Source organism: Terriglobales bacterium (assembly GCA_035487355.1).
In the GTDB taxonomy this organism is placed as follows: Bacteria; Acidobacteriota; Terriglobia; order Terriglobales; family Acidobacteriaceae; genus QIAW01.
The window spans coordinates 57,672-115,342 of sequence record DATHMF010000043.1 but is presented as its reverse complement, the minus strand read 5'-3'; the positions used below and the strand labels follow the sequence as shown (position 1 = coordinate 115,342).

General features: G+C 55.2%; 51 protein-coding genes (2 of these 51 cut by a window edge). 24 read left to right on the top strand and 27 right to left on the bottom strand.

Features of this window, described 5'->3' with window-relative positions:
• From VK738_09990 to VK738_09970, 5 genes are all read right to left on the bottom strand, one after another.
• On the bottom strand, positions 1 to 2,059 hold the 5' portion of the coding sequence (locus VK738_09990; protein ID HTD22973.1) for a penicillin-binding protein. The gene continues 161 nt to the left of window position 1, outside the view; 2,059 of the gene's 2,220 nt are visible here — the first part of the coding sequence; the start codon lies at positions 2,057 to 2,059; the stop codon falls past the left edge of the window.
• Positions 2,060 to 2,450: 391 nt separating this feature from the next.
• The gene (locus tag VK738_09985) at positions 2,451 to 2,939 is read right to left on the bottom strand and encodes a hypothetical protein (protein ID HTD22972.1); all 489 of its coding nucleotides are present in this window, start codon (positions 2,937 to 2,939) and stop codon (positions 2,451 to 2,453) included.
• 14 nt (positions 2,940 to 2,953) lie between these two features.
• Positions 2,954 to 3,121 carry a hypothetical protein gene (locus tag VK738_09980; GenBank protein ID HTD22971.1) on the bottom strand — a complete coding sequence of 56 codons (168 nt, stop codon included), beginning with the start codon at positions 3,119 to 3,121 and terminating at the stop codon, positions 2,954 to 2,956.
• A gap of 185 nt (positions 3,122 to 3,306) precedes the next feature.
• Positions 3,307 to 4,257, bottom strand: a complete 951-nt coding sequence (gene rsmH, locus VK738_09975) for a 16S rRNA (cytosine(1402)-N(4))-methyltransferase RsmH (GenBank protein HTD22970.1) — start codon at positions 4,255 to 4,257, stop codon at positions 3,307 to 3,309.
• Positions 4,257 to 4,694 carry a hypothetical protein gene (locus tag VK738_09970; protein ID HTD22969.1) on the bottom strand — a complete coding sequence of 146 codons (438 nt, stop codon included), beginning with the start codon at positions 4,692 to 4,694 and terminating at the stop codon, positions 4,257 to 4,259. The genes rsmH and VK738_09970 overlap by 1 nt, the downstream gene beginning before the upstream one ends.
• A 470-nt stretch (positions 4,695 to 5,164) precedes the next feature.
• Here VK738_09970 and VK738_09965 point away from each other — a divergent pair, with 470 nt between their 5' ends.
• The 4 genes from VK738_09965 to VK738_09950 all read left to right on the top strand — a co-directional run bounded on the left by VK738_09965 (position 5,165) and on the right by VK738_09950 (position 8,693).
• Positions 5,165 to 6,145, top strand: coding sequence for a winged helix-turn-helix domain-containing protein (locus VK738_09965; GenBank protein HTD22968.1), 981 nt, complete (start codon positions 5,165 to 5,167; stop codon positions 6,143 to 6,145).
• Positions 6,146 to 6,382: 237 nt separating this feature from the next.
• The gene (locus tag VK738_09960) at positions 6,383 to 6,949 is read left to right on the top strand and encodes a sigma-70 family RNA polymerase sigma factor (protein HTD22967.1); all 567 of its coding nucleotides are present in this window, start codon (positions 6,383 to 6,385) and stop codon (positions 6,947 to 6,949) included.
• A complete protein-coding gene (locus VK738_09955; protein HTD22966.1) occupies positions 6,946 to 7,563 on the top strand; it encodes a hypothetical protein in 618 nt (205 codons plus the stop codon). The genes VK738_09960 and VK738_09955 overlap by 4 nt, the downstream gene beginning before the upstream one ends.
• A gap of 11 nt (positions 7,564 to 7,574) precedes the next feature.
• The gene (locus VK738_09950) at positions 7,575 to 8,693 is read left to right on the top strand and encodes a hypothetical protein (GenBank protein HTD22965.1); all 1,119 of its coding nucleotides are present in this window, start codon (positions 7,575 to 7,577) and stop codon (positions 8,691 to 8,693) included.
• Positions 8,694 to 8,755: 62 nt separating this feature from the next.
• On the opposite strand, the gene VK738_09945 is transcribed toward VK738_09950, so the two are convergent.
• Complete coding sequence (locus VK738_09945; GenBank protein HTD22964.1) at positions 8,756 to 9,415, bottom strand: TetR/AcrR family transcriptional regulator; 660 nt, start codon at positions 9,413 to 9,415, stop codon at positions 8,756 to 8,758.
• 83 nt (positions 9,416 to 9,498) lie between these two features.
• On the opposite strand from VK738_09945, the gene VK738_09940 reads away from it, so the two are divergent.
• Together VK738_09940 and VK738_09935 are read left to right on the top strand one after the other, a co-directional pair.
• A complete protein-coding gene (locus tag VK738_09940; GenBank protein ID HTD22963.1) occupies positions 9,499 to 10,356 on the top strand; it encodes a nuclear transport factor 2 family protein in 858 nt (285 codons plus the stop codon).
• A gap of 447 nt (positions 10,357 to 10,803) precedes the next feature.
• Entirely contained in the window at positions 10,804 to 11,742 is a 939-nt protein-coding gene (locus VK738_09935) for an MBL fold metallo-hydrolase (protein ID HTD22962.1), read from the top strand.
• A gap of 56 nt (positions 11,743 to 11,798) precedes the next feature.
• Here the strand turns inward: VK738_09935 and VK738_09930 are convergent, their stop codons facing one another.
• From VK738_09930 to VK738_09905, 6 genes are all read right to left on the bottom strand, one after another.
• Positions 11,799 to 12,095, bottom strand: coding sequence for an STAS domain-containing protein (locus VK738_09930; GenBank protein HTD22961.1), 297 nt, complete (start codon positions 12,093 to 12,095; stop codon positions 11,799 to 11,801).
• Between the two features lie 53 nt (positions 12,096 to 12,148).
• Entirely contained in the window at positions 12,149 to 12,925 is a 777-nt protein-coding gene (gene eutC, locus VK738_09925; GenBank protein ID HTD22960.1) for an ethanolamine ammonia-lyase subunit EutC, read from the bottom strand.
• The gene (locus VK738_09920; GenBank protein ID HTD22959.1) at positions 12,922 to 14,289 is read right to left on the bottom strand and encodes an ethanolamine ammonia-lyase subunit EutB; all 1,368 of its coding nucleotides are present in this window, start codon (positions 14,287 to 14,289) and stop codon (positions 12,922 to 12,924) included. The genes eutC and VK738_09920 overlap by 4 nt, the downstream gene beginning before the upstream one ends.
• Before the next feature lie 9 nt (positions 14,290 to 14,298).
• Positions 14,299 to 16,173: a VWA domain-containing protein gene (locus tag VK738_09915; GenBank protein HTD22958.1), complete on the bottom strand. Its 1,875-nt coding sequence runs from the start codon at positions 16,171 to 16,173 to the stop codon at positions 14,299 to 14,301.
• A gap of 86 nt (positions 16,174 to 16,259) precedes the next feature.
• Positions 16,260 to 16,679: a TfoX/Sxy family protein gene (locus VK738_09910; GenBank protein ID HTD22957.1), complete on the bottom strand. Its 420-nt coding sequence runs from the start codon at positions 16,677 to 16,679 to the stop codon at positions 16,260 to 16,262.
• A 169-nt stretch (positions 16,680 to 16,848) separates the two neighbouring features.
• Entirely contained in the window at positions 16,849 to 18,720 is a 1,872-nt protein-coding gene (locus VK738_09905; GenBank protein HTD22956.1) for a VWA domain-containing protein, read from the bottom strand.
• Between the two features lie 297 nt (positions 18,721 to 19,017).
• Here VK738_09905 and VK738_09900 point away from each other — a divergent pair, with 297 nt between their 5' ends.
• Positions 19,018 to 20,235: an NlpC/P60 family protein gene (locus tag VK738_09900; GenBank protein ID HTD22955.1), complete on the top strand. Its 1,218-nt coding sequence runs from the start codon at positions 19,018 to 19,020 to the stop codon at positions 20,233 to 20,235.
• Positions 20,236 to 20,322: 87 nt separating this feature from the next.
• Here the strand turns inward: VK738_09900 and VK738_09895 are convergent, their stop codons facing one another.
• Together VK738_09895 and VK738_09890 are read right to left on the bottom strand one after the other, a co-directional pair.
• Positions 20,323 to 20,496, bottom strand: coding sequence for a hypothetical protein (locus VK738_09895; protein HTD22954.1), 174 nt, complete (start codon positions 20,494 to 20,496; stop codon positions 20,323 to 20,325).
• Positions 20,496 to 20,750: a hypothetical protein gene (locus tag VK738_09890; protein ID HTD22953.1), complete on the bottom strand. Its 255-nt coding sequence runs from the start codon at positions 20,748 to 20,750 to the stop codon at positions 20,496 to 20,498. The genes VK738_09895 and VK738_09890 overlap by 1 nt, the downstream gene beginning before the upstream one ends.
• Before the next feature lie 338 nt (positions 20,751 to 21,088).
• On the opposite strand from VK738_09890, the gene VK738_09885 reads away from it, so the two are divergent.
• Positions 21,089 to 21,433 (top strand): hypothetical protein, encoded by a 345-nt coding sequence (locus VK738_09885; GenBank protein HTD22952.1) that lies wholly within the window; start codon positions 21,089 to 21,091, stop codon positions 21,431 to 21,433.
• 55 nt (positions 21,434 to 21,488) lie between these two features.
• Here VK738_09885 and cysC read toward each other — a convergent pair whose 3' ends face one another.
• The gene (cysC, locus tag VK738_09880) at positions 21,489 to 22,133 is read right to left on the bottom strand and encodes an adenylyl-sulfate kinase (protein HTD22951.1); all 645 of its coding nucleotides are present in this window, start codon (positions 22,131 to 22,133) and stop codon (positions 21,489 to 21,491) included.
• Positions 22,134 to 22,269: 136 nt separating this feature from the next.
• Here cysC and VK738_09875 point away from each other — a divergent pair, with 136 nt between their 5' ends.
• Positions 22,270 to 23,301: a sulfotransferase gene (locus tag VK738_09875; GenBank protein HTD22950.1), complete on the top strand. Its 1,032-nt coding sequence runs from the start codon at positions 22,270 to 22,272 to the stop codon at positions 23,299 to 23,301.
• A gap of 30 nt (positions 23,302 to 23,331) precedes the next feature.
• Here the strand turns inward: VK738_09875 and VK738_09870 are convergent, their stop codons facing one another.
• Both VK738_09870 and VK738_09865 read right to left on the bottom strand, forming a co-directional pair.
• Entirely contained in the window at positions 23,332 to 25,383 is a 2,052-nt protein-coding gene (locus VK738_09870; protein HTD22949.1) for a radical SAM protein, read from the bottom strand.
• Between the two features lie 82 nt (positions 25,384 to 25,465).
• Complete coding sequence (locus VK738_09865; GenBank protein ID HTD22948.1) at positions 25,466 to 25,783, bottom strand: hypothetical protein; 318 nt, start codon at positions 25,781 to 25,783, stop codon at positions 25,466 to 25,468.
• Positions 25,784 to 26,648: 865 nt separating this feature from the next.
• Between VK738_09865 and VK738_09860 the strand changes: the two genes are divergently transcribed.
• The 7 genes from VK738_09860 (at position 26,649) to VK738_09830 (ending at position 36,911) form a co-directional block, all read left to right on the top strand.
• The gene (locus VK738_09860) at positions 26,649 to 27,248 is read left to right on the top strand and encodes a DinB family protein (protein HTD22947.1); all 600 of its coding nucleotides are present in this window, start codon (positions 26,649 to 26,651) and stop codon (positions 27,246 to 27,248) included.
• Positions 27,245 to 27,583: a hypothetical protein gene (locus tag VK738_09855; GenBank protein ID HTD22946.1), complete on the top strand. Its 339-nt coding sequence runs from the start codon at positions 27,245 to 27,247 to the stop codon at positions 27,581 to 27,583. Before VK738_09860 ends, VK738_09855 begins: the two co-directional genes overlap by 4 nt.
• A gap of 73 nt (positions 27,584 to 27,656) precedes the next feature.
• Positions 27,657 to 28,292, top strand: a complete 636-nt coding sequence (locus VK738_09850; GenBank protein HTD22945.1) for a DUF2867 domain-containing protein — start codon at positions 27,657 to 27,659, stop codon at positions 28,290 to 28,292.
• A gap of 361 nt (positions 28,293 to 28,653) precedes the next feature.
• Positions 28,654 to 30,609 carry a tetratricopeptide repeat protein gene (locus VK738_09845; protein HTD22944.1) on the top strand — a complete coding sequence of 652 codons (1,956 nt, stop codon included), beginning with the start codon at positions 28,654 to 28,656 and terminating at the stop codon, positions 30,607 to 30,609.
• A 215-nt stretch (positions 30,610 to 30,824) separates the two neighbouring features.
• Entirely contained in the window at positions 30,825 to 32,078 is a 1,254-nt protein-coding gene (locus VK738_09840) for an MFS transporter (GenBank protein HTD22943.1), read from the top strand.
• Positions 32,079 to 32,233: 155 nt separating this feature from the next.
• Positions 32,234 to 35,617 carry a TonB-dependent receptor gene (locus VK738_09835; GenBank protein HTD22942.1) on the top strand — a complete coding sequence of 1,128 codons (3,384 nt, stop codon included), beginning with the start codon at positions 32,234 to 32,236 and terminating at the stop codon, positions 35,615 to 35,617.
• Between the two features lie 205 nt (positions 35,618 to 35,822).
• Positions 35,823 to 36,911, top strand: coding sequence for an alpha/beta fold hydrolase (locus VK738_09830; protein ID HTD22941.1), 1,089 nt, complete (start codon positions 35,823 to 35,825; stop codon positions 36,909 to 36,911).
• Between the two features lie 197 nt (positions 36,912 to 37,108).
• On the opposite strand, the gene VK738_09825 is transcribed toward VK738_09830, so the two are convergent.
• From VK738_09825 to VK738_09780, 10 genes are all read right to left on the bottom strand, one after another.
• Positions 37,109 to 38,890 carry a hypothetical protein gene (locus tag VK738_09825; protein ID HTD22940.1) on the bottom strand — a complete coding sequence of 594 codons (1,782 nt, stop codon included), beginning with the start codon at positions 38,888 to 38,890 and terminating at the stop codon, positions 37,109 to 37,111.
• Between the two features lie 71 nt (positions 38,891 to 38,961).
• A complete protein-coding gene (locus tag VK738_09820; GenBank protein ID HTD22939.1) occupies positions 38,962 to 40,830 on the bottom strand; it encodes a mechanosensitive ion channel domain-containing protein in 1,869 nt (622 codons plus the stop codon).
• Between the two features lie 218 nt (positions 40,831 to 41,048).
• The gene (locus VK738_09815; GenBank protein HTD22938.1) at positions 41,049 to 41,333 is read right to left on the bottom strand and encodes a hypothetical protein; all 285 of its coding nucleotides are present in this window, start codon (positions 41,331 to 41,333) and stop codon (positions 41,049 to 41,051) included.
• Between the two features lie 131 nt (positions 41,334 to 41,464).
• Positions 41,465 to 42,445 carry a YSC84-related protein gene (locus tag VK738_09810; protein HTD22937.1) on the bottom strand — a complete coding sequence of 327 codons (981 nt, stop codon included), beginning with the start codon at positions 42,443 to 42,445 and terminating at the stop codon, positions 41,465 to 41,467.
• 88 nt (positions 42,446 to 42,533) lie between these two features.
• A complete protein-coding gene (locus VK738_09805; protein HTD22936.1) occupies positions 42,534 to 44,057 on the bottom strand; it encodes an OmpA family protein in 1,524 nt (507 codons plus the stop codon).
• Between the two features lie 71 nt (positions 44,058 to 44,128).
• A complete protein-coding gene (locus VK738_09800; GenBank protein ID HTD22935.1) occupies positions 44,129 to 44,281 on the bottom strand; it encodes a lmo0937 family membrane protein in 153 nt (50 codons plus the stop codon).
• 210 nt (positions 44,282 to 44,491) lie between these two features.
• Positions 44,492 to 45,763 carry a zinc dependent phospholipase C family protein gene (locus VK738_09795; protein ID HTD22934.1) on the bottom strand — a complete coding sequence of 424 codons (1,272 nt, stop codon included), beginning with the start codon at positions 45,761 to 45,763 and terminating at the stop codon, positions 44,492 to 44,494.
• Positions 45,764 to 46,025: 262 nt separating this feature from the next.
• On the bottom strand, positions 46,026 to 47,168 hold the full coding sequence (locus VK738_09790) for a histidinol-phosphate transaminase (GenBank protein HTD22933.1): 1,143 nt from the start codon (positions 47,166 to 47,168) through the stop codon (positions 46,026 to 46,028).
• Between the two features lie 32 nt (positions 47,169 to 47,200).
• Positions 47,201 to 49,162, bottom strand: a complete 1,962-nt coding sequence (locus VK738_09785) for a galactose oxidase-like domain-containing protein (protein ID HTD22932.1) — start codon at positions 49,160 to 49,162, stop codon at positions 47,201 to 47,203.
• 334 nt (positions 49,163 to 49,496) lie between these two features.
• Positions 49,497 to 50,153, bottom strand: coding sequence for a 4'-phosphopantetheinyl transferase superfamily protein (locus VK738_09780; protein ID HTD22931.1), 657 nt, complete (start codon positions 50,151 to 50,153; stop codon positions 49,497 to 49,499).
• A gap of 763 nt (positions 50,154 to 50,916) precedes the next feature.
• On the opposite strand from VK738_09780, the gene VK738_09775 reads away from it, so the two are divergent.
• The 8 genes from VK738_09775 to VK738_09740 all read left to right on the top strand — a co-directional run.
• Positions 50,917 to 51,831, top strand: a complete 915-nt coding sequence (locus tag VK738_09775) for an STAS domain-containing protein (protein HTD22930.1) — start codon at positions 50,917 to 50,919, stop codon at positions 51,829 to 51,831.
• A 21-nt stretch (positions 51,832 to 51,852) separates the two neighbouring features.
• On the top strand, positions 51,853 to 52,215 hold the full coding sequence (locus VK738_09770) for an STAS domain-containing protein (GenBank protein HTD22929.1): 363 nt from the start codon (positions 51,853 to 51,855) through the stop codon (positions 52,213 to 52,215).
• 8 nt (positions 52,216 to 52,223) lie between these two features.
• Positions 52,224 to 52,625, top strand: coding sequence for an anti-sigma regulatory factor (locus VK738_09765; protein ID HTD22928.1), 402 nt, complete (start codon positions 52,224 to 52,226; stop codon positions 52,623 to 52,625).
• Positions 52,625 to 53,230, top strand: coding sequence for a SpoIIE family protein phosphatase (locus VK738_09760; GenBank protein HTD22927.1), 606 nt, complete (start codon positions 52,625 to 52,627; stop codon positions 53,228 to 53,230). Before VK738_09765 ends, VK738_09760 begins: the two co-directional genes overlap by 1 nt.
• Positions 53,227 to 54,177 carry an ATP-binding protein gene (locus VK738_09755; GenBank protein ID HTD22926.1) on the top strand — a complete coding sequence of 317 codons (951 nt, stop codon included), beginning with the start codon at positions 53,227 to 53,229 and terminating at the stop codon, positions 54,175 to 54,177. Before VK738_09760 ends, VK738_09755 begins: the two co-directional genes overlap by 4 nt.
• Position 54,178: 1 nt before the next feature.
• Positions 54,179 to 54,811 carry a response regulator transcription factor gene (locus tag VK738_09750; GenBank protein HTD22925.1) on the top strand — a complete coding sequence of 211 codons (633 nt, stop codon included), beginning with the start codon at positions 54,179 to 54,181 and terminating at the stop codon, positions 54,809 to 54,811.
• Between the two features lie 411 nt (positions 54,812 to 55,222).
• Positions 55,223 to 56,083, top strand: coding sequence for a GGDEF domain-containing protein (locus VK738_09745; protein HTD22924.1), 861 nt, complete (start codon positions 55,223 to 55,225; stop codon positions 56,081 to 56,083).
• A 403-nt stretch (positions 56,084 to 56,486) separates the two neighbouring features.
• Positions 56,487 to 57,671 carry the 5' portion of a hypothetical protein gene (locus VK738_09740; GenBank protein ID HTD22923.1) on the top strand. It continues 189 nt past the right edge of the window, so only the first 1,185 of its 1,374 coding nucleotides appear in the window; its start codon is at positions 56,487 to 56,489; its stop codon lies beyond the right edge, outside the window.

Here is a 57,671-nt window from a genome sequence, read left to right as displayed (position 1 = left end):
GAGCAACCGTGCTTCCGCCAACATCCACTACTATGGTGCCGCGTTGAATAGGCGGCAGCGGGTTCTTGCCAGCCGGGTCGGCCGGTCTGGTATTTTGCGCGACACTCGGCGCCTGTGGAGTCTGGCAGCAGTTGTTGCCTTTCGCCTTCAGGCTCGCAGGCACGATGTGAGCAGCAGAGGGCTTGGTTGTATTGGCTGCCGAAAGCGAATTGTCGGCCACGGCAGGAGCTTCATCTGTTGTGGCGGGTTGGCTGTCGGCAACGGCCGAGGTGTCTCCCAGACGGTCGGGAGAGCTGTCATTGGTGTCATCGGGCTTGATGGAAGCACGAAGCAGTTGCCGGCGGTGGTCGTTAATTTCGGTATCGTGGGGTACGTTCAGATATTCCAGGGTTTGCTGCGCAATGCGCGCGAAAACCGGAGCGGCAACATCACCGCCTTCGTGGTCGCCCTGGGGAGAATCCAGGATAACTTCAACGGAAATTGCGGGATTGTTCACCGGAGCAAAACCGGCAAACGACGCAATGTAGTTGGTATGCGAATAGGTGCCGCTGCGCGGATCTATTTTTTGTGCTGTCCCGGTCTTGCCAGCCGAAGTGTAGCCGTTCAGAATGGCGCGTTTGCCGGTGCCGAAGAGCACTACACCTTCCAGCATCTTCTTCATCTCGGCGGCGGTCAGGGTAGAGATGACACGACGCTGTTCGACGGGATGAAACACCACCTTCTGCACTCCGCCTCCGTGGCTTCCGCCGGGATCGAGAGCGCCAGCCACCAGCCGGGGCGCAGTATAAACACCATCATTGGCAATAGTGGAGATCATGGAGACTAATTGCAGGGCAGAGACGCCGATCTCCTGTCCCATTGAGATCGCCCCAATCGAAACCTTGGACCAGCGATTCACGGGCTTAGTCAGGCCACGGGTCTCACCAGGCAGTTCAATACCGGTTTGATGTCCGAAGCCGAAGGCGCGGATGTAATTATCAAAACGCTCGTCGCCCAGGCGTAAGGCAACTTTGATGGCGCCCACATCGCTGGATTGCGCAAGGATCTGCGATACGGTAAGCGACCCGAAGGGCCTGTGGTCGTGAATGCGAAGATTGTTGATCATGATGGAGCCGTTCTCGCAGTCGAAGACCTCTTCGGGGGTGGTGAGATTTTCTTCCAGCGCAGCGGCCAGGGTCACAACCTTGAACGTGGAGCCGGGTTCGTACACGTCGCTGGCGGCGCGGTTCTTGAGCGCCTGGGCATCACTCTTATTGAAGGCATTCGCATTAAACGTGGGATAGTTGGCCAGCGCCAGAACCTCACCGGTGCGCGGATTCTGCACAATCACCGTGCCTGCAACCGCGTGGGTCTGCTTCATTGCGGCTTCGAGCTGACGCTCAGCCAGATACTGGATTTTTTCGTCAATGGTCAGCACCAGGTTCTCGCCGCTCTCGGGCTGGCGCTCGACCCGGCCAAACCATTTACGGCGCGCGTCCATGGAGATGAGCATCTTGCCCGGCTTGCCCCGCAGGCGCGAATCGAAGCTGCGCTCGAGGCCGCCCAGGCCTTCATCATCCAGGCCAACGTAGCCCAGAGTCTGCGCCGCCAACTCGCGCTTGGGATAGTAACGCTTGGATTCTTTCTGGAAATTAATGCCCTTCAGGTTCAAGGCGCGAATGCGGTCGCTGGTGGAGGCGTCCACTTTGCGCGCGATCCAGGCAAAGCTGTGCGAAGACTTCATGCGCGCCAGCAGTTCATGCGGGTCTTCCTGCAGGATGCGGCCCAGAAGGGAAGCCGTCGTCGCCTGATCGGGAATGTCGCTGGGCACGGCGTAGATGGAATCCACCTCGACCGACATGGCCAGCTCGTGACCGTTGCGGTCGTAGATAATGCCGCGGCTGGGCGCTACGTCAATGGTGCGCTGCTGCTGGTGGGCGGCGCGCTGGACGAAATCTCCGTAGGAAAAAATTTGCAGGTAGACCAGGCGGCCGCAGATGACAAACAGCCATAAAACAAGAGTCCCCGCGAAGATCAGAAGGCGTTGCCGCGGGTTGAGAGGATTACTTTTTACTGCCATTCAAGTTTTCAATCGCTGAATCTCGTGTGGCACAGCCGTCCCCGGCTCTGCCTGCATAATTTCAGAGGTTGCTGTCTCCTCCCTGCCGCCGGCTCCTTGGTAGCGCAGACAGTGGAGACGTAGCAAGCTACGTCTCTACGCAAATTTTTCGCGAGGGCGCAGCGGCTTATTTTGCCGCGAGAGCCCTTAGAGCCGGGTGAGCGAAAAGCGAGCGCCGTATTGCGCGAGTTTTTCGCGAGGGCGCAGCGGCTTGTTTTGCCGCGAGAGCCCTTCTTCCAAAGACACGAACTGGCGAACACGCAGTTTGCGCGTTCGCCAACTCTATTACGACCAGCCGCTTGCTTTGGTTGAAGCCCCTGGCTGGAAGACCTTAAGGACCGTAGTCCTAAAATTATTGACTCAACGTCACCACGGCAATCTGAGAAGCCTGGGCCATCGTGGAGGCGCCACCATCGCTCGCCGCCGGATCGAGCCGCATGACCTGGCCGGCCTGGGGAGAGCCCAATCCCATGCGCCGCGCCAGCACATCAATGCGCTCGGGATCGCGCAGGGAGGCTTGCTCCAGCCGCAGCGCCCGGTTCAATTCATTCGTGTTGTCGCGCTGGGTTTTCAGCGCTTCAATCTTGTAGCCGTATTCGACGGAGCTGAAGTGCTGCCAGGCATAAGTCATCACCAGGAGGAAAAAGATGCTCATGGCCGCCACCAGCATGACCATTTCGCGATTGCGTTTGCGGTCGGCAACTTTCACCAGGCGTGAGTTATCAATCTCCTTGGCAAAGTAGAACTCAGGCGTGCCGCTCCAATATGAGCTGCGCCGCGTGACTCCTGGCGCCGGAATCCACATGCCGGTCAGGGCCTGCCGCCGCATTGGGAATGTCATTGCTCGCGCCGCCATTACGCCACCGCCGTTTGTTCGGATTTTGCCGATTCGTAGATATACGTGGCATAGCCCGCGGAGTTGAGCACCGCCTTCTTTAAGGCAATCTGGCACTCAAGCTCTACATGTTGCTCGGCACGCTGCACGCACTGAACGAGTTCATCAATCATTTTGCCTGTGTACATAAAAGCACTCCATCTACTGTTCACTGCTGAGACGTAGCAAGCTACGTCTCTACCCAACACCTTCGTACGTTCACCTCAGAAATCTCTTCGGGACGGCATCGAAGAGGTTGGAATCTTTCTGAGGAACTACATTTTTTTCGCCCTGAATTTCAGATAGGCGATGCCGTCCCGAAAAATCGTTTTACCTAAATCCTTTCCGCGGCCCGCAGCTTAGCGCTGCGACTGCGCGGGTTGCGTTCGATCTCCTCCGGCTGCGCTGTAACCGGCTTCTTAGTTAGAACGCGGTAAAGGCCCTGACTTGCGCCTTCTCGGACCGCATCTTTCACGATCCTGTCTTCCAGGGAGTGGAAGCTGATGATGACCAGCCGGCCTCCCTTGCGGAGGAGCGCAGGCGTTGATTGCATCAGCGCCTGCAGGTCCTCGAGTTCGCGGTTTACGAAGATTCGGATTGCCTGGAAGGTCCGTGTCGCGGGATGAATGCGCTCGCTTTTCATTGGCCGGAGCGCAGCCGATAGAACTTTTACAAGATGAGCGGTAGTTGTTATCGGCCGCGCCCGGACAATGGCTCTGGCGATTCTCCGCGACCTCCTTTCCTCACCGAATTCGTAAATCACATTCGCGAGGTCTTCTTCGCGCATGTGGTTTACCACTTGATCGGCGGTGCGCTCACCATGCGGGTCCATACGCATGTCGAGCGGCCCTTCCGCCTGAAAACTGAATCCGCGCGCGCTATCGGCGAGCTGCAGGGAACTCAACCCAAGATCAGCCAGCAGGCCATCCACCGAGTCCGGGGGAAGATGCCTGCCCACCTCAGCAAAGCTGGAATGCAGCAGAGTGATGCGGGGCCAATCTTGCTTGAGCTCAGCCGGCGGGCTGGTAAGCCGCTGGCGTGCTATGTGCAGCGCGCGCGTATCTTTATCGAGGCCAATCAAATGACCCTCGGGGCCGAGGCGCCTTGCGATTTCGTAGCCATGGCCGCCCGCTCCCAGGGTGGCGTCCACATAGGTGCCGCCGCGCCGGATTGCAAGAAAATCGATCGCTTCTTTTAAAAGAACTGAAACATGGCCAAACTCGCTGCGGCCGTGTTCTATCCCCTGAGGGACTGTTTCCGAACCCGATTCTTCTTCGTCTGTCACTAGATGCCCAGCTCGTCGAGTGTCTTTTCATCCTCTGCCGTGAACTGTTCCTCTGCCAGTTGCTTCGAGACTTCCATGCTGCGAACTTCCAGGTACGTCAAATTTCCGTACACGGCCACGTCGCCCTTAACTGCGGCGGATTCGCGCAGAATCTGCGGGATCAGCACCCGCCCTTGCGCATCCATTTCCACCACTTGGCCGTAATAGTTCACTTTGTTCAGAAATCTCTTTTTCGAAGGATTGAAGTTGGACAGCTTGGCCAGCTTCTCCTCGATACGGCGCCACTCTTCCACTGGATAAATCTCTGCAACCTTGCCATCGCGGCTGGTGATGTAGAACTCCATCCCGTACTTCTCGTCGATCAGACGCTTGAATTCCGCTGGGACCTTGAGCCGTCCCTTTTCGTCTACCCGCGCTGGATGGTTGCCGCGAAACATGTTGCTTTCCCCGATTCCCGGGTGCCTTTAAACCTTTAAAAACCGCTACAATGGCGGCTGGAACTAGAATTTCAATGGCGAAAGAAACGGCTACTTGGTTTTTTACTGGTGTTTTGGCGTCGGCTGTTGGTGTTTTGCACATTTTTAACAGCTTTTCCACTTACGACCACGTCAACATCAGAGAACAAGATAGCTATCCACTTTCTACCACTTTGGACCACATCCTACGCCTAAATGGTTGCAAGTCAATAGCTTTTTTATGGGTTATGGGTTGAGACATAAGCAATTGCTCAACAATGGGTGCAATCGTTCAGAAAAAAGCGCGAGTAATCGTGCTTGAATCTTTCCTGACCACAAGATGTTGCGTTTACTGAGGGAGTGCTGAAGAACAGCCCCAAGCGGCAAGCTCTCAGCTCCAAGGAAACAACCTTTGTGAACCTTTGTGTCCTTTGTGGTTAAATTCCAATGGTATGCCGCAGCCGGAAGAACAAGCTGGACCCCAGATTTCCAAGCCTGCCATTGTGCGCTTCGCTGTATATGAAGCGAACCTGCGCACCGGTGAGTTACGCAAGCACGGGAACAGGATGCGCCTGCAGGAGCAGCCCTTCCAGGTCCTGGCCCTGTTGCTGGAGAAGCCGGGAGAGTTGGTGACACGCGAGGAGTTGCGGCAAAAACTATGGCCGGCAGATACCTTCGTCGATTTCGATCACAGCCTGAACACAGCGATCAACAAATTGCGTGAAACTCTGGGAGATTCTTCCAGCGCACCACGTTTTATCGAGACACTGCCGCGGCGGGGATATCGTTTTATCGCTCCGGTGACAGTGGAGGACCGCACTACGACGGCGGAGCAAGTTTCTAATAACGGATTGTTGCAATCTGCGCAACCAGTTTCACCGCAAAAAATCTCAACGGAAAAAAGTGAAGATGCTCAACTCACGACTTCCGTCAATGCAATCGGCGCCAATACGGAAGCCGCTAGCGTCTCAGGCCAGGATGCTATCCATGATCTTCCCCGGCCGCACCGCAATGTGCCGCGCTTTTTATTTCTGCTTATCCAGGTGATGTATCTGTGTTTTTACATTCCCGCGCTCGCGGGTGTGCACCTGATTGACGATATCGTGAACGCGCTTTTTCGCCGGGGAGGCGAAAGCGCAGCCCTGGTTGTGATCGTGACGGCTTCGCTCGGGATTGCGCTCCGGCTCTATTGGTTCTCGGCTGTGGCCTTCGATTTTCGCGGCATCGAGCGCCAGTTCTCGCGCCTGTTTCCCTTCCTCTTTGTGCTTGATGAGCTGTGGGCCCTTTCTCCTTTTCTATTGTGGCAGAGGATGGGCATAGGCCTGGTTCTGGCCTCGACCGCAGCACTGGTATGGGTACCCTTTTCCCAGCGGACATTGTTGCGCATGGCCTATGCCGGTATGAATCTTAACCGCGGAGGCACGGAGAATTGAGTCATTGAGTCATCAGGTCATTGGGTCATTGAAAAACCAATAATTCGACAATTACAGCCAGCCCTTTTACACGCCGAATCCATTACTTAATGATTTAAATGACCCAATGACTCAATTCTTCTCCGCGTCTCCGCGCCTCCGCGGTTAAAATTCCTTGTCAAAATAAATGAACGCTTTGCCTGTAGTTAGAGTCTTACAAGAATAGAGAACACAATGTATCTCCCGGAGCAAGCGATCTTGAGCCGAACGATTGCGGCGCAGTCCATGGCCGAGCAAGTGGAGGCAGTGGTGCGACAGCATGCGCGCTTTGTCTACCAGGTGGCGTATGCAGTGTTGCGCCACCCGCAAGACGCAGAAGATGTGGCACAAGAGACGTTCATTCGCGTCTGGAAGCACGCCAAAGAGCTCGCTGGGGTCCTGAATCAACGTGCTTGGCTGGCGCGCATCGCATGGCGGGTGGCGATTGACCGGCGGAGGAAACATCCGCTGATAGGCACTGACGAAGATTTGCCGGAGCTGCCGGCTAACGGTACCGGAGCCGAGGAGAGCGTAATTCGCCGACAGCAGGTCGTGCTGCTGGAGCGCATGATTGCGACACTGCCAAGAGAATTACAGGAAACCTTGACGCTTTCCACTGTAGAAGAAATGACCTCGGTGGAGATCGGAGAGGTGCTGGACATCCCAGAGTCGACCGTGAGGGTGCGGATGTTACGGGCGCGCCAGATGCTGCGGGAAAAATTGCAGGCCATCACAGAACGGAACAAAGACGGGACGAAAAGATTTAAAGCTGGAGCAGAAGTATGAATCCTGAAGAACCGAAAGACGCTGCCGAGCATTTATTGGACGACCGCTGGTTAGATGAGGCACTCGCGCATTACAGCGCCGCCGAACCGCGCGCGGGGCTGGAGACGCGGATTGTTGCGAACTTGCAAGCCCACGCTGCACGGCGCCAGCGCCGCTGGATTTATGGGTTTGCGGCAGCGGCCGCAGCGGTGCTGTTTGCGGTGGCGATGGTGAATGTGCGGAGTCCCAAGCCGGAGGCTCCAAAGAATCTAGCCACGAAGACGCCACCATCGGAAGTTGAACTCACCGGCCAGGCAAACACTGTTACGAATCATCCGCAGCAAGCCAGCGTGCAGCACGTTCAGGAGCGTCGTACAATGCCAACCATGCAAGAGAACCGAGTCGGCAGCGAAGTGAACTTGCAGATAGCCGAAGTGAAGCCAGGGGATTTGCTCGCAGACGAATCAACCTCTGAGCAGGAAGGGCCCCCGCCAATTGACCCGAGCGAAACATCCCGGCAAGAGCAGGAGTCCGTAGTCGCTGAGCAACAGTCTGCGCCCGAAAGCAATCTTCCAGCTTTGAGCATTGAGGCCATCGAAATCAAGGAACTCGCTCCATTTAAGAAAATGGATTAGAAAGGAAACTTATGACCAGGAAAATCTGCTACACACTTGCGCTTCTTGTCGGGATTCTGTCGACGGCAATGCCGCTGGCCTGGGCGCAGGACTCTGCAGAAAAGAGCGCGACCGAAAAGAGCACAACGGAAAGGGGCCCGAGCTCAATTTATCCCCAACAGAGCGAAATGACGCCGCCGGTGGAATTGCGGCGTATCTCCGTGCCTATCACTCTCAAACTTGCAGCAGACAGCCGCGCCGTCTATGAGGCCATCGGCAAACAGGCGGGTATCAGCGTGCTCTTCGATCCGGATTACACGCCACGCCCCATCAGCGTGGATCTGAACGATGTTTCGCTGCTGGATGCGCTCAAGATCGTGGCCTTTGAGGCCAAGACTTTTTGGCGGCCCGTGACCTCCAGCAGTATTTTTGTCGCCGCCGATAGTCTCAGCAAGCGGCGTGACTTGGAGCAACAGGTCATCAAGACCTTTTATCTTCCCAACCTCACGCAACCTACTGACCTTCAGGATATTGTGAACACCATGCGCGCGATTTTACAGGTTGATCGTGTGCAGCCGCTTTTCTCCCACAATACCATTGTTGTGCGGGGAACGCCCGACCAGATAGCGCTGAGCGAAAAATTGATTGACGATTTTGATAAGGCCAGGAAGAAACTCGGAGAGTATCGCGTGGAATTCAAAATCAGTGAACTGGAGGGCGAAAAGAAACTGAACTCCAGGCTCTATAGCCTCCGAGTGGAACCCCACGTGACCGGCAGGCTTCGTGCAGGGTCGAGAGTGCCGGTTCAGAGTGGCAGCGCAAGTCCTGAAAAGGGGGCAGAAAAGGGGGCAGAGTTTCAGTATTTAGATGTCGGGCAAAATATCGACTGCACGGTTGGATCAGAAAGTGAACATACGGTTGGACTGAGCATTAGTGTGGAGATCTCCAATGTCACTCCGCGTGAAAAAGCAGGCAGTGATAATGCTGCGCCGTATATTCAGGGGCAGCCTACTATTCAACAGGTCAAAACCGAAGCAAGAGCTACGGTGGAATTGGGCAAACCGACCATCATCATCAGCTCCGATGATCCCAGCAGCAACCATACTTTTCAAATCGAAGTCACCGCCACGCGAGTCAGGGAAAACGAATAAGCGCGCGCGGAGGGAATCTGCGTTTGGAATGCTGGCATCTTTCCTCTGCTAAGAACTATTTGCTATCGGGTGGTCAGCCTGGGCAGAGGCGGGCACTTTTTGGTTGCCAGGCTGCGCAGTTTTCGCAGGATTGTGGTGCGGGTCTCGGTGAATGCATTCTTCTTGTCGAGAAGCTGATTTGCCCAATGGGCTCCCATGGCGAGCGAGTTCATCTCGAACGCCAGTTGAGCGGCATCCACCTTGGGATCAAGCTGGCCTGCCTTCTGCGCCACTTCAACGGCAACCTGTAGTTTAGCGATCCAGATCTTCATGATCTCCGCAATGCGGTTGCGTATGGGGCCCTTACGGCTGTCGAATTCGAAGGCCGCCGCCGTAAAAAAACAGCCACCAGCGAACACCTCACGCTCCACGTGCGACAGCCAGCCATCACACAATGCCCAGAGCTGCAGCATCCCTTCTGGTTGAGCAAGAGCCGGGCGTATGATCTCTTCGATAAAAATCTGCCGCGCCGCTTCGATGGTCTCAAGCTGCAACTCCTGCTTGGAGCCGAAGTGGGCGAAGAGCCCGCTTTTGCTCATGTTGAGCTTCTCAGCGAGCCGGCCGATGCTGAGCCCTTCCAGGCCTTCGACCGATGCCAGGTCAACCGCACAGCGTAGGATCGCCGATTTGGTGCGCTCGCCACGGGGCTGGCGTCGCGTCGGGGCAGTTTGTTGCCTGGCCATTCTCGTGCGAGTATACCAGAGAAAATAAAAAAGAACGAACGTTCGTTTTTATGATAGAGTGCTTGGGATTAAGGACGGCACGGATGAAGCCTGCACCCCCATGCATCTGGCTAAGCTTCCTGGTTCTGGTTTCCATGCTCACCAGCGGTCGCTTGCCTGCCCAGGAGATCCCGCTCGAATATTGCGGCCGCCTGCCTGCGATTCAAGTTGAGGTTGCTGGGAAAAAGCCGATGTTGTTCCTGGTGGATACCGCTGCCAGCTCTTTACTCAACCTCGAGTCCTTCGTTCTGGGCGAATCCAGAGAGGTTGAGATTGCCTCCTACAGCGGGACTGTCAACACCCGCGCGCGCGAAGTCAGTCTTCCGGAGACGAGAATCGGCAGTTACAAGTTGGTTGGACTCAAGATGCTTGCGGTTGACCTCTCAGCCCTCGGCAAGAATTGCGGCAGACGTATTGACGGAATTCTGGGCGCTGACCTGTTGGAAAAAATGGGGGCCACCATTGATTTCAAGCGCCGGATTGCCCACTTCACGACCCTTGACGAGAGACGGGATGACAGCCTCATCACCGGAATGAACCGCGACCTGCAGCATTGCATCGCCGCCTTTAATGCTGCGGATGAAAAGACGGTCGCAGAATGTCTTGACTCGCAGATCACGCGGTTTCAACCGAATCCAGAGAGCTACGGTCGCAAGCAGGTGCTGGCCTACTTTCATGAGCACTATTTTGGTGATAAGTCCGGGACCCACCTCGAAATGCATGCCAGCAGTTTTCACGTCATCGGTGAAGCCATATGGTTTGAGTACGATTTCAATCTCACTGCTTCTCCGGACCCACTGCATATACGTGGCCTGGCCATGTGCCACAAACTCGATGGTCACTGGAGAATCGCAACTTTGACTCCAGCCACGGCAGATACACAGGTGTCACTCGAAAAATAGCAAGAGGCTCGGCAGATTCCGGCTGTGCTGTAGCGCCGGCGTCTCGCCATCACGTAGTGCCATTGTGGTATCAAAATATTAACTTTCGAGGAAGCCCGTATTATCATCGTCGCTGGAAGTGTATCTAGGCATCCTCCAGGGGATGTGAGGCATTGCCTTTTCGGTTCTTTGAAAAATTTACTTGCTGACATTGGGGGCTGGAGAATCCACCGTACCCAACTCCAAGAGGGGCTCTCACCTCGCCCGAATGTTTACCAGTTTCTATATAAAGCAGGCACAGTTCTCTGGTTTTTCTCAAACGTATTTAAAGGACTTACAGCTTGCACCCCAAGCGTGCAAGGGGAGTGGGGGTCCCTCAAGCCGAAGTCAAAATGCAGGACGAGAAAATTACGAAAGAGTAAACAGCGCTCCGAGCGCAGGCCGTTTTCCGTGCTAGTATTCGGCCTCATGAAACTAAAGACGACGCTCATTGTCGCGCTCGCGGTTTTATTTCCGCTGTCTGCTTTTTGCGCAGACACACCCAACTTCACCATCAAAAAGATTGGCGATGGAGTTTACGCTGCTATCAGTGGCGACGGCAGCAAAGCCGGCAGCAATGCGAGCTTTGTTGTCGGCGGCAACGGAGTGGCTGTAGTGGATACGTTCATAGCTGCTGAACCAGCCAGGGAATTGCTGGCAGAGATTCGCAAAATTACCAATCTGCCCATCCGGTACGTGGTCAACACCCATTACCATCTCGACCATACCGGCGGGAATGCGGTGTTTGCCGAGGCAGGCGCAACCATCCTGGCGCACCGCAACGTGCGTGGGTGGCTACGCACTGAGAACCTGAAGTTTTTTGGAGCGAATCCCAAGCCTGAAGACAAGGCCCGCGTTGAAGCATTGGTACTGCCTGACATTGTCTATTCGGAGGCTGTTGATCTCTATCTTGGTTCCCGGTTGGTTCAAGTGCGCTATATGCCTGGGCACACCGGAGGTGATTCCGTTGTGATTGTGCCCGACGCCAACCTGGTCATTGCGGGCGACCTGGTCTGGCAACATCACCTGCCCAACCTGATTGACGCTTCCACCCAACCGTGGATCCAGAGCCTCGATAAGCTGCTGGCAGAGCATCCTTCTGCGACTTTTGTATCCGGGCACGGCGACCTTGCCACGGCTGCCGATGTCCGTGACTTTCGCGACTACCTGATGACTCTGCGACAGGATATAGCGAAAGCCCAGTCTGCAGGGAAGTCAGGACAAGAGTTGGCCGATGCCGTGACTGCTGAATTAAAAGAGAAATATGGCAACTGGGGCTTCTATGCTCACTTCATACAGCGCAACATCCAGCAAACGGCCGATGAGCTGGCAGGGAAGAAGAGAATCCCGATCCCTGGCAGTGAGTAACTGATTGCTCTTGGATCTGGGCCGCCTGCAAGGTGGTCACAGAATTTCGATATTGTTTATGAAGCCAGCGAAGTAGGACGAATATAAGTGACCGGCGTCACCAGATTTTCAAACTTTATCTTCCCGCCGGCGGCGCGTGCCGTGGAATACAGGCTGACCAGAACGCCGAGTCCGCTGCTGTCTATATAACTGATTTCCCCCAAATCCAAAACAACATTGGGCGTGTACTTCAGGAGCTGCTGGACTTTTTCCCGAAGCTCAGAACCTTCGCGGCCGGCAACAATTTGACCCTGGCAAGCCAGGATTACGATTCCATCTTCACCCGACTTTTGTGTACCAAATGATAAAGTCACAACTCGTCCTCTCTGACAAACGCCCTATATGCTAGGGCATAATCTGGTTTGATTCAAGTTTGACGGGGGGAAAGTTTTCCACAGGCAGTTTCGCTCAGCGAAATAGCGTTTTGTTTAAGTTTGACACCAGTGAGTTTCTGTTGACGCGATTCGCGCAGATAAAATGCCAGCACATTGGCCGCTGCTGCATAGCCCAACCCCTCGGGGCGGATATTTGAGATGCAGTTGCGCTCGGCATCGCTGCGTCCCGCGCGCGGCGACCAGGTGATGTACACGCCCAAACTGTCGGGTGAGCTCAACCCCGGACGCTCGCCGATGAGCACCACGGAAGTTTTTGCCTGCAATGCCGCGCCAATGGCATCGCCAATGGCTACGCGTCCTTGCTCGACCACGCATACGGGAGCAATGGACCACTCGCTACGGTCAAGCAATGGCAGCAACGCATCGAGCAGAGACAGCGCGTGCCGGTTAACGGCCAGCGCGGAGAGACCATCTGCAATCACGAAGACAACATCGCAGGCAGCAGCGTTGAGTTCCGCAGCCGATTCCGCACTCAACGTGCGGCCAAGATTCGGATAACGCAAATAAGTTGCACGATCAGGCGCTGCACTCTTAAGTGCGCAACATGGCAGGTTGCGCTGGCGCAATCCGTCGAGGAGTGAACCGACATCGAGCGCGGCATTGACCGCATCGCGGGCCTGGGCGTGGGCGAGTTGGAAGTCGAGTATCTCGCGGGTGGTGACGGATGATCCTGCGCGGTCCAATGCGACACGGGCCGGGGTGTAATGCCGGAGATTGCTGACGCGCGCATTCGTCTTCTCTATAGTCATGGCACGGCTTGCGTAGCGCCGGCCGGGAGCAGCGCTTGTACCGTGAGGTGCTGTGATTCCCCGCTCGCCAGCCATGCTTCAAATTCGGGCGCAGGTCGCAGTCCTAAGACGGAGCGCAGATAGAGCGCATCGTGGAAAGATGTGCTCTGGTAGTTGAGCATGATGTCGTCGGCCCCAGGCACACCCATAATGTAATTCACTCCAGCTACACCCAATAGCGTGAGCAGCGTATCCATATCATCCTGATCGGCTTCGGCGTGGTTGGTGTAGCAAACGTCGCAGCCCATCGGCAACCCCAGCAATTTGCCACAGAAGTGGTCTTCAAGTCCGGCGCGTATGATCTGCTTACCGTCGTAGAGATACTCCGGCCCGATGAAGCCGACTACGGTATTGACCAGCATCGGCCGATAGCGGCGAGCAACTGCATAGGCGCGCGCTTCCAGCGTCTGCTGGTCGCAGCCGTGATGCGCTCCAGCAGAGAGGGCGCTGCCCTGGCCGGTTTCGAAATACATAACGTTGTCGCCGATTGTGCCGCGATGCAATTCGCGGGCTGCCTGATGAGCTTCATCGAGCAAAGCAAGATTGATGCCGAACGAGGTGTTGGTCGCTTCGGTTCCGCCGATGGATTGAAAGACCAGATCAACCGGTGCGCCCTGGCGCAACGCTTCCATCTGGGTTGTGATGTGGGCGAGCACACAACTCTGTGTGGGGATCGCATATTTTTCCCGGGCGTGATCGATCAACCGCAGCAAGGTTACGACCGTGGTCACATTGTCGCTGACAGGATTAATTCCGATGACGGCATCACCAGAGCCGAGCATGAGTCCATCAACCATGGAAGCGGCAATTCCCACAGGGTCATCTGTAGGATGGTTCGGTTGCAAGCGGGTTGAAAGTCTTCCGGCAAGACCGACGGTCGTGCGGAAGCGCGTGACCACGCGAATCTTGCGAGCCACGGCAACCAGGTCCTGCGCCAGCATCAGTTTGGATACCGCTGCCGCCATTTCCGGGGTCACTCCGGGAGCGAGTGCAGCCAGCACCTCGCCGGTAGCTTCATCACTCAGCAACCAGTCGCGAAACTCGCCTACCGTCAACGACGCAATCGCGGCGAAGGCGCTGGCGTCATGCGTATCCACGATCAGCCGCGTGACCTCGTCGGATTCGTAAGGGATGATGGCTTCGTTGAGAAAGCGGTTGAGCGGCAGATCTGCGAGCACAAACCGGGCAGCCACCCGCTCCTCGGCGCTCGCAGCACAGATGCCTGCCAGTTCGTCTCCGGAGCGCGCAGGTGAGGCCTTCGCCAGCACATCTTTGAGGCCGTCGAAGTTGTAAGTAACCCCGCGAATGGTCTGACTTAAAGACATAGCATCAAGCTACTGGCGTCGAATTAGTTGCGGAGGGGCGAACGGCAAGGCGATCTTGCCCGTTGTGGTGCCAATCAGCCCGCTGCGATTGTCGCGGACGGCAAGCCGCAGCAGGTAACTTCCAGCGGGTAGTTCGATTTGATTTTTGCAAGGGAAGGCCGATTGCAGGACGTTCTTATACGTCTCGGGCTTCAAAGAGGACTGCACGGTATTACTGGCGGAGTTCACCAGCTTGCCCTTTTCGCTGTATGCCTGCACCAGGCAATCCACGCTGGCATGTTCCAATCCATCGTTTCCGCGTTCAAACACAACGGCGTGCGGATCAATTCCGTAATTAAAGATGACCTGGCTTGAAGTTTTTTCTGAAGACGCCCACACATCGGCCCGGAAGAACAAACCCGTCGAATTTGGATGATCGAGGTTCAGCGCATCATTAAGCTCGAGCTCACGCAGTTTAGAAGCCTGATTGGCATTCTCTTTTGGATCGGCCGCATAATATCCCGGACGGTACCGCAGCCTGATTCCTTCACGGTCAACCTTGACCTTTAACTTACGGAACTTTCCATTCCAGTCTTTGTTCTCGGGGTAATATCCCAGCGTGTAATAGGTTGAACCATCGTTCAAGCTGTCGCGAATTGCTCCATCAATGTCATTGCGATTGTAGTAGGCTTTGCCGCCGGTCTCTTCAGCAAGCGAATCCATGGCGCTGTGCGCCTCAACAAGTTGCATTGAAGCGTCTGACAATGCATTCTGCATGCGTGGCCCGGTTGAAAGTGACCTGCCAAACTTGTCGGTACCGTCATTAGCAGCATTGAAATAATCGGAGCCCATAAGGCCGCGCGCATCCACCGGATAGATAGCGATTTGCGAGTCGGTAAGTACCTGCGCAGTTTTTGTAATCTCATTTTCATAACTCCGTGTGCCCGCAAATGTCATGTTGGGTGATGAGATGTTGCTCCTGGGAGTTATGGAGAGTGGGAACGCTTCTGTGACCCAGATGAGGTTCTTTCTGCATTGATATCCGGCCAGCGAGTGGGCAATTGCCAGCAACGCATCCAGGGTGTAGTGAACCCGCAAGTCGGTCTGGAAGCTGGTCCGCTCTGCTTCAAAGTCCTGCACGGCCTGTATCATATCCGGCGTTATCCCCTGTTGCGTCTCAAGGTAGCCAGGAGGAAAGATCTTCGCTTCCGGCCCACCTCCTGGGTTGTCGAGCACTGGGGAAGAGCGCAAGCCCACTTTGTTGACGGCGTCTTTAAGGATACTGGGGTCGGTTGTGAAGTCCTGCACCATCCGGAGTTTCTGTCCCAATGTGTAGACAGCCATAGGTTGATTGGCGGGCATGGTTTGCAGATAGTGCAGCATCTTGTCCCGCACGTAGGCCTGGTTGGGCAGTGTGGTATTCAGCGCGTCCAGCACAATTACGTTGAGGGAACTCGCCGGTGGAAATTGCGGGATGTTGGTGAACACATGCGGCGGCAGTGCCGGAAGTTTGAACTTAGGATCAGTTGGCACCGGATGCTGAAAACCGAATGCGCTGACCTTTTGCTCTTTGCCCTCTTCCAGCACGGTGAAGTCTTTGGGCACAAGATCGAGGACCGCATGTCCGTGCGCGTCCGTTGCCACGACCTCGAGCACGACAAGGCGGGTAGTCACCTTCAGGACCGTTGCCGACTCCAGACCGGTTGCGGGCTCTCCTGACTGCACAGTCCCAGGCTGCGGCTTTGAAGATGAAGACTGCGAAGATGAAGACTGCGGCGAGTTGGCCGATGAAGACTGAGCCGCTGCGGAAGAATTTGGCTGGTCTTGTGCTTGCTGGTAAGAGCTGGCGCACAACGCGAAAATCAAGCTTAGGAACGTCAGACGAATTGCCGATAATTTGCGCAAGCGATCAAAGCTCCTTGATGAAAGATACAAAACTAAAAGATACAAAGTTAAAAGAACCAAATTGAGACACAACGCGGCGTCCCTTGTTAGCGTTTTTTCTTTCTGGCTGCAGGCCGTGCCGTTTTTTTGGGCGTGGGTTTTCCTGGCTTTGGTTTGCCCGCCTTTGGTTTTAACGCCACGCCATACTGCAATGCTTTTGCCACCCAGGGCCGAAGCTTTTCCTGGCTGGCAAGCAGCACGGGAGGGACGGCAACATATTCACCCATGGGACGCCCCGGCATAGGCTCGAAGATCCTGGCATCTTTGACCAGCAGCAGTTCGGAGCGATCGGCATCGGAGAGGCGCAGAAACATATCTTCCTGAAAAAGCCCCATGAACATATTTCCATTCACGAAGGCTGCAGGATATCCGAACATCTTGCGGAGCACGGTGGGAGCCGAGGGCACAACTGCCTCGAACGTTTCAATCAGGTGCTGGGGTGATTTACGCCATTGCATGGCAGCCATTGTGGATCATCCTCTTATCTAACTATCTAAGGGCTCCGCAGCCAAACCCAGGCTGCTACGCCCTCGCGAAAAGTTCGCGCAGCACGGCGCTCACTTTTCGCTCACCCTGTATCTGAGGCTCTGCAGCCAAAACAAGGCTGCGGAACCCCTCATGCTCGGAATTATCACATTATTGCGCCTTTTTAGTTTCCGCGAGCTTGGGCACATTGACTTTCGCATTCGCCGTGCCGATCAACCCACTGCGGCTGTCGCGGACCCCGAGCCGAAGCAGGTAGCTTCCTTCCGGCAATGCAATTTCGGTCCTGCAGGGAAACCCGGTTTGCATGGTCTTCTTGAAATTTTCGGAGTTCATAGTGGCCTTCATCACGTTGCCATTGGCATTCACGGGTTTACCTTTTTCGTTGTAAGCCTGTACGACGCATTCCACATCGGCATGCTCTGAGCCGTCATCGCTATGTTCGACCATGAGAGCATGTACATCAATAGCGTAGAAAATGCTGACCTTGTTTTGAGTCTGCTCCGAGGGTGGCGTTACCCGGGCATCGAAGAACAGAGCTGTCGAAACGGGATGGTCCAGGCTCAGGGCATTGCCAAGTTCACGAGCACGCTGCGCCGGATTTTCATTGACGTAAGCTTTCGGATCCGTGGCGTAATATCCCAAACGATAGCGCAGCTTGACACCCGAGTGGCCCATCTTGACCTGCACTTTGCGAAACTTTCCGTTCCACTCCTTGTTGTCGGGATAATATCCCAGCATGTAGTAGGTCGAGCCGTCACTGAGACCATCGCGAATTGCTCCGTCAAGGTCGTTGCGGTTGTAGTAGGCTTTGCCTCCGGTGCGTTCCGCCAGCAGATCCATAGCTCCGTGTGCCGCGAAAAGGCCGGTAGATTCCTGGGAGAGCGCATTTCCTAGCTGAATGTTGCGGCCAAACCGGTCGGTGCCGCCGCTGGCCGCGGAGAAGGTGGTAAAACCCACGAGTCCGCGCGCATCAACCGGGTAGATTGCTATTTGGGCGTCGGTCAGCATCTCAGCAGTTTTAGCGAGGTCGTCTCCATAACTCCGCATAGCCCCAAATTCTGGATTGGAAGAAACAGTGGAGTCAGGATTGATGGAAAGCGGGAATGCCTCCGAGATCCATATAAGGTTTTTTCTTCCCGGATATCCGGCGAGCGAGTGGGCGATGGATTGCAACGCCTCCAGGGTATAGCGGACGCGTAGGTCGGTTTGGAAGCTGGTTCGCTCTGCCTCGAAGCTCTGGATCGCTGCCTGCGCCTGCTCCGGGAGGTTATCGAAGTAACCTGGAGGATAGAGCACCGTTTCGCTTCCATCCGCAGGGTTATCTAACAGCGCCGAAGGCTGGCTGCCTGTCTTCTTGACCACCTCTTTAAGGATATTAGGGTCGGTGGTGAAGTCTTGCACCATGCGCAGTTTCTGTCCCAGGGTATAAACCGCCGTGGGTGAATCCGTGGGCATGGTTTCGATGTAGTGCAGCATCTTCTGCCGTACATAGGACTGATTGGTAAGCGGAGTGTTCAGCGCATCCAGCAGGATTACATTCAGTGAGCTGGAGAGTTGAAAGCGTGGAATATTCGTAAAAACATTCGCGGGCAGAGCCGGCGTTGCTGACTTGGGATCAGCCGCAACAGGATGTTGAAATCCAAAGGCCCGGACATTCTGCGGCTTGCCGTCTTCCAGCACGGTGAAGTCAGTGGGTTCGAGACCGAGGACAGCGTGGCCGTGCGAATCTGTCGCCACGACATCGAGCACGACCAGGCGTGTGGTTACTCTGAGAACCGTTGCAGATTCGTAGGCGGTCCCGGGCTGCATGGTTTGCACCGCCGCGGGTGGGGCCTTCTTAGAAGATTCCGGCGAGGCAGGTGCTGGCCCTTGGGATGGCGAGGGAGCCGTTTGATTCCCGGTTTGCGCCGGCTGTGGTGAAGCAGCCTGACCAGCTTCAGCGGGCGCCTGCGGACGAGAATCTGCACTCAACAGAAAGACCAGGCAAACGAGAAACAAACTTACTGCTGATAACTTGCGCAAGGTGGGGGCTCCTTGATAAATGAAAGATTGCTGAAGCACAAATCTTATCAGGGTTTCATCCCGTACCAGAGTGCATCTGCAGCGAAATTTACGAGATCGCAAAAGAACAGAGCGGAGAACCTCCTGCCCCTTCAACCAGCCCAGACTTCAGGCAAGCGGGCATGACCTTGGGTAATAGGGAGGCTCAAGATAGCAACTAACCCCTTGCCTCTTTCCTGCTTCTAATCCTAAAGAGTGAGCTTAATCTAAACAGTGAACACGTGATGGGCGGAATATGGATCTTTTAGGAGTAACAGCATGGAGGGATGTTCCAGAACCGCAACCACGATTGCCGTTGCCATTTTCGGCATCAGCATGCTCGGCCTTAGTACGCTCGGCTGGGCGCAGAAGCCATATCAGGGCCACATCTCCGATATGGAGAGCACTGACAGCAAAACCAACTCTTTAACAGCAACAACTTCTTCCAGCAAAACCGGCTCTTCGACAACGGCTATTTCGACGTCAACTGCAAGCCGCGAAACGCACGGGCATTTGCTTACCCAGCATGAAGGCCTCGCGCTCGCAAAGCTGGCTTTGACCGAACCCGAGGACCCAGATGACCAGCCGGACTGCTCGCATCTGGTTCATCAGATTTTCCAGGCAGAAGGGTTCGATTATCCTTACGTTCCTTCGTTCACGCTCTACGATGGGGTCCCCGAATTTCAACGAGTTTCGACTCCACAGCCGGGAGATTTGATTGTGTGGCAGGGGCACGTTGGGATAGTGATTGATCCTTTGGAACATTCGTTTTACAGCTCGGTGGGGTCGGGCTTCCAAACCGAGCAATACGACAGCGATTACTGGCGCGGACGCGGACCGTCACGCTTTTATCGCTATCTGGTGGGAGCCCCGACTGATGTTGCCACACTGCGAAAACCGCCGCAATGGCAGGCACCAAAAACCCTAAATGAAAACGCAGAGAACGATAACCAGGATCCGGCGAACAACGCGATCGCGTCAGCAGGAAGTCTACGCCGTGTGGCAACTAATGTGGGCGATCGTGATTCGGTAAAGCCTTTTCAGGTTCCAGAAAGCATTCCTATCCCTTCGGCTCAGGCCAAGCCAACTTCGGAAAGTGTGAGCGAAGCCATTTCAGAGTTGACCAACGCCTCGGGAGGCGTTTTGCGGATGGACGGCACAACGTCTTCCTCCGTGGTGATCTTTGACCAGCTTCGAATTGAAAAGATGGAAATCAAGCGCGACAAAGGCTGGGCAGAGGTCCGCGTTGACTACCGCGTGGAATTGAATCAAGGACAATTGAAAAACCAGCGCCACTCGGAGAAGCGGCGCTGGGAGCTACGACGAACACGAGACGGATGGATGGTCATGAAACCCGCGGACCGCACTTACGTGCCCGCCGATGTTGCAGAGCAAGTCATCAGCGAGCGCCTCTACAAGCTGACCAAGAAGAGCTCAGATAAAAATCGCGGCGAACAGGCCAACCTGGCACGGTTGCTGGATGCGGTATTCAATTGACCCGAAATCTGAGAATCAAAGTTTTGTGCCGATTGCAGTTTGACCGGCGAGAAGAAACGTCTTGGGATACTTGCCCTCACCACAAAGCTAAAACGACCCAAAATCCTTGTACCAGGGGCCATCCGGCACGTCCGGCCTCGATTCCATCCAAACGCGGAGCCGATTGAGGTCGTCCAATCCAATCTTACGGTCGCGCATACGCTCGATTAGATGCTCGCGAACAGCATTAGGAATCTGAGACCACGTTTCGATCTTCGGCATTATTCACCAAAGACGAAACGCCCTAACTCGTCTCCTAGTTGCTTAACCTGTTTGGGATCATCACAATCGCGGAACCGCTCCGCGAGTTCAAAAAACGCCTTTTCTTTCTGCTTGCGAGCGTCAAGTCCCAGTTCAACAAGTTCCACCAAAACGCGGTTGCCGCTAAGACGGCGATTCTTTGCAATCGCTTCGATCTGTTTGTCAACTTGCGAAGGAAGCGTCACGCTTCGTCGCACCTGTTTTGTTACTGCCATACATGTATTATACACCATTATGGTGCAAACCGGTGAGGCTCCGCTTTGGAGCCGAACTCGGCCAGACTCAAGTCAATGGACGACCGATTTCGGTTACGCCAGGCCTATGAGGCGCTGCTGGCGCAGTATCTCGAGCCCCGCTAAACATAGCTTGTCGGCCGGAATGCCGGAGATTTCTATCTTAATTTTTGCCGGAATTCTGCTGCAATCTCTTCTACTGTCAAGCTGCCTTCACAAAGGCCAAGCAATTCGGCTGAGAGCGGCGAGAGCTGGCGAACTTCCGCTGGCCCCGCCGCAGTTCTGCGAATTGCGAGTTTCACTTGCCTGACGGGTATGTCATGCAACGGGCTTCTCTGCCGGAGCCGCCGAACAATCTTCTGATAATCAGCCGGAGCCTCGATGACGTTTGGAGCAAGCCGGAGTTGGCGATGACGCAGGATCAAATGCTCAGGCGCGAGCCGGAGGGAAACTGGTCGTATCAATATTTTTCATTGATTGATCCGAAGTCAGAGGATCCGAGTTATATGTCGATTACCGACAGCCCTTATTTGTACTACGTGCGGATGGATGGTAACCACCCCGTACCAGCGGGTCTGTTTCGACAAAAGATCAAGTTAGATTGGTTAACAAAATCGGGTCGGGCTTCGGGGGCACCTGAGAGTGCCATCCAATCACCGCGCTAACCCAGCTCCTCAGTCCAAGCACGGCCTGTGGAAGCTTGTTGAAATTCAAGGCAGATCATGATTCCGGGCGAGCTGCAATCTCCAGAATTGCCGCGATTACCTTATCGGTGGACTCTTTGACTGTTTCGCGCGCCGTATAGCATACGACTTCGGGCGCTAGCGGTTCCTCGTAGGGATCGTCAATTCCGGTAAACCCCCGGATCTCGCCGGCACGGGCCCGCTTGTACAGACCTTTTGGGTCGCGTGCTTCGCATACGCTGAGCGGGGCATTCATATACACCTCTAAAAAATTACCGATGTTCCGCCTTATTTCATCGCGCACGGCGCGATACGGCGAAATCGCTGCAACCAACACCACGACCTCATGAGCACTCAGGAGCTCCGTAACAAATCCGATCCTGCGAATATTCTCGTCTCTATCCTCTTTACTGAAGCCTAGGTCCCGGTTCAGTTGTTTCCGCACAGCATCGCCATCTAACATCTCAACCTTGATACCGCGCGCCAATAGTTCCGCAAATACCGCAGTGCAGACTGTAGTCTTACCGGAACCACTCAAGCCCGTGAACCATACGGCCAACCCGCGGGGCTTCAGTCCGGGACGATAAAATCCTGTGTAGTGAGATCGTGTGCCGGAACCCATCACATCGTGACCTTTGGAGAATTCAGATGCATGCCTGAACCGGTCAAGTCCCATCGACATAGTTTGAAATACTTTGACAATTAGAGGAGTGCTCCAAACATGCTGCCCTCTACTTCCGAAGAGAGTACCACGTCACGATTATGGACGCCTGGTCTCCGGGTGTTATGGCGGTGGAGCAGTTCCATATATTATTGTTTTGTCCACCACGTTCGATAATCTGTTTTCAGGAGCTTTCGTGCAGTCGGACAACCTCGCCGAATGGACGCCAATTTCGCTCCGATGGGAACGCTCTGGACCCGTGGTCGACTGGCGCCGGATGAACGCGCGCCGCTTTGTTGAGCCGCTCTTTGACCAGACCATTCATAAACACCAGCAAGAAATGCCTTGCGCAAACCTTACAACACCTGCCGAAACGCTGTTGACTCACACGGTGCCGGCGCGGCCGCCGACAGGTTTTATCTTTCATGCCTCCCGCTGTGGTTCCACGCTGGTAGCGCAGATGCTGGCATCTCTGCCGCAGAATATCGTGCTGTCGGAGCCTGCGATTGTCAATCAGGTGCTTTATCCCAAGTCCAGCGACAGTCCGGTCACGGAGGCAGATCAGGCGCATCTGCTCCGAGCCGTCATTGGGGCCCTGGGCCGTCCCCGCCATGGGGATGAGCAGCAATGTTTCATTAAATTCTCAAGCAGTGCCATCGCGAAGATGCCCCTCATCCGTCGTGTCTTCCCTGACGTGCCCTGGATATTTTTGTACCGGGAACCACTGGAAATCGTGGGATCTTATGTTCGTTTCGCCGCCGACCGCTTGCCGCCGGGGATTGCCGATACCGGTCTGGTGGAAGGTGATCCCGCGGAACTGGCCGAGATGCGCCCCGAAGAGTTCTGGGCGCGCGTGCTGGCGGCACGGTTCTCAGAAGCACTCAAGTTCTACCAGCCGGGCCAGACCCTATTGATGAATTATGCGCAGCTCCCCGAAGCTGCTTTAGGGCCAATGCTTGAGTTCTTATCCGCTGCCTGCTCGCCGGAGGATGTTGAGCATATGCGCAAAGCGGCTCTATGGAATGCCAAAGAGCCTTCTAAAAAGTTCCACAACGACAGCAATCAAAAACGCCACGCCGTGCCTATGAGCGCACACGCGCTAGTGGAGCGGCTCGTCCTGCCGCTTTACCTGAGCCTGGAATCCATTAGGACAGCCAGACCCTCGCGAACAGAACCAAAATTTACGTAACGATCAAATCAATAGGCAAACCGATTTCGGTTACGCCAGGCCTATGAGGCGCTGCTGGCGCAGTATCTCGAGCCCCGCTAAACATAGCTTGTCGGCCGGAATGCCCGAGACTTCTATCTTATGTTGCCGGAATCGGGCTGCAATCTCTTCTACGGTTAAGCTGCCTTCACAAAGGCCAAGCAATTCGGCCGAGAGCGGCGAGAGCTGGCGAACTTCCGCCGGCCCCGTCGCAGTTCTGCGAATTGCGAGTTTCACTTGCCTGACGGGTATGTCATGCAACGGGCTTCTCTGCCGGAGCCGCCGAACAATCTCCTGATAATCGGCCGGAACCTTGATGACGTTTACTCCCGGAAGCAACTGGGGACGGCTGTCCGGAGAAATCAGATCTTCAATGTCGTCGGAGACTTGCTCTTGATCCGATTCATGATCGCGGCCAAGCAATGCGGCTTCGTATTCCGCCAGCGCGCTAATCGCAAGCGGCGCCTTGCTCACAGCAGGGATGTAGTGCAGCCTGACAAACTCGATGAAGTCTGCTGGAAAGCCGCTTTGCGCGTAGTAGGCGGTGCGATCGCTGTTGGAAAAATGTACTCCGTGTTTTGCCCGCCATTGCTGCCATTGTTGAAACACGTCCACTACGTCGCCGCTGTCCTGATGGAGTCCCAGGAGAAGCCGGCGAAATGCTCTCATGCCGGTCAGAAGAAAGTCGCGTAACTCCTTGAGGAATTCGTGTTCGAGGTATGGCGTGGGAACAGAGTAAAAGCTGGAAAAAATTTCCGGATGGTCAGCAATCATCGCATGATCTTGAGGCTCCTGCCGCCATCCGCGATAAGACATATCGGCCACATCGTCATCCAGGACCAGCGAGTCTTTGTGCTGCTTCTGGATGGGAGTATCCGCCAGCGGCGCCAGGATGCTGAGTTGAGGATCAGCGTGGTCATAACGCAGTGAATCCACAAAGAATGCTGCCGTATCGCGCAGGTCGTTCATGGTTTCGTCGGGAAAGCCGGCCATCAATGAAACCGCTGTATTGATTTTGAACTTGTCGCAGGAACGGACCCGCTCCGCCGAATCGTTCAAGTCAAGGCCCTTGTCAATGATCTTCTGCATTCGCGACGAGCCGGTTTCAATGCCAAAGAAAATACCGCGGCAGCCTGCTCTGGCCATGAGCGCGATCAGCTCTTCGTCAATACAGTCCGTGCGCGCGCTCGAGCCCCAGGTGAACTCTTCCTTGCTCTCCAGCAGGGCTTCACAAAACTCCACTACCCGTTTGCGGTCGACCGTGAACATATCGTGCACCAGCTCAAAAGAGTTGATGCCGTAGGTCTGCTTGACCCTTCGCATATCGGCAATCATCTGCGCCGGCGTCTTCAGCCGGAAGCGGCGACGGAAAAAATCGTTGGTCGAACAGAACGTGCAGGCAAAGGGACAGCCGCGCCCTAACTCCAGCGGAAAGTGGCGGCAGAAACGAACGTCGGGAAAGAGATGAAAAGCGGGAAATGGCAGCGCGTCTAGGTCGAGAACCAGGGGCGCATCCGGGCTGCGCACGATTTCTCCATCTTCATGCCGGCGAAACGTAATGCCTGGGATTGCTGCGAGAGAGCTGCCTGCGGCCAGCGCATCGACAAGAGCAGGAAGGCTCTCCTCCGCTTCACCGCGAACAACCAGATCAATCGACGGAAATGCCCGCATGGTGGAGACATCCACGACGGACGCCTGGGGGCCGCCCAGCACGACCACTGACGTACGATGCACTCGCTTGACCTCAGCGGCGATGCGAAGCGTCAGCGGGTAGCTGCTGCAAACCGTACTGAAGCCAAAGAAATCAAAATCGCGCCCGGCGAAGTAGGCTCCGGCAAAACTGCAAAAATCAGTTTCATTTTGGTTCGATTTTTGCCGCCAATCGTAGTAAACGCGATTGAGGTCCACAACTTCCGGCTGCAAGCCCCTGGCTTCAAGCACGGCAGCAAGGCTGAGGATGCCGACAGGTGCAAGCTCGCCCATAATGCGAGCTGCATCCGTTTCCCCCACGGCCTGGTGATCGAACTGGTTGGCCGTGGGCGCACTGATGAGGCAAACTTTCATGGTTGTCACGTGTGGACTGCGACTGAACGGTGTTGACACACCACAAGCTCACTACTCTCAGCCCTGATGCATCGCTGCCAATTTAGCTGGGAGGAACTTCGCAGCCCATGTTGGTGACCAACGTATTCTGGAACACTCTGCGTAGCTCTTCAACCTGCTCTTCCGTCAACCGCAGGTCAGGAAGTTGCCGCACAGCCTCCGGCAGTTGGTTGGCTATGTGTCTTGCCAGGGCTCTGGCCCATTCTCTTTCTGCGACAACGGCTTCGGATTCTCGGGGCGCAGCCGCCGCGGCGCCAGCGAGCGCGGATACCCCGCCTACTACCAGCGCGGTACGCATCATTGCTCGACGATCAAGCTTGGAGCCGGCAGAGCCTTTCGGTTCATCGTTGGATTTTGGCATTCAAGTAACTCCTTAACGCCAGATTTGGGGGGAACCAAAGCTTAATAAGCCAACTGTCGGTTGTCAAGCCGGATGAGGGGTGGGGCACGCGGCTAACCTGGAAAGCCGTTTTTCGGCTACGAGTTCTAAACTGCCCGAAGGGTATCCCCCCAAGTCTTTGAAAGAAAAGCTCTGAACTGGCGGAGATTAAGGGACGATAGCGGAAGGCCGGTATTCCAAAGACAATTCTTAGGGCATCTACTGCGTCAGGTTCGCAAACTCGTCGGATATTTTCCCCGATGTCGATGACTTGCAAGGAGCGGCCTAGCTACGACATCTCTATTCATGCTCTGAAATATGCCCTTGCCACATTGGTCCAAGGTGTCGCATCGGCACTTCGTCATCAACTTTTTGAGCACGCCTCGCACGGCTTTTATTCCATCCATCAGATGATCCAACTCCGCAAGTTTTCTTTGGGAGAGCGTTCGCCAGCGTTCCGAAGCGCGAGTGATGTCGCGAAAACCAAAGAACAAGTGTCGGATTTCAGTCAATGTAAAACCGAGTTGACGCGCACGCTGAATGATTGCCAGACGGTAAAGCGCTGTGGTGTCATATCGTCTCTGCCCGCTCATTCGCGGGGCCCGGGGAAGCAATCCAATTCTCTCGTAGTACCGAATCGCCGATGCCTGGAGTCCAACTTGTCGCGCCACCTCGGAAATCGTTAATTCTGGCATAAGGACATTCTAGATTACCCCTTTCCGATCAACATCCGAAGGTTGACAGATTCTTTACAAAAACCCCTTGCCTTAAAGTCGACTTTAAGTTGTAGCGTAATGGATAGAGCGACAAAGCGTCCAGAGCTTTGCCGCCAGGAGGAGAAGTACTCATGCAGAAAATGAAATCGATATTGATGCTCGTACTGTGGTTGACTTCCGGCACCATTTTGGCACAAGTCGGGCAGCAGCACGTTGACGCCAAGGAAACTGCCAGCCTCGACGCAGAACGGGAAAAGCACGCTCTGCAGGTCTTAGCGAAGCTCACCGAGAACGTGATCGTGTCTGCCGCTGATGCCATGCCCGCCGACAAGTATGGCTTTGCCCCAACGGATGGTGAATTCAAGGGCGTGCGTACCTTCGGTCAAATGGTGAAACACCTGTCCGCAACCAACTACATTCTGGCCTCGGCGGCCTTGGGAGAGGAGCCACCGGCAGATGCTGGCGACGAGCTTGGGCCTGAAGCTGTGAGAACGAAGGCCGAAATTCTCAATTACCTGAAAGGCTCATTTGCATATCTGGACAAAGCAATCGAAGCTATCGGCCAGAAGACTGTGCCGGTTAAATCCTCGCCGATCTCGCCCCTGAAAAGCACTGAGGCAACTCGCCTGGCATTGGTGGTGGAGTCCCTGGCGCATGCTTTTGACCATTACGGACAAATGGTCGAGTATCTGCGCATGAATGGCATCGTTCCGCCCGCGAGCCGGCCATGAAGCACGGTTCTGATGACATGCCGATAGCTTGCTGTTTGACGAGCGCGGAACTGCGCGAGCGTGCGGCAACGCTCCTTGCTCAATTCAGGTCTGCTGTGATCGGGACGGAAGAACTCCGGGATGGGTATGCTTTCCGCGTTCCCGGCGATGGCAAGTGGATTGCGATGATAGCGAAAATGATTGTGGCAGAAAGGGAGTGTTGCCCCTTCCTGACATTCGAGTTGGTTGCCCAACCTAATATGGGGCCGGTAATCGTCCGCGTGACTGGCCCCGCTGGTATCAAGGACTTCTTGAAAATTATCTTGTGTAAGGCCGATGCGTCTATCCAGCAGTGAGTCGGCAGCTCGGAAGTTGTGAGGTTGTTGGCGTAACATCGCGATAGCACGCATCGACCACGAAGGAGGCCCGATGCCACAGATCTCGACGCAAGAGTTCGAACGGCTGCCTCTGCGGGTTCACGACTTTCTTGCCGGCGTGTCCCTTCATGACGTGTGGGCCATCGATCTGCCGCGTACCCGCTCCGGCATCACGCTGGATGAGTTTTTGCGGATGGCAAGCACGCGATCGCAAGTGGGTTGCGATTGTTGCGAAAATGATTGCAGCAGAAAGGGGCATCTGCTTACAGGCTCGCCGGTCGTGCGCGCGCTCCTAAACATCCGTTTCTTCGTCGGCCGGCTCTTTGGTTGGGATCGCGAGCCAGCCGCAACCGCGTGGGAAACCTTCACAACGCGTCTGACAACCGCAGACCGCTCGAAGTCCCTTGTGCCGGCGGGCACGCGCGAGGGACTTTTCCGCGTCGTGTACCGCTTCGAAAACGAGCAGCTCCTCGAGCTGATCAACCGCACCGCCCACGCCGCAGCGCTGAGCGCCCTCGTCGAAACGGCAAATGCGTACCGCTTCTATTTCGGCGTTTATGTGTGCAGCGTCAGTCGCTTCACGCCGGTCTACATGGCCCTGATCGACCCGTTCCGCAAGCTGGTCGTCTATCCGTCACTCCTTCGCGCCATCCGCGCGAAGTGGAATAAAACCTTCGGCACGGCCTGACAACGGAACATCTTTTCATGAGAATGTTGCGGTAGCGACAGAAGCAATCAGACACATGGATGCATTCGGGCCGAGATTCTGAGCGAAGCCGAAGAACCAGACGAGGCTCTGAACTACGATCAAAAGTGCATGGAATGAAATAATGGCGGAGAGAGTGGGATTCGAATCCACATACAAACGTACATTCAACAACATACAGGGCGACGGATGGCATATAAATATATAGAAAGCACTATTAGACGAGAAAACGGATTGCAAATGGATTGCGGGATTCGGGATCAACGGAACTTGCCTCGGCCCTATTTTGCATCGTAAAATGCCTTCCTAAGTTCGGCATCTCTGCAAAGTGGAAATAGGGTTTATGGTCAGTTCGTCTCACTCCGAGTCGAATGTCAGTTGTGTGCCGGCAGATGCACCGGGCGTCACTTATCTCTTTGGGCCGTTTCGTCTGGATCCCGCAGAACGCGTGCTAACCAAATCCGGCTTGCAGGTGCCACTGGTGCCCAAGTCGTTTGACACCTTGCTGCTTCTGGTGCGGAGCGCGCCACACCTAGTCGCCAAGTCCGCTCTCATGAGCACGGTTTGGCGGGATTCGTTCGTCGAAGAGGCAAACCTGACGGTGGCGATCTCTTCGCTGCGTAAAGCCCTGGGAGACGACAATCCGGAAGAGAGACACTTCATCCAGACCGCATCGAAAATTGGCTATCGATTCGTCGCAGAAGTCGAGCGTGTGGCCCCGGGATCGGACGCTTTGTCAGCCGCGGCTGCTGATGCAGAACCCGCTCGTATCGCTCCAACCCACGCAGTCCAGATGAGTTCGGATGAAGAACCGCGCTCTTCACGTCGGCGCCTTGCGTGGTACGCTGCAGCATTCATTGCTGTGGCGCTGGCAATGGGGGCGTTCACTTGGCAGCGGGGCTTGGGAAAATCATCTCCCATTCGTTCTGTTGCCGTCTTGCCATTTCGGATGACTGGAACGCCAGGGCAGAATACTTATTTGGGCGTTGGCGTCTCGACTGCCTTGATCAATCAGCTGAGTGGAGGTACAGAACTCATGGTGCCTTCCGCCGGGGCGGTTTCGTCGGCGGTCAAAGGGCCGGTTGGAGACCCGGTTTCTGCCGGTCACGAACTTGGGGTGGACGCGGTCCTGGATGGCGACATTCATTTTTCACAGGCTGGAATCACCGTCGACGCCACGCTGACGCGCGTCTCTGACGGCAAGAAGACCTGGTTTCTTACGTTTACAGAACCTGCCGATCCGAACTTGAGCTTGGCGGATGTGCTCGAGGAGAGGATTGCCACCCGTATTTCGTCGTCGCTGGCGGACCTGGTCGCGATCCGCGGTGCGCGGCGCTCCGACTCCCGCAGCGACAAGGCGAGGACCGCGTATCTGCGCGGCCGCTACTATTGGAATCGAAGAACGGAAGACACGCTGAGGAAGAGTATCGCTTCATTTCAGGAGGCAATCGCGGAGGATCCGAATTATGCGTTGGCATATGCAGGACTCGCGGATTCGTATGCGCTGCTGGCGTCCTTCTCGATTGAACCCGGGCGCCAGGCCAGCTCGAGTGCCCGTTCGGCAGCGCTCAGTGCTATCCATCTGGACCCATCCCTCGCAGAGCCCCATGCGTCACTCGGCATGATCGCCTTTTTCACGGATTGGGACTACAAAACCGCCGAAGAGGAATTTCAGAAGGCCATTGCGCTGGAACCAAATTACGCCACTGCACACCACTGGTACGCGCTCGACCTGGCCGCGGTGAACCGGCCCGACGAGGCGCTCTACGAAATACACAAAGCCGAGCAACTTGAGCCTCTTTCACCCATCATTTCGACAAATGTCGGATGGATTCTCTATTTGAACCGGCGCTATCCTGATGCCGAGCAGGCGCTGCAGCGAGTATTGGAGATCGATCCCACGTTCGTTCGGGCACGCACAAGGCTGGGTATTACGTATACAACCGAGGGGCGTTACAAGCTTGCCGTCCAGGAACTCGGCCAGGCCCTGAAGCTTTCAGGTGGCGATCCTTACATCAAGGGACTCCTGGGTGCAGCACAGGCGCACTCTGGTGAGCGTGCCGGAGCAGAACGGCTGGTGGCACAACTAGTGAAGGAGAGCCGGCAGCACTATGTCCCGCCCTTCAGCATCGCTCTCATTTACATAGGATTGGGCCGTCGTACTGATGCCCTTAGGTGGCTGCAAAAGGCTTATGAGGACCATTCCACCTCGATGGTATACGCAAGAGTTGATCCCGAACTTGATCTCATCCGCAGCAACTCTGACTTCCAAAACATTCTCGCTCAAATGAAATTCTGACCTATCGCCTTTGCAATCTTTCGGTTGCTGGACCGCTGTCGCAATCAAGCTCACTGAAGTCGCAGCAACAACTGCTCTTTAGATTTTTTTAAGGTTTTTTTATGAGTTCTTAAAGGACTTAGAGGAGACCGTCCGGCCACAATCCAGCCCACTCTGATTACAGCCGCCACGAAACATTTTTGTGACGGACAACTGCGTATCAGGAAGGCACTGCGATGGCCACATATCTGAATGATCAAGAGATAGTCGAAGCGCCCACACAAAGCGATACGAATATCCGCGCTGATGCGTCAGACTATCGCGCAGCCTTTCTGGTTGGGCTTGTGGGTTGGACTCTCGATGCCTGCGATTTCTTCCTGGTCGTATTTCTACTGACAACGATCGCGCGAGACTTCCATCAGTCCGATGGGGCGATCGCGCTCAGTCTCACCGCAACCCTCGCTTGCCGTCCAATTGGCGGCCTGGTCTTTGGCCTGCTGAGCGACCGGTATGGACGCAAGAAGCTCTTGATAGCGAACCTTGTGCTTTACTCGTTGGTGCAGTTACTGACTGGCATGTCCACGACGTTCGTTGGGTTTTTGCTTGCACGAGCCACATTTGGAGTGGTTATGGGCGGCCAGTGGGGCGTGGGCACCTCGCTAGCCATGGAAAAAGTCCCTTTGCGGCTACGCGGACTGCTCTCGGGCCTATTGCAGCAGGGATATGCTCTTGGATACCTGATTGCGGGTTTTGCTTATGCGCTTTTCAGCGGACCTTGGGGATGGCGCATACTGTTTGTCGCCACCGGAGTTCCCGCGATTCTAACAGCCATCTACCTGGCCTTCGCTGTGCGCGAGTCTGCTGCCTGGGAGAAAGGCAGAAGCAGGTCGTGGGTGGAGCTGTCGCAATCACTCAAGGCCAATTGGAAACTATTCGTTTTTCTGGTCACCTTCATGTTAGCCCTGCATATGTCGTCGCACGGCACCCAGGACATGTATCCAACCTACCTTGAACGGCAGTGGGGCTTTGCACCCTGGCAGAAAACGATTCTCACCGCGGTCGCGATGGTTGGAGCCATTGCAGGTGGCCTCCTGTTTGGGCATGTTTCGGACCGCGTAGGACGACGAAGGTCTATCATGCTGGCGCTCGGTGCAGCGATCTGTCTGGTGCCACTCTGGGCATTTGCACCCAGCGTGGGCCTCCTGTTTGGAGGGGCATTTCTGCTGCAATTTTGTGTGCAAGGGGCCTGGGGCGTAGTGCCTGCATACGTTGCAGAACTTTCCCCGGCGTCGGTGCGGGCTTTCCTTCCTGGCTTTGCCAATCAGTGCGGGGTAGTATTGGCGAGCGGGATCGTCTATGTGGAAGCGACGTTTGCTCATCGGCTCTCCTATGCCCGCGCCATGGCCATCTGTGCCGTTGTTGTATTCTTCATTGCGATCCTCGTGACCGCTTTGGGAAAAGAGAACCCCGCGCCGCAGCTTGAAGGATGAAGCAATGCTGGGAGTGGACATCATTCAACCAGATTGATTCCGAATTGGCGCAGGAGTCGTGACAGGAAAATGTTTGAAACAAAGATACAGCAAGGTTGGCGAAAGACGTTGAAGGCAATACGCCGAACCGAGCATTGAAATTGAGGAGGGAAAATATGAAGCGAAGCCTAATGAATTGGTTATGCGCAGGATTGCTGTCAGGCACGATTGCGGCACAAACGACAGGAACCATCAGCGGCACGGTCTCTGACCGTTCCGGCGCAGTTCTGGCGGGCGCCACCGTCGAGCTGCAGAATGCGGCCACCCTTGAAGCGCGCACGGCTACGACCAACGGCGCCGGGAAATACGCGTTCCCATCGGTAGCGCCGGGGAACTACGATCTCAGATTCAGTTATAAAGGTTTCGCCAATGTGCTCCAGCATTTGACGCTGCATGTCACCGACCGCCTGGCCGTGGATGCGGAATTGCAGCCGGCGGGAATCGTCCAGACGGTTGAGGTGACCGCCCAGGCGGTCGCGCTGCAGAGAGATACTCCCGCGCTGAGCAAGGTCGTGGACGGCAGTGACATCACGCAACTTCCTTTGTCGACGCGGAATTTCACTCAATTGCTGGCGTTATCGCCCGGTACGTCTGCCCCATTGAATAATGCTGGCGCGCTTGGCCGCGCCACACAGAACATTTCGACCAACGGGGCGAGGACCGGATCCAATGCGATATACATCGATGGCGTAGACGCCGTGAATCTGCACAGCAACAGCGCCAACGGAAACGCTTTTGCGTCGAACGGGATCGTTACCCCCTCTCCGGAAGCGATCGCAGAATTTAAAGTGCAAACTGCTTTGTATGATGCGCAGTCGGGACGCAGCGGAGGCGCGAATGTGGCCCTGGTCACAAAGACAGGGACGGAGCACTTTCACGGCAGTGTCTTCGAGTTTTTCCGGAACGATGTCTTGAATGCGAACAGCTTTTTCCTGAACGCGACAGGCCAGCCGAGGCCGGAACTGCGCCAGAACCAATTCGGTGGAGTGATCGGTGGGCCAATTGTCGGAAAGAAGACATTTTTCTTTTTTTCCTACCAGGGAACACGTCAGGTGAACGGGTTGTCCGGCTCAACATCGTTGACCTTGCCGGCTATTCCGACCGACCGCTCGCGTGCCGCTATCGGTAGCGCGTTCGCCGGCCAAGCTGGGGCAAAGGGCGGAGCGGTGAAAATCGCCGCTGACGGATCCAACATCAACCCGGTTGCCTTCGCATTGCTGAACCTGAAACTTGGGGATGGAAGTTACGTAATTCCATCGCCGCAGATTTCGGCAACGTCCGGTGTCAACTATGCCACTTCCACCCCGGCAACGTTCAATGAGGATCAGTACATCGGCAATCTCGACCATCAAATCACGTCAAAGAATCTCCTCAGTTTCAAGAGCGTAAATGCCGAGCAGCCCACGTTTCAATCGTTTCCCTCCGCAACCCTGCCGGGGTTCGGTACCAATCAGCTATTTTCGAGCCGGCTGTTTGCGGTGCAGGACGTTCACATTTTTACTCCGTCGCTCGTGAATGAGGGGCGTGCCGGCTTTTCGCGGCTGGTCGGCAGCATGGCCCGCCAGAACAGCTTCCCGATTTCTGCAATCGGGATGTCAAGGTTCAACTCTGCCATCTTTAATGATATCCCCATGATCACCGTTACTCGGACGTTCAGTCTCGGGTACAGCGTCAACTCCGACCAGGATGTTGCCCTCAATACCTTCAATGTTAGCGATTCCTTGTCTTGGACGCATGGCAAACACCAGGTCCACGGCGGAATGGAAGGCCGACGTTACTACGACAACTACTTTTCCAACAACCGGATGCGCGGCACTGTAACTTTCCAGAGCTTTCCCGACTTTTTGCTCGGGTTGAGTGGCACACCGGTCGCGCAGGGGGGCAATGGCACCGGGTTCAGCAATATCAACAGCACCAGTATCGCCAGTGGCGTAGTCACACGAAACGACCGTCTGACCGATCTGGCTTTCTTTCTGCAGGACGTTTGGAGCGTAACGCCCCGCCTTACGTTGAACGCAGGCTTGCGCTGGGAGTACCTGGGCTGGCCCGTCGACGCGGGGGGGCGAAATGGCGCGTTCGATCCGCGACGCTATCAGCCGCCGCCGCCCGGTGGATCGACGACCGCCGGTTTCGTTCAGGCATCGAATGCGCGACAGCCCATTCCGGGCATCACTCTCGTTAATCCGACGTTGATCGACAGATCGCCTACGAGGAACTTTGGCCCGCGTATCGGGTTCTCGCTGCAAGCATCCAATACGCTGGTTGTCCGTGGCGGATACGGCATCTTCTATGACAGGCTCTCGAACCAACTGGGATTGCTCGAAGCGCTGTCATTGCCGAATTATGTCCGGTCGGATGCTTCGGGTGCAGCGAATATTGCATCCACGTTCGCAAACCCTTTCCCGGTATTGCCGCTACCCGCGCAGTTCCCGGTCGTGCCGACGCTCTACGCTCCCCCGTTCACAGCGGCGCATCCGGCGCTTGCGATCAACGACGTGGATGCCTCGTTCACGACGCCATACATTCAGCAATGGAGCCTCAATCTGCAAGAGCAGCCGGCAAAGAGCACTATCGTCGAAGTCGGATACGTTGGAACGAAAGGTACTCATCTACCCGTGGAACAGCTCATCAACCAGGCCATCCTTGCCGGCCCCGCCAACCCGGTGAACGGGCTTACGACGAATCTCGCAAGCAATGCGGCGCAGCGAGTGCCTTATCTCGGTTTCTCGCCGGCCGGCATCATCTATCTCCGCAGCGCTTCGGATTCCAGCTACCACTCGTTGCAGGCCAGCGTCGTACATCAAGCCAGCCGCGGGCTCAAGATGCAGGCGGCGTATACGTTTTCGAAATCGATGGACGACGCCTCGGGCTCGCTCGATGCCGCCGTGTTCAATGGCTTCGACGGGGACCAGTCCAACATACACGGCAACCGTGGCATCTCGGACTTTGATCGCAAACACCGCTTCACGACGAGTTTCGATTACGCTCTCCCTAACTGGGGATTCGGCCTGAGAGACTCGCGCTTCGGGAAGAAGTTCTTTGGAGGGTGGGAAATTGCCGGCGTAGCGGTCTTCCAGTCAGGCTTGCCATTCAGTGTTCTGGACGGTAATGGGGCCGCGTACTATGGCGTCACAACCAGCCGGGCAAACTTTGCACCCGGTGCAACGGCGGGCTCTGCAGCGAAATCCGGCTCGACGGAGGGGCGGCTCCAGGCGTATTTCAATACGTCTGCTTTCGCGGGCGCGGGCAATTTTTTTGGCACGAGCGGGCGCAACTTGTTGCGCGGACCGGGCCAGCGCAATATCGATTTCTCTGTCATCAAGAGCGTTCCTCTGACCGAGCGGGTTCACCTCGAGTGGCGCGTGGAGTTTTTCAATGTCTTCAACTTTGTGAACTTCGATAACCCGGTGAACGACATAAGCTCGAAAAGTTTCGGCGCAATTCAAGGTACGGTGGGAAATCCGCGCGTAATTCAATTCGCGGCCAAACTGGGCTTTTAGAGCGCTTTCTTACTGCCGTTCCATAATTGCTGTATCCCGACGCCGTGCTGGCAGGTGCGGGAGGCATAACGTTCCAGGAACAAGAGGGACACCACGATCGGGCGTAACCTGGAGCATGCGGTTGACAACCTCTGGCGAGCGGCATAAAGTGCCCTCGCGGCGCCGCAGCTGTTCGTGGACTTCTTCTCTTTGGGGGACCATTCTGATGTCTGGCAAGACTTCTTTTTCCTGGATCGTGCTTCTGGCGTTGTTTCTCTCCCTGGAGACAACTCCGTTGCGGGCGCAAGAGAATCCGAAGCCGTCTGCTCCTGTACGCACCACAACCGCACGCACTACAGCCGCACCGGCTCCTGCGGAGACTGCTCCTGCGGCGACTGCTCCCGCGGCAGTTTCGCAACAGAACCTGGATGCGGTCGGCAACCAGGTCGAGCAGGCGCTGTGGTACTTCAGGGTCTCAGATGTCGCCGACGTCGACCACTTTCTGATCGCCAGCAGCAAGCCGATCCGCATGAAGAACCCGACCGGTCAGGGCGCCGGCAACCCCCTGATCATCTACTTCTACTCCTTCACGCCGAAAAAGATTGCCGGCGCGCGCAAGGCGCCGCTGATGGTCTTTGTGCACGGCGGAATCCATTCGCACTTTGATCTCACCTATGTGCACATCATCCGCGAGCTGATGGAACAGGGCTACATTGTCGTCGTGCCTGAGTACCGTGGCAGCACCGGCTATGGAGCCGAGTATTACGACCAGATCGATTACGGCGGGGCCGAGGTGGATGACGTCCATGCGGTTCGGGACTGGGCAGTCGCCAACCTGCCCCACGTGGACCCGGCGCGCGTTGGCATCATGGGCTGGAGTCACGGCGGCTATATTACGCTCTTGAACATCTTCCGCTGGCCGGGAGACTACAAAGTCGCGTATGCCGGCTGTCCGGTCAGCGACCTGGTGATGCGAATGGGTTATAAGAGCCAAAGCTACCGAGACACGTTCGCCGGCTTTCTCGGCAAGCAGGCGGTGGACGACCCGATGGAGTATCGCCGCCGCTCGCCTTATTTCCATGCCGCCGAGTTAGCGACCCCGCTCTTGGTTCATTCGAACACGGCCGATGAAGACGTCAACGTGATGGAAGTCGAGCACCTGATCGACGCGCTCAAGGCGGCTGGCAAGAGCTTCGACTACAAGATTTATGAAAACGCGCCCGGCGGCCACCATTTCAATCGCATCGACACCGCGCTGGCCCGTGACTCACGCAAAGAGATTTACGCCTTTCTCGCAAAGTTTCTCAATCCCTGAGTTTGGCGAGCAGATGGACCTCGTCCAGTATACCCGCGCAATCCGGTGATTTATCAATCCAAGAGGGGTAGATTCTCTAACTCTGTTGCCGGGTGTTGATTGAATCGTGAAGAGAAGCTATGCGATCGATCAGCAGGTCGCAGCACAAGTCCCGTATTTGTGGCTCGCGCCAGGAGTGGGCGCCCAAGCTGCGGTTTTCAGTGCCGCCAGTTTTTGATACCGGCAAACCGTGAGGCGGAGACCTCCAGGTTGATCGGACTTGCAGAGTCGGAGAAGCCGGTCTGGCCTTGGGTTGCGGCTTCCAGGTCGCCGTTGCTGAAGCTGAGCGAAGAAGGACTGGCATCGATGTCGGTGCGTAGTAGTTTCCAGTAGGTTCCTTTCACGCGCAGATTGTGCGCCTCCAATTGCCCCTTGAGCTGCGGCACGTTGGCAGGGCCGGAGACGAATCCGCTAAATGATGCTGTGCCGTACAAATCGAGCTTTTGCGCGGTTTGCCCGGAAGGCGCGGTCCTGAAGTTCTCGGCCAGCAGCTCCAGTTCATGCAGGTTGCCCGAGCGCAATGCCACCTGTAGTTGAGAATCCTCGCTTACTTTGCCGTCCAGCGTGATGGAGGTCTGCTGTGTCCGAATGTAGCTCTGGCGCAACGCTACTTGCTGGCCCGCAGCCGTGTAGTCTGCGTGGACCGCCCCATGCAGCGGCGTGGATGGGGCTTGTCCCAATACGCCTTCCAGGGTTGCGTTGCCGTGGGCTACGAGATCTTGCAGGGTCTTGCTCCAGGTGGCTTCAGCGTCAGCATTGATGATGCCGCTCAAGTGCGCATCCGGCAGTGCGTCCTGTCGTCTAGCGGCTTGGAGTTGTTCCAGCGAAGCGTTCTTGAGCCTTGCCTGCAGCTTGGCGTTGGAGGCGCCGGTGAGATCGTGGATCGACAAGCTACCAACAAGTCTTCCACCTAACACCTGGGCGTGAATATTTTCCACTTCTGCATTGCCTCCGGCCAATTTGTACTTGGCATCAAAATCGCGCACTTCCGTGCGAAACCCCGGCGTCGTAATTGCAAGGTCGCTGCTGCTGACGGTCCCGCTGAGCGAAACTGTCTTTACGGCAGGAGAACTGGGATCGCGGCGATAACTCAGCGATCCGGTCAGGTGGATCACTCCCGAGGCACGCGAAGCGGCCTTCAGGATAGGAGCAACATCACTGGTTGCCAGTTGGGCGTCATACGTGGCCCGCACTAAGGGATTGTTGTAGTCTTCCACCGACCCTGTAACCACAGCCTTCGAGTTCCCCGCCACCAGGGCCAGATGGTCCACAGTAAACTTTCCTGCCGATGCCTCAAAGGTCAACTCAAGGTCATGGACCGCGGGAGCGTAGTCGCCGTATTTGATTTCTCCATCGGCGTAACTCAGGACGCCGTGATAACGCTTCACGCTGTTGTCAAAATCGGCGGTCAACTGCACTTTGTGCAGCTTAGCATCGAGCAAAATCTTCTTACCGTTACAGTAAACCTCGGAGTCGTGGAGCAAAAGCTCCTGGATGGCCAGGTCAAAATTATCGGTTACGCTCCTGCTTCTCTTTTCTGGTTGGGGCAGATTGCTCTCGCCGGCCTCGTTCACGAACAGGTGGACAACGGGGTGATCGATAACCACGCCGCGCAGATTCCATTTGCCGCCCGAGAGCGAGTCAATGTTGATCCCGGCGCTCATGTGGTCGGCATGCAGAAAAGGCTGGCCGAACTCTGGCTCGTTGCCGTGCACCACCACACCGTAAAGGTCCAGGTTGAGCGGGAAGAGACCCAGGCTGAAGTCGCGGACCGCGACACGCGCCCCGGTGGATTCGTAGATGCTGCGTTCCACGTCCGCCAGAACTCCCTGGCGAAACGCCTGACTGTGGTTCACCAGTATCAACATGCTGATGGGAATGCCCACAACCAACGTGATGACAACTGCGAAGAGCCCAACGATGATCTTTTTCCAGTTCACGATGTCCTCCTTCAAAACGTGCGGCCAAACGGAATAAAAAACTGTGCCGCCTTGACGCCGGGCAGGCTTGCCTACGCCGATTGCGCCTCGATTTGTGTGCCCACAAGCCGCAGCTTGGGTTCGCGCCCAATGGTCTCGAGCAACTCACGGGTGATGCGATCATCAATCTCGGCGGCGTTGCCCAGCTCCACCGGATAGCGGATCACTACCTCAAGACCGGACTGGGTAATGCGCAGTCGGCTCTCCGGATCAAAGGAACTGCTGCGGACCGAGTACAGAGTCCGCTCCATGTTGCGGCGCTGCGTCTCCATTTTCTCGTGATACTCAGAGAGGACTTTGTTCACCGCATCCAGCATGCGCTGCTCCACTTGCCGATAGTTGCTCTCTGGGCCGATTGTGAGTGTGACTTCATGCCAGAGGAAATTTGTTCCCGGAATCTGTTTGAACATCCCGGCGTTGGCCTGAAAGACCACCGAATTGGAGAAGGCCACGACCCGGCCCGTAGGCCGCGGACCTGTCCCGCCGGTAACTTCCATCAGGTGCAGGCGCACCAGGCCGATATCGACCACGTCTCCGGTGATCCCAGCGACTTGCACGCGGTCACCCACACGGACGCCGTACTTTCCAATTAGAAAGAAGTAGCCGGCCACCGAGAGGATTACATTTTGCAGGGCCACAGCGATGCCGGCGGTCAGAAGCCCGGCGAACGTGGTGATAGCGCCAAGCTCGCTGGCAAATGCGATGGCAATAATGATGGCCATCAGGCACCATAAGACGATCCGGCGCAGCAGCAGGAACTGGTAACGGCGGCGGGCGTCGGTGACGTAACGGAAAGTGGCGCGGCGCCACAGCTCGGAAATCCCCAGAACCACGCCCAGGATCACGGCTAGTCCCGCCAGCCGCAGCAGCAGCCCCTTGAGTTCAGTCTCATATTGGCTTTCTACCGCATTGCGCCAGTTGACGGAGCTGCGCTTGTACAGGTCGAGCAAAATGGACTGCTTGCCCAGCGGGAGTAGTGCGGCGGAGAGCTGTTTGTACTGCGACGTCAGCTCGTCCAGGTCTTTCCTTTGCTGGGCCAGCACAGCAGGGTCGGTTGAGTCAGGTTGCGCCGCGATCGCGTCGCCCTTTTGGGTGAGTTCGCTTATCTTCGCTCCCAGAGGGGCGCGCAACGCTTTGGCCGACTGGGCAAGCGAATCCGTGAGGCGGAGGTTGTCATCCAACGCCCCGATCTTGCGCCGCAGCGAAAACAAATCAGAGATCAGAGCGAGAACACCGGCAGGTCCTGCCCGGTGCTCCTGGGAAGCCAAAGCGACGGAGGTAGCGGAACTGCCGGAAGACGAATTGGCCGCTGTTCCTGGCTCTTTGGCTGTTTCCGCCACTGCGGGTACGGTTCGCGCCAGTTCCTCGATCTGCGCTTGCAGAGTTCCGGCGCCCAGGCCGCTGGCCTCGTTCCCACCACTGACCTGGAGCATGCTGTGTATAGCGTCGCTCCGCGCCTGAAAGAGTTCCAATTCGCTTTCTGTTTCCGCAATCGTCGCCTGCAGCGCACGGCGCTTGCTCCCAGTGGCGCTGTCTAGCCGCTGGCGCATCCCGTACAGTTCCTGCTGCGATTTCTTCACCTGCTCGTCAACCTTGTCCGCCATCTCGGCCAGCTTCTGATACTGCGACGAGACGGAGACTGCTAAGTTCGGAGAAAGGGAGCCTCTCTGGCTGGAGAGCACCTGTGCGCGTTCCCGGGCGAAGTCAAAAGAAAGCCGCACCACTTGGTCGGCAACCTGGCGATTGTCATTAAAAAACATGATCTCGCTGCCCTCGCTAACCAGTTGCTGTTGCGCAGTCAATTGCCGATACCAGATAACCGTCTGGTTCAGGAACGGGACGATCTCTTCTTCCGGGGCGGATGAGGCTTCACTCGCCGACTGCGGGAAGGTGGACGCCATTGGAAGAATAACAATTATGATGATAGCTACCGTGAAAAGAAAAGTGCGTAGTAGCCCGGTTATTCTGGTGCGATATATCATCGGCTCTCTTTCGTCACCACAATGTGGCGGGTTCTCATATTGTCGCCTTAGCTCGCGCGTATGTTTTGGTTCCGACTAGGCACGCTCGGCGCAGCGGGACCCTGCTGCGCCGATGTGGTTAGTCCTCCGAATTGTGATCAGTCACGGTCGCGGTCGTGGTCATGGTGGTGGTCGTGGTCATCCCAATCGTGGTCATGATGCCAGCGGTGTTCATCCTCGTCCCACCATTGCAGGCGCACTTTCCAGCAGCGTTCCCGCGCCTCGTGCAATTCATGGCGCCAATGCTCTGCCTGCCGGCTGTTGTATCCGTGGTCCTCAATGGCTTCGTGGAGTTTGTGGTCTGCATAAGCAGTGCGCCTCTGGCAATCGTCATCGTCGGCGGCTACGCGAGGCGTACCTACGAACATGAACACGGCAGCCATTGTGGCTCCGGTCAATAACCTTCTTATGAAAAGATTTGCTTTCGTATGAATAAGTATTTGCATCGCATTCTCCTCTATATTTTCTTCACGCGTTCAAACCAACTCAATCAGGACTCCATTTCTTCGGATCATCATTGGCTTTGGATTGTTAGATGGTCTTCCACCTGTCTGTCTCCAGCAAAAGATTGCGCAATACGAATGGCCTTCTGCCGGTCATTGTTGGTGGGAACCGATCCCGACAGCTCCACTGTTTTGTCGGTCAGTGAGACTTGGACTTGTTTGCTATCCAGTCCCGGTTCGGTACGCAGCTTTTCTTCTATCTGGCCTTTGGCTTCGCCCGCAGTCAGCATGCGGGGCTGATTGGTAGTGGTGTTACTTGCGGTTTGCGGATCTCTGCCGGCGTTGCTCTCCGAGGCAGCTTCTTTTCTTGCCTGAGCTGCGTACTTTGTGATGGCCGTAAGGAAGGGCTCAGAACCAACCGGAGCCGCTATTTGCCCCTTGAGAATCGCGCTGAATGATGTGGGCTTCCCATAAAGGGCCCGGGTATCATCGTTATCCTGCTTGATGACCGCGCCGTTCAGGGAAATGCCTGCAAAAATGCCACGTGCGCGTGAATAGGTCAAAACTTCAGCACGCATCTTCCAGTCTGTGTTGCCCTCTGCACGCCGGCCAACGGGCCCAGCCGCCACGGAAGCATCGGCCCCCAGCTTGAATTTGCTGGAGAGTAATTGGCGCATGCCTTTCTCATTCATCACCAGCATGACCAGGTCCACAGCTTCACCGCCGATCTGGAAGCCGAGGCTGCCACCGCCAACAACGAACGGGGCCGGCGCACTCCATCCTGATTCAGTACGGCAGGTGGCTACACCCTTGCCATAGTCTGCTCCCACAATGAATCCCCCCTTGATCATGGAGGGCACCACCGCCACGCACGTTGCGGAACTCAAAACGTCCTCGGGAATTCCCTTATCAGGCGCGGCCATGATTTCATCCATCACCGTGGCTGCAGACTCTATCCGTTTAATTTCGTTCGAGCGGTCTGTAGCTGCCTGGGAAATTCCCAGCAACATAAAAACGCTCAAGATCATTGATATCCATTTATTACGTTTCATGAATAGCTCCTTCTGGTTGCTGATGTATTAAGAGTGTTGATTTCCTGCTCCTGCTGCTTGGGCAACAGGAGCAGGAAACTTTGGATCGTCATTCTGATTGCGCAGATGAAAGGTTGGTCCCGATTACCTCACCTGAAACAATGAGGTCAACCCGCCTGTTTTGCCGTCTTCCTTCTGCTGTATCGTTCGAAGCCATCGGTTGGGTTTTGCCATATCCGACGGCCGCCACGGAGTTCAGCGAGACCCCTTGCTGAACAAGATAATCACGGACTACCGCCGCGCGTTTTTCAGAGAGCTGTTGATTGTATGCATCACCACCAACACCGTCGGTATGTCCTTCGATTTTCAGGTTCAATCCCGGGTAGGACAAAATGACTCCAGCAACTCTCGCCAATTTTTCACGTGTTCCAGCGCGCAAATTCCAACTTCCAGACTCAAACAAGATGTCGGCCATGGTTACGACCAGTCCTTTGTCGGAATCTCGTGTTTGCAAGACTGAATTTAACTGCTGCAAGAGCCGCGCTCGCAGGGCGGCTTTTTCGGATTCCGCCTGCTGCTGTTTGCGCGCAGCTTCTTCGGCTGCCAACTTGGATTGATTGGCCTCGGCTTGTGATTTTTGCGCCTCTGTCTGGGCGGCAATCCTGGCGATTTCAGCTTGACTGCGTTGGTTTTCAGCTTCGATCCGGTTTTGTTCAGCGGCGACGCGCGCTTGTGCTTCCTGATCGGCGCGTTCTCGGGCGGTTGCAAGTCTATCTGCCTGCATTTTCTTCATGCTGATGATGCGGGCATCTTCAGCGGTTTGAACTGCTTCACGTGCAACCATGGCAACCGGTTTATAACCTGCCTTCCTGTTTTGGTAATCCTCGGCCTGTTGCAAGAGCTGTTGGGCCTTGGAATAGCTGTTATTTGCATTGGTTTCGGCGCCGGCCCACCGGGCGATCTGGAGAGCATTGCGTGCCTCATAGAGCTCAATCGGGGTCTTGGAATTCAGGACCATGGGCCGCAAGTCTCTTGGGCTTGCATTCAACGTGTACTGGCCTCGCTCCAGCAGTTCGTACCGGGCATTGATCTGCTCGATCTTGCCGGCGGTATCAGAGCGCACAAAGTTTTCCATGACTACGACATCACTGGGCTGCGTGACGGCGAAATAAGGCTCGGCGGTCACGATCAAACCAAAGGCTTGCAACTCGGTTGTGACGTGAAGTTTGCCTCTCGATTCATCCAACAGTACTTCACCAAGATTTTCTGCCCGTCCTTCCGGCGTAATTGCCCAGAGTACGTAGGTCAAATATTCCGGTCCGTACATGGTCGCCGCTTGCAGCTTTTCAAAGCGGGTATCAATATCCAGACGGCCGCGTTTACTTTCTACGGTCGCTTCTCCATGTGCATCGGGAAGAAGCGCGGTCCCGCGAAAATCAATTTTGGTAGCTCCGCTGTGGTGAAGATAATTAATCGCATCCGTGGTGCGGGCGACAACAGTGACTTTGTAAATTGGCGCTGAGTTTGCTTTTTGTTCGGCAGACTCCGCACTCTGGCCATTGACGGCTTGAGTTGCAAGCCCCAACGTGCTTATCAGGATTAAAATGCTCACTTTCTTGAACAGGATTGACATGACTCCTCCTTATTCATCAATCATCATCAAGTTATTGAGAGTGGTGACGCGTGAAGAAGCGCGTACGCTTGTCACAATGCCGGTCTGCGGCCTTGAATCACGCGGATCAAGACAACCGCAATGGCAATCACCAATAGAATGTGAATGAATCCACCGAGGGTGTAGGAACTTACTACCCCTAGCAGCCAGAGGATCAACAAAATAACAAAAATAGTCCAAAGCATGAACAGCTCCTTTCATTGCGTCGAGGGAGTGGCGGCGCCTATGTGGAGGCTATTAGCCTGGTTCTACTGCTGCCTTTCTGAGGAGCACCATCCGTGCCAAACTGCTAAGTGACTGTGATTAAAAGGAAATGTGAGGTCAAAGTGTGAAGCTCTACTGTGTAATTTTTTCCACTGAGTGGGATGATTACCCATTACCGCTTTGAGTTTTTTTCAGTTGCGCATTGCTGGTTGCAATACCGATACAACTGGAGCCGCTGCTTTGAGGTTGTCAAGTTCTTGTAGTGTCATCTTCCACTGGTCTTTTGATTTCTTGGTGGCCAAGGGAGCGTTCAGATTGGAGTAATAGTTTGTGATATTGTCCTTCAGCTCTGGCGTAAGCAAATCGAACTTGCGCAGCGTTAAACGATGCAAAAGCTGCGCGTAGGCTGCGTCGGTGAGTTTGTATTCCCCCGGCCGCGTAGGCTTGCCGGTATCGCAATCACGATTGATCAAATGGATAGGGCCCACGCGTAATTCGTCAACCAGCGACTGGTACTGATCGGTCGTAGTATCAATGCTCTTGATAAAAAGCGCCTCGGTTGCTGTGGTGGGTATCTTGAAGTCTATGGCCTTCAATGGCCCCACTTTCGGGATGAGCCGGAACAGAAAGGCCAGTATTCTCGCGCCGCGTCCGGGCTTTTTGTAATCGGCGCCCCACTCCTTTTCATATTCCGTGCGGGAAATCCGATAGAGAAACTTTTTTTCCGAAAAATTCGGCGTATCATGCACGATGTCAGCTCGCTTGCTTAACAAGGCCACCCGGGTCATCTCCGGAATAATTTTGCTGACGGCACGGCGATAAGTGCCAATGGCGAGATCCAGGTTGCCGAAAACATCCGTCAGCTCGATTCCGTAGGTCTCCCGGAAGGCGCGCTCCAGCAGCGGCTTGGCAACCTTGAAGCCGATGAAATCATGGTAAGCGTCAGACGGATAGCGATGTTTGGCCACCTCGACAACATCAAAACCAAATTCCGTCTTGACGTGGGCTGTGGGATTCTCTCCATAGGTCACCTGATCGCCATATTTGGCGCGCAAATTGGGATACTCCACCCCCACGGCATGATTGACAGTAGGATGGCCGTCATTATCAGCCACGTAGTGAGAAAGAGCCCCCAGGGCAAAGGCATATTCGTTGATGTCGGTTGCATCGTGAATCAAAGTGACTACAAAATCTCCACTGCGGACGTAATGAACGAGATTACTGAATTCCTTGCTGCCGAGCGGATAATAGCCCATGTCCTGGATCACGCAACCGCCGTAGGCATAAGCATGGGCCTCTCTCAGTTGGTCTTCGGTGGCATCCGGGAAACGTTTCAATAGCAACTTTTTGATATGGTCTGCCCAAAGCAGGTCAACGATTTCTTCGTGGGTCAAGACCGAGTAGCTAAGCGAGGTCTGAGTGAAGGACAGGACAAGGCACAGAAGCAACCCTGCCCGAAACATTATCCTGGAAATCAATCTAGTCATTGGCTGTTGAATTAGTAACCGAGAGTCACTTTCTATACCCCGAGCCCTGTTGTGGTCAAGCTAGCGTTCAACAAAGGCGAGGAATGTATGCCTAAAGCGCATTCCAGCCCCGTGCGAAAAGCAGACAAAGTTTACACCACCCTCACTCCGGGCTGACGCTCCGACAGTTTGGATGTCGTCGGGGAGTGGGGAGTGGGGAGTGGGGAGTGTAATCGCTGCCTACAAGCTCCGGGGCGCGTTACATGGCCATTTTTTGAGGAGGCATCAAATCCCATACACGCCAGAATTCCAACATCTCCGCTGGTGTCCCAAGAGAGACACAAATGTATTTGTTCATGGCCGGGATAGGCGGAGCAACGAGTATGTTGTTTTGCTTGAGGTGTCCGAGGACCTGATCTACAGGGCGCAGCGGATCAAGCATGACGAAGTTGGTTTGCGAATCGAGGGCGCGAAGCATGCGAGCGTTGACCTGATTCATGAACTCCTGGCGGTCGTTGGCATTTCGCTTCGCGGCTGTGAGCACGTACTGTGAATCGTCGAGAGCGGCGGCAGCGGCTTTTGCTGAAATTACACTAACGCCAAGCCGCAGACGGTCTTTCGAGAGACGGAGAGCGATCTCCGGGGTGGCAACTGCGTAGCCAACCCGCATTCCAGCGAGACCGTAAATTTTCGAGAACGTGCGGACGACCATTACGCGGCCGTCGTCAAGAGGGTGGTCGAGAAAGGAAGCGTAGCTCGAACTTCCGCCGGCAAAATGATGATATGCCTCGTCGATCAGCACGATTGTTTTTGCTGGGAGTTTGCTGACAAAGGTTTCGATGTCTTTTCGCGCAGTCAGCGTGCCCGTCGGGTTGTTGGGGTTACATATGTATACCAAGCCGATGGATGCGTCCACGCGGGCGAGCATCGCCTCCAGGTCGTGTTCGTGCATCTTGTTGAGTGGAACGCTGATGACCTCAGCGCCGACGCTTTGGGCAAACTCACCCGGCAAAGGGAATGTCGGCGACGCTTGGACAAGTCTTTTCCCGGGGCCAAGAAACGCTGCTGCGGCTATGCGCAATACTTCAGAGGAGCCGCAACCCAGGACAATCTGTTCCGGCCTGACTCGATGGAGAGCGGCAATCTTGTTGAGCAGAGAATCGTATTCCGTGCGCGGATACCGGTTGCCGCCCGATGAAGCTTCCCGCATGGCGGCCAGTACTTTTTCCGATGGCCCATAGGCATTTTCGTTGGAACATAAGAAGATGGGCCCAGTAGTCGAGCTCATCCGAGGCGCAGTGGACGCGTTGGCGAGCGATAAATCGCCCAACGCCTGGACGGCCGCGCCGGTCACAGCAGTCGCCACCAGTTTGCTAAGAAGATTTCTGCGCGAGATGGGCATAGCTTCTTTTCCTTGATCGCATCACTTCGGGCCTAAGGTAGTCCCATGGTCACGGTGGTGCTGTGACTGACAGCCCCACCAGTGCTACCGGTGATGGTGATCTGGTAGTTGCCTGGGAGCGTGAGTAGACCAGTTGAGACCTTCATTGTGGTTGAGCCGGAGCCGCTTATGGAACTGGGATTGAAGGTTGCACTGGCCCCCGATGGAAGCCCGCTGGCGCTGAAGGTAACCATCCCTGTGAACCCGGTGCCTCCGGTTACAGTGGCGTTATAACTGACACTCCCGCCTGGCAACGCCAGTTGCCAGGCAGGAGCGGCCGACAGTGAAAAGTCAGGTACAGTGATTGTGCGCGTAGCAGGGCTCTGGTTGGTGAGTCCTGCGTTGTTCGTCACTGTGAGTGAAGCCACATGGCTTCCCGGGGTCGAATAGGTCACGTTGCCAGGGGTCGCAAGCGAACTTGAAAAAGGAGCACCGCCCGGAAACGTCCAGGAATATTTGGTAATGCTTCCATTGGGAGCGCTCCCCGTGCCGGAAAAGAAAGCAGATTGACCCGGATTAACGAAGACATCTGAGGAGGGACTCGTAATCGTGGCCGTCGGCGGAACACCGCTCGACGCCGAAAGCTGCACAAAAGTGGCGACTGACGGCACTCCCGCCGAGTTCAAGATAAATAGCAAGTAGTAGCCGGGAGGTGCGATGTTGCCATTCGGCGGCGCGGTGACGTTCAATACGCCGCTTCCAGCCGTGTAGGATAGCCCGACCAGCCTCTGCTCCATGTCAAATGCGTGGGTCGGTGCGCCTGGCCGCATCAAAACCACTGAGCTGATGTTGGCCGCGTCCGGTGTTTGCACTTGAAAGCCGCCGCCATAAGTCAACGGAGTTGGTGTTACGCCAGTGATGCTTGGCCGTGTGGCCAAGCTGCCATCAGAGTTGAACAGATAAGGTGGTGAATAGATCTCGTTGTGCTGTTCATAAGTGCCTCGCGCCGGATTTCCGCCAGCCACCAAGACCGTAGCATCGGGCAACAGCAGAGCATTTGAGTGATACAGGCGCGGATACGCATTGGGTGCACCGGTGCTGAAGGTGTTCGTGGCCGGGTCATAAAGGTCGGTATTAAAGCTGGCGGTTGATCCATCTTCATCTTGTGCTGATCCGCCGAGGGCCACCACTTTACCATTCGGCAAGATAGTTGCATTCATCTCCACTCGCGATTGCGACATTGAAGGTCCATACACCCACTGCGGAGTGCTGGAAGATAGATCAATCGTTTCGGTGGTAGCAGTTGCAGGATTCCCGCCGCCCATGATCATGACCACCGGTTTGTACCCACTGTCCGGGGTGAGCGGCAGCAGCACAGATGTGCCATAGGTTCGCGTGCCGCTGTAATTGGTCTGGGCTACACCTACCGTCCATGTGTGCGTGGATGGATCAAAAATGCTCGAGCTGGTTGTGGAGCCCGAATAGAAAACTGTCCCATTCGGCAACAGGTGCAAGCGCGGATAAAGCGGCGGAGTCCAGGGCGCTGGATATTCCTGGCTCCATCCCGAACCGACGGTATAGATCTCCACCGCCGTGTTTGTGCCGCCGGTATCGGCCAGACCTGAAAAAGTCATCACCGTGCCATCGCCCAGTGTTGTGACTGTCGGATACCAGCGCCCATGCGCCATGCTTTCCAAGTCCGTGAAAGTCCCGGTCGCTGGATCGAAAGCTGACGTTTTGAGCTGTCCGTAAAAGGGGTCATATTGCAACGTGCCGCCCACGACGAATGGACGCCCATCCGGCAATATCGTCATTCCGTTGCAGAACATGTCCCATCCTAACGGTTGCGTGGTGATGGTGCCGGCTTGTGTGTCCCAGACTGCGGCCGCATAGCTGGTATTTGTAGGAACGTTGCCCGATCCCGAAACCACCAGTACCAAGCCGTTATTCATGAGCGCCATGTGAACAGGATTGATGGGCATCAGATAAGGCAGCGTGCTCCATTGACCCTGCACTGCAGCCTGCCCCAGGACTGATGGGCAAAAGCAGCTCAATAACAGTAAAACCAGTAAGGCTCCTCTCACTGACAACTGTTTTACGCTTGTGGGTTTCATAGGCTGGCCTCCGGCAACGCTTGGCAGCGGAAACCAGTTCTGCTGCCTCACATGGATATAGTAGGAGTGGAACAATTTCGCAATGCTGTGATTTCTGTAAATCCAAGAGGGGTAGATTCCCTATAGACCAAATGTCAAGCAGCACCTGTCGCTCCGTACGCCACCGTCTGAAACACGAAACGATGCCTTGCCGATAGTGTTCACCAAACGCCAATTTCTGGGTTAGAGAAATTTCTTACAAGAACCGAGAATTCTCCCCATCGTCACTCACATCGTTGTTGTCATTCCAATCAAAGTACTCGAAACGCAGGTTGTGGCCTTCAACTGCAATAGCGGAGACATAGCCGTCAGCAATAGGGATGTTACGCAGCTCCCATCGTTCTTGCTCGCGCGGGTCCTGGTGATGGATGAGCCGCACGCATTCGTTTGCCTGGCAGCACACTGTGAAATCCGCTAAGGGCATGGAGAGTCCTTCGCCGCGAGCTTTGATATAGGCTTCTTTCTGCGTCCAGCAGTGAAAAAAAGCTGTTGCTTGCTGCTCACGCGGCAATGAGCGCAAAGCGCGAAGCTCGTCGGCGGAGAAGTAGCGTTCCGCTACCTCCTCAGTAGCAAAATCAGCGCGTACGTATTCAACATCAACCCCGACGGCGCGATTCATGGTAATGCCGAGGAGCGCCCTCTCATGTGCATGAGACAGATTGAATGAAAGTGGGGATTCGGTGAAATATGGCTTGCCCTGCGGATTGTAACTGAAAGCAAGTGCAGCCGGAGCACAGCCCAGATAAGATGCGAGCAGAATGCGCATACGCGCTCGGGCGATCACGAATCGCGTGCGATCAATTTCAAAATGAAAGCGGGCAGCGCGCACTTGCTCGTCGGGAGTCAACAACAAGGTATAACCTCCGACTATAGGCGAAGCAGCCGCAAGAGGGATATGCCAAATATGGACGTCAGCTTCCAGTAGTTTTCGTTCAGAGTGAATGGCATTACTCGCGCGTCGAAAGTTGTGTGTCTGGTCCCTAACTGAGCCCAGTATAGGGCATTCCAGAAGTGCCGGTCATGTTTTGATTGGTTGGAGTTGATCTGGCACTGAGGCCCGTATGCTTGTTGTCTCCGAGGAAGAATACCAAGGTGGTATCACATTGTTGATCTTTTCGGGCATTGTGGATCATCATTAGCTTGGAAGTGTATCTGGCATTCAAGAATGCAGATTTGGTCTTTAAGGCCCTTTGAAAATCCGTAACCGTTGCCACAGTTCTCGGTTCTCCCGTTTTGTTTACCGCAAAGGTTAAGGGGAGTGGGGTAGGAGTTTTATAGCAAAGTAAAATATCTGACCACTACTGGCAGTACCCTTGGTCCTCCTGTATGTCATTGGATTGTAATGACTTACGCCATGGGGGACTACTTGAAGTAATGGGGGGTGGGGGAGTAATACTTGAAGCCGTTTCGCCGAGGCGCAGGAAGTCTGGAAGATTGTTTTACGGTTTGTAACCGCTGCCAAGGACCTTTCAAAAGGCTTAACCTGACCCAGAATTACAGGATTCACCTGATATCCAATTCAGGGTTTCAGTCATAGTTTAAGGACTTCAATGTTAGACGAGACTTTATCCGTGCGCAGCGGCCCCAAGGACGATTGCGCAACCGGAGGCAATCCAATGACTCAAAAAGACGGTAATCGAGAAATCAAGGACGTGCCAGAGGACTACGCTTTAGGGGCGAACCAAGCTGAGGCAATTTCTGTACTGCTCCGAGAACTGGTCGCCCACTTGCGGCAGAACCGCACGCAACTCCGCGAAGAGTGGGCGCGGCGCATCACTGAGGCACAGTTGCTCACCGCGATGAGCAAGGACGAAATCTTTGCCGAGGCAACGACGGTTTACGATAACTATGTTGAAGCGCTGGAAACGGAAACCTTTGAGACCCTGCAAGCTTACGCGCGCAACCTGTCGGAACGCATCATTCCGCGAGGCGTGGAAACCCACGAAGTTGTAGGGATCGTGCTGCTGTTGCGCGACGTGCTTGCCCGCTCACTGTTCGCCAAATATCGATCGGACTTCAACAAACTCAATCGTATCCTCGATGCCTACGAGCCAGCCGCCAACCGCATCGCCAACACAGTGGCAGTCGGTTTCGTACAGGAGCGCGAGCGCGTCATCCGTCAGCAACAGGAAGCCATTCGCGAACTGTCTACCCCGGTGCTTCAAGTCCGCGAACGGCTGCTCATTCTACCCATCATCGGCGTAATTGACCCGCAGCGCGCCCGCCAGTTGCCGGAGCAGTTACTGCGCGGCATCCGCACCAACCGCGCCAAAGTGGTGGTTATTGATATCACGGGCGTGGCCGCCATGGACGCCACGGTAGCCAATCACCTGGTGCAGACGGTCGAAGCTTCACGGCTGTTAGGCGCCACGGTGATCGTCACTGGCCTCTCGCCCGAAATCGCCCAAACTCTCGTGAAGATTGGTGTAGACTTGGGCAAGATGAACACCGTTGGTGACCTGCAGGGTGGCATCGAGCAAGCCGAACGCCTGCTTGGGTATAAAGTGGTGCCGATTGTGGGAGCTTCATAACAAACTAGGAAGAATGCTGGCGTGGAAGTTCCAATCTTAAAACAGGGAGATGTCCTCATTGCGACCATCCAGGCGGCACTGACGGACGCAGATATTCTCCACCTTCGTACCGCGCTCATTCACCAGGTAGTGCGCTCCCGTTCTCGCGGGGTAATTATTGACGTCACAGCGCTGGACGTGATGGATTCGTTTGCTTCCCGCACCCTGCGGGAGGTGGCACACATGATTCGTCTGCGGGGAGCGGAGACTGTCATTGTGGGCATCCAGCCAGAAGTCGCTTTTTCGATGGTCCAATTGGGATTGACAATGGTAGACGTGTCGACCGCGCTCGATCTGGAAGAGGGGTTGGCTTACTTGAATCAAAAATTCAAAGCGAATTCTTGAGAGCATCCGTGGAACAGGAAACCCGGGTTCCGATCAGCTTGGACAAGGATATTGTAGATGCCCGGCAGAAGGGCCGCTCAATCGCCCTGGCCTTGGGTTTTTCCTCAGGGGACGCCACCTTGGTTGCGACGGCCATTTCCGAGTTGGCCCGCAACATCGTATCTTATGCCAAGTATGGCGAGATTGTTATCCAGGTTATCCACGGATCCCCACAACTGGGCATTCAGGTCACCGCTCACGACCAAGGACCTGGAATACACGATGTTCAACAAGCCCTGCGCGACGGGTTTTCGACCTCGGGGAGTCTGGGTTTGGGTTTGCCGGGTGTGAAACGATTGATGGATGAGTTTCAAGTTGATTCGCAGGAGGATCGCGGCACCACCGTTATTATCAAGAAATGGAAGCGATAGTGCCATCCGCGGTCGAATGGGGTGTCGCCTCTAGTGCGTTATCAGGACAGCCACGTTCGGGTGACCACCACGTGGTAATGCCATTTTTGGACGGACTGTTGATTGCCGTACTGGATGGGGTTGGACATGGGGAAGAAGCCGCGGCAGCCTCCAGAACTGCCAGCGTTATTCTGGAAAAGCATGCTGCGGATCCCGTGATTGCACTGGTCCAGCGGTGTCATCAAGAACTCCGGGAAACACGCGGCGTCGTAATGAGTGTAGCTTCATTCAATATCCGCCACGGGTTGATGACTTGGCTGGGTGTTGGGAATGTCGAGGGGACACTGCTTCGCGGCGGTCCGAGCTTTCCACAAGTGGAGGAGTCTCTATTACTGCGCGCTGGTGTGGTCGGAGCCCAGTTGCCTCCGCTGCAAGCAGCGGTTTTGCCGGTAAGCGCCGGCGACACACTCATCTTTACTACGGACGGCGTCCATAACGATTTCGCACTTGCGCCGGCGCACAACCAGCAGCCGCAAAAGGCCGCCGAAGATATTCTGGAACGCCATAGCAAGACCACAGACGACGCACTCGTGCTGGTTGCGCGCTATTTGGGGAATTGCCGATGAAGGAGCTGAAAGAGGTTCAAGCAAATACGGAAACCCGTCTGCAAGCGGCATACGTCGCGGCGCTTGAAGAATTCTTTTCAGATCCGTGCGAAAGGACACTTCGGTGCGGATATGAGATCGGACGTCAGGCCATCGCCGAAGGAATCGGTGTGCTGGAGATGGCGGCCATGCACCACGCGGTACTGGCGAAGCTCCTGCTCAATGCCGTCGGTTCAGGTTGTTTAGAGCCGCGCCTCCGGCAGGCAGAAGAATTTTTCGCAGAAAGCTTGTCTCCTTACGAAATGGCGCACCGTGGGTACCGGGAAGCCGCCACTGTTTTGCGCACAGTGAACGAAACCTTGGAGCAGGAGATCCACCGTATCGCCCATACCGTCCATGATGAAGCTGGTCAACTTCTCATCGCTGCGCAGATAGCCATTTCAGGGCTGACGCGCGACGTTGCTCCGGAATTCCAGGACCGGCTGCTGGAGGTGACAGCGATTCTCGACCAGGCAGAGCAGCAATTGCGGCGGCTATCGCACGAGCTCCGGCCCATGATTCTGGACGATCTAGGTTTGCTCCCGGCGGTGCATTTCCTTGCGGAGGGCATTTCCAAGCGCACCAAGCTTTCAATTCACGTCCAAGGTGCGATGGAGAGGCGGTTCCATCCCTCCATTGAGACGGCGCTTTACCGGATCATCCAGGAAGCGCTGAACAATGTGAACCGGCATGCTGAAGCGAAAAACGTGATCATTCAACTCAATTGCGATGGCCGGAATTTGCGCTGCCTTATCAACGATGATGGAAAAGGCTTCGATGTCGCTGCATTGCACGCGCGCAGAGGCCAGAAGGGGTTAGGACTAATCGGGATCCGCGAACGTCTTAATGCCGTTGGTGGAACGATTCAGGTGCATTCTAAACCGGCTAGCGGAACAAGTGTGATCGTCACAATTCCAGTGGAGGGCTAAGATGCCAATTCGTGTGTTACTTGCCGACAATCATGCCTTAGTACGCCAGGGCGTGAAGTCTCTTTTGGAACGAGATGGATTCCAGATAACTGGGGAGGCCGCGGATGGACGGGAGATGCTGCACTTGGCCCAGAAACTACAGTTCGATGTCGCTATCATCGACATCAGCATGCCGGTCCTCAACGGCATTGACGCCGCCCGAGAACTGCGAAAATCTTCTCCCAAGATCAAAATCATTCTTCTCACACGGCACGACGAAGATCAGTATGTCACCGAAGCTTTGCAAGCCGGAGTGAAAGGGTACGTACTGAAGAGTCAGGTGGCCAGCGATCTGGTGAAAGCAATTCAACAAGTTTGCCGGGGAGAGGTCTACCTCAGTCCGAGTGTCTCAGGTGCTGTGGTTGGGGCTTATCTCTCCAAGACACAGCTCTCGGCTGATCCTCTTACATCTCGTGAGCGGCAGGTTCTCCAATTGGTTGGAGAAGGGAAGTCGAGTAAAGAAGTCGCTACCCTGCTGGGAATCAGCATAAAAACCGCCGAGTCGCACAGATCGAGACTCATGCAGAAGCTCGATATTCATGAAACCGCGAGCCTGGTTCGCTACGCCATTCGCCGGGGTCTGGTCCAACCCTGACCGATAGGCCAGGGGGAATACCTGGTTCAGCCATGACCGACAGGCCAAGGGGAATACCTTGGCGTCACTTTTCAAGAATTCCACCTTATAAAATCAGGTATTCACCGGTATATTTGCCCCGGCTTCGGGGCTATGCTCTGTGCGCGTCACATTGGGAGCCGCCGCAGGAAAAACAACCCTCCCTCTCTTACTGAAGCGGCTTACCACCAGAGTACAAGGGGGAACACGGCAACATCCTGTGGGAAGGAAGCACCCTCTAGAAATTGAATGGATTGTTATCCGGGTAGGAAGAAGACTCTCTGACAAACTTGGAGTAAAGCTCCAGATTTACAGCTGGGGCCCGGCGGCTCGTCCATTCCGGAAATGTTTGGCAAGGCTTTGCAATGATCTGGCCAGGAACTGAGGGACTCCATGGAATCGAAAACTAGCAAGCACTTTCAGGATTGGCCAAAATGGAAAGAACCACATGCACAACAGTTAGAAGCCGAAGTTCTTAGTAAGATTTTCGACCACAAAACGAACTTTGCTCTGGGGATTACGCTGCCTGATCTTTCTCGCGATATTCTCGCGTCGGATGACCTTTTAAAACCAATCCTGAACGAGGCAAACCGGGACTTAGCAGCACTTCTTAGCGGAGTCACGGCAGCCTTGGATGCCGGGGCCGGAAATGTTACTTCCATCAAATCTTCCGGCGATCTCCTGCTGCAGGCGATTCGTTGTGCGATTAAGCAGTCCATACTGCGCGAAAAACTTGGGGGTATTGCACTCACCGACGAACTAACAGGTTTGTATAACCGCCGTGGCTTTCTGGCCCTTGCAGAACGACAGTTAAAACTCGCTCGCCGGTCCGGATACGGATTGCTGCTGTTTTTTGGTGACGTGGACGGCATGAAGCGTATCAATGACGCTTGGGGCCATGCGGAAGGCGACATGGCGTTGGTGCGTACCGGCAAAATTTTGTCACAGACGTTTCGTGACTCTGATGTGGTTGCTCGTTTCGGCGGAGACGAGTTTGCGGCCCTGGCAATCGAGGCATCCGATCACGGCGAGGCTGCCATTACTGCCCGACTGCTGGAAAACTCAAAGAAACTCAATGCGAAAGAAGCGCGTTATAAACTCTCATTTAGCTTTGGAATGGCACGTTTGAATCCCCGAAGCAAAACATCGATTCGGCAGCTTTTGGTCCAGGCAGACCGTGCCATGTATGAGCAAAAACAGCATAGATCGTTGCTAGCGCAGCCTATTTCGTCCAGACCACTACAAGCCAGATAGGGAGATAGCGCTGACATGGTCAACAGGGATGGACGACGGGAAAAACGGATGCGTTTTGAAGCTTCAGTCACGCTTATTCGAGCGCAAGAGCCGGGCGTGAGTGAGAGTGCTCTAACCCAGAACGTAAGCCCAATGGGTACACGTGTGTTGGTAAAAAGCTCTATGGCTCCTGACCAACTTCTCTACCTGACCTCCCCTACAGTTGGGGTTCGGGCTTCTGTTCGTGTAATTTATTGCCAGCCATTAGCCAATGGCCAATTCGCCGTAGGATTGAGAGTGCAGGGACATCCAGTCAATTGGGCGGGCTTTCCTTGAAACATGACAAGCAAGCCCCGCGATTTCAAAGGAAGGGCCACTTGCCAAAGATGAGCTTACGTCAATAAAGTTTTGCCTGAGAGTGAAGATGAAGGCCATTGATTACTACCCCGCCGCCCTGGTCCTCATGATTTCGCTCTTACATTGTGTTGCTCTAACTGGCTGCACGAAGTCTTCGCGTAACGCTAATGATCCAGCAATCATCAAAAATGCTACCGACCAGGTTATGGCCGAAGACAAAATTATATCCTTACAGTGCGGAGCCAAGGACGACGGATTGCCCCACATTCCGCCGAGCTTTAACACCTTCGTTCCACCTGGTCAGGGAAATAGCTATAGTGACCCGCAGTATGGCTGCACCATTACTCGGCTGACGAACAGCAAGTCAGAATTTAATTTAGCTGTACACCATCAATACGCCACGATCAGCGCAATGAATCAAAACGACACACGGATTATGCTGATAACCGAGTGGGGCCAAGGCGTCATTGTGGATACGGCGGGGCACATTGTAGTCGGTCCGCATGATTTCCCCGCAATCAACAGCGGCAATGTGCCATGGGCCAGGGATTCCGCGGACGTGTTCTATTACACGAACAAAAATACTCTCTACCAAGGGAAGATTTCAGGCAGTACCGTAAACAGTACAGCTTTACACACGTTTGCCGGCTATTCCAATGTGATGATCCCTGACCAGGAAGACCTGTCTGAGGATGGTGACCATCTCTGGATCGTAAGTGGAACCCATGCCTTCTTATATTCAATCAGTACCGGCGCAACCGGCGTCGCGGTGAATGTTGGCATGAAGGAGACCGATTGCGGCTGGCACAAGATCCAGATCACACCCTCAAACAAGATGCTGATCACCTGGACCTGCAACGGTGCAGCCGCCGGTCAGGGGCAGGAGATCTACAGCACCGACGGCACTTTATATTGGCACATGTTTAACAGCAGCCTTCACACGGATGTGGGCAAAGATTTAACGGGCAACGAGGTTGCAGTTGTGGGCCGGATCCCCGATACCTATAGAGACGCTTGCCCCAGCGGAGGAGGGGCAGACACAATCAGGGTAGATTCGCCGCACATAGTCTCCTGCCTGGTTGACATAAACTGGGCATCAGCTCACATCAGCTACCGGGATAGTTCCCAGGGGTGGGTGGCGATATCGTTTTTTGATCAAGGAACCTGTCCACATTATTCCTGTTTCGATCCGCAACACCTTGCCCCCGACTGGCAATCCTCATGGCGCCATTTTTATGAGGAACTCGTTTTC

Excerpts from the sequence above, each read along its gene's own strand:
- VK738_09945 (HTD22964.1), bottom strand. The coding sequence starts at position 9,415 with ATGGCCAGGCAACAAACTGCCCCGACGCGACGCCAGCCCCGTGGCGAG.
- VK738_09860 (HTD22947.1), top strand. The coding sequence starts at position 26,649 with ATGCAGAAAATGAAATCGATATTGATGCTCGTACTGTGGTTGACTTCC.
- VK738_09810 (HTD22937.1), bottom strand. The coding sequence starts at position 42,445 with ATGAAACGTAATAAATGGATATCAATGATCTTGAGCGTTTTTATGTTG.
- VK738_09845 (HTD22944.1), top strand. The coding sequence starts at position 28,654 with ATGGTCAGTTCGTCTCACTCCGAGTCGAATGTCAGTTGTGTGCCGGCA.
- VK738_09935 (HTD22962.1), top strand. The coding sequence starts at position 10,804 with ATGAAACTAAAGACGACGCTCATTGTCGCGCTCGCGGTTTTATTTCCG.
- VK738_09775 (HTD22930.1), top strand. The coding sequence starts at position 50,917 with ATGACTCAAAAAGACGGTAATCGAGAAATCAAGGACGTGCCAGAGGAC.
- eutC (HTD22960.1), bottom strand. The coding sequence starts at position 12,925 with ATGACTATAGAGAAGACGAATGCGCGCGTCAGCAATCTCCGGCATTAC.
- VK738_09795 (HTD22934.1), bottom strand. The coding sequence starts at position 45,763 with ATGTTTCGGGCAGGGTTGCTTCTGTGCCTTGTCCTGTCCTTCACTCAG.
- VK738_09790 (HTD22933.1), bottom strand. The coding sequence starts at position 47,168 with ATGCCCATCTCGCGCAGAAATCTTCTTAGCAAACTGGTGGCGACTGCT.
- VK738_09800 (HTD22935.1), bottom strand. The coding sequence starts at position 44,281 with ATGCTTTGGACTATTTTTGTTATTTTGTTGATCCTCTGGCTGCTAGGG.
- VK738_09850 (HTD22945.1), top strand. The coding sequence starts at position 27,657 with ATGCCACAGATCTCGACGCAAGAGTTCGAACGGCTGCCTCTGCGGGTT.
- VK738_09815 (HTD22938.1), bottom strand. The coding sequence starts at position 41,333 with ATGGCTGCCGTGTTCATGTTCGTAGGTACGCCTCGCGTAGCCGCCGAC.
- VK738_09805 (HTD22936.1), bottom strand. The coding sequence starts at position 44,057 with ATGTCAATCCTGTTCAAGAAAGTGAGCATTTTAATCCTGATAAGCACG.
- VK738_09820 (HTD22939.1), bottom strand. The coding sequence starts at position 40,830 with ATGGCGTCCACCTTCCCGCAGTCGGCGAGTGAAGCCTCATCCGCCCCG.
- VK738_09895 (HTD22954.1), bottom strand. The coding sequence starts at position 20,496 with ATGCCGAAGATCGAAACGTGGTCTCAGATTCCTAATGCTGTTCGCGAG.
- VK738_09745 (HTD22924.1), top strand. The coding sequence starts at position 55,223 with ATGGAATCGAAAACTAGCAAGCACTTTCAGGATTGGCCAAAATGGAAA.
- VK738_09840 (HTD22943.1), top strand. The coding sequence starts at position 30,825 with ATGGCCACATATCTGAATGATCAAGAGATAGTCGAAGCGCCCACACAA.
- VK738_09985 (HTD22972.1), bottom strand. The coding sequence starts at position 2,939 with ATGACATTCCCAATGCGGCGGCAGGCCCTGACCGGCATGTGGATTCCG.
- VK738_09900 (HTD22955.1), top strand. The coding sequence starts at position 19,018 with ATGGAGGGATGTTCCAGAACCGCAACCACGATTGCCGTTGCCATTTTC.
- VK738_09755 (HTD22926.1), top strand. The coding sequence starts at position 53,227 with ATGAAGGAGCTGAAAGAGGTTCAAGCAAATACGGAAACCCGTCTGCAA.
- VK738_09940 (HTD22963.1), top strand. The coding sequence starts at position 9,499 with ATGAAGCCTGCACCCCCATGCATCTGGCTAAGCTTCCTGGTTCTGGTT.
- VK738_09950 (HTD22965.1), top strand. The coding sequence starts at position 7,575 with ATGACCAGGAAAATCTGCTACACACTTGCGCTTCTTGTCGGGATTCTG.
- VK738_09830 (HTD22941.1), top strand. The coding sequence starts at position 35,823 with ATGTCTGGCAAGACTTCTTTTTCCTGGATCGTGCTTCTGGCGTTGTTT.
- VK738_09855 (HTD22946.1), top strand. The coding sequence starts at position 27,245 with ATGAAGCACGGTTCTGATGACATGCCGATAGCTTGCTGTTTGACGAGC.
- VK738_09885 (HTD22952.1), top strand. The coding sequence starts at position 21,089 with ATGCAACGGGCTTCTCTGCCGGAGCCGCCGAACAATCTTCTGATAATC.
- VK738_09980 (HTD22971.1), bottom strand. The coding sequence starts at position 3,121 with ATGTACACAGGCAAAATGATTGATGAACTCGTTCAGTGCGTGCAGCGT.
- VK738_09890 (HTD22953.1), bottom strand. The coding sequence starts at position 20,750 with ATGGCAGTAACAAAACAGGTGCGACGAAGCGTGACGCTTCCTTCGCAA.
- VK738_09920 (HTD22959.1), bottom strand. The coding sequence starts at position 14,289 with ATGTCTTTAAGTCAGACCATTCGCGGGGTTACTTACAACTTCGACGGC.
- VK738_09965 (HTD22968.1), top strand. The coding sequence starts at position 5,165 with ATGCCGCAGCCGGAAGAACAAGCTGGACCCCAGATTTCCAAGCCTGCC.
- VK738_09865 (HTD22948.1), bottom strand. The coding sequence starts at position 25,783 with ATGCCAAAATCCAACGATGAACCGAAAGGCTCTGCCGGCTCCAAGCTT.
- VK738_09835 (HTD22942.1), top strand. The coding sequence starts at position 32,234 with ATGAAGCGAAGCCTAATGAATTGGTTATGCGCAGGATTGCTGTCAGGC.
- VK738_09910 (HTD22957.1), bottom strand. The coding sequence starts at position 16,679 with ATGGCTGCCATGCAATGGCGTAAATCACCCCAGCACCTGATTGAAACG.
- VK738_09750 (HTD22925.1), top strand. The coding sequence starts at position 54,179 with ATGCCAATTCGTGTGTTACTTGCCGACAATCATGCCTTAGTACGCCAG.
- cysC (HTD22951.1), bottom strand. The coding sequence starts at position 22,133 with ATGTCGATGGGACTTGACCGGTTCAGGCATGCATCTGAATTCTCCAAA.
- VK738_09970 (HTD22969.1), bottom strand. The coding sequence starts at position 4,694 with ATGTTTCGCGGCAACCATCCAGCGCGGGTAGACGAAAAGGGACGGCTC.
- VK738_09955 (HTD22966.1), top strand. The coding sequence starts at position 6,946 with ATGAATCCTGAAGAACCGAAAGACGCTGCCGAGCATTTATTGGACGAC.
- VK738_09870 (HTD22949.1), bottom strand. The coding sequence starts at position 25,383 with ATGAAAGTTTGCCTCATCAGTGCGCCCACGGCCAACCAGTTCGATCAC.